Source organism: Streptomyces sp. NPDC033216 (assembly GCF_055577115.1).
In genome coordinates, this window is the sequence record NZ_JBVIQK010000008.1 from 56,294 (window position 1) to 112,085 (window position 55,792).

Below are 55,792 nucleotides of genomic sequence, written 5' to 3' on the forward strand. Positions count from 1 at the left end.
TGGCGTACCTGGACTTCGCCGGCTCCAACGCCGAGACGATCGCGCATCTGCGGGAGAACGGCCGGATCACGCTGATGTGGTGCGCCTTCCAGGGACCACCGAACATCGTGCGGGTGCACGGCCGCGGCGAGCCGGTCTTCCGCGGCGACCCCCGCTTCGCGGACCTCCTCTCCCACTTCCCCGAGATCGACCCGAGCCCGCACGGGCTGCGGGCGGTCATCGTCGTGCACGCCGAACTCGTCCGGGACACCTGCGGATACGCGGTGCCCTTCATGACGTACGACGAGGACCGTGATCTGCACGCCAAGCGGTTCGCGCGGGAGGACGACGAGTCGCTCAGCGCGTACTTCGCCAAGAAGGAACACGTGGCGACGAGCATGGACGGACTCCCCGGCCTCCCACTGCCGCTGCGCCCGATCTGACACGCGGGCGCAGCGCGTGGCCGCCCCGCCGCCGTACGCCTCCGGCGGCGGGGCCGAACAGCTCGACCCGCCGGGGCCGACGACCTGACCGGCGGTTCGGGGCCGGCGGTGCCGCGCGCACGGTCGGCCCACCCGGCCTGCCGGCGGCGCCACCGCCCCTTAGCGTCGGATCATGCGCCTTCGTGCCCTCGCCGCCCTCGTCTGCGTGTCCCCGCTCCTCCTCGGGGCGGCTCCGGGCGCCGGAGGTCCGACGCCACCAGCGCCCCCACTGCCCGCGCGGCTGGCGGACACGGGCGGCGGCACCCAGCTGATCACCGCCGTGGCCCCGACCGCCGGCGCCACGGCGGGCGTGCTCACCTGGTGGGACCGGCGGGACGGCCGCTGGGTGCGGGCCGGTTCCGCACCGGCCCGGTTCGGAGCGAACGGGCTGGTCGAGGGGGCCGTACGCAGGCAGGGCACCAACACGACGCCGACCGGACTGTACGGCCTCCCGTTCGCGTTCGGCATCCAGACGCCGCCCCGCGGGACGACGTACGCCTACCGTTTCGTGCGCGAGGCCTCCTGGTGGTGCCAGGACAACGCGTCCCGCTCCTACAACCGGTGGACCGAGCCGCGGGCGGCCGACTGCCGTGCCGCCGAGTCCGAGCACCTGATCACCTACCGGACCCAGTACGCGCACGCCCTGGTGATCGGATTCAACTACCGTCACCCGGTGCGCCACCGAGGGGCGGGGATCTTCCTGCACGTCGACGGGCGCGGGGCGACGGCCGGTTGTGTGTCGGTACCGGCGGACGCGATGCGGCGGATCCTGACGTGGGCCCGTCCGCGGGAGCGGCCGCACATCGCGATCGGCACCGCCGACGGGCGCACGGCGATCACCCGTTACTGAATCCGCCACGGCATCGTCACCGAACCCGCTTCGCCGAAGGGTGGACGACTCGCCGCGACGCTGAACACTGCGCGGTCGTGGCGCGTATCTGTGGGCCAAGGGTCCGTACCCACGGAGGAACAGTGACCACGACGATCGCCGGCGGCCGTGCCGCCCGCCGCCAGACGATGCGCCGCATCCGTCCGCGCCGCTCCCCGGCCGTCCCGCTGCTGATCGCCGTCTGGGCCGGCGCCGCGGGCGTGCTGTGGCTGTGGTGGAACAACACCCCGTCCATCGCGGACACCAACGGCAAGATCCTCAACGCCGGACGGATCACCGGCCTGCTCGCCGGATACCTGATGGCCCTCGTCGTCCTCCAGATGGCCCGGGTGCCCGCGCTGGAACGCCGGGTCGGCTCGGACCGGGTCGCCCGCTGGCACGCGATGACCGGCCGCTACACGCTCAGCCTCACCTTCGCGCACGTCTTCCTCATCATGTGGGGGTACGCGCTCCAGGCGGGCAAGTCGCTCGGCGACATCGTGCGGCAGACGATCGACTCCGTGAACCAGCTGCCGGACATGGGCAAGGCCGCCGTCGGCACGTCTTTGCTGGTGGTCATCGGCCTGGCGTCGATCGGCCCCGTCCGCCGCCGGATGCCGTACGACACCTGGTACCACGTGCATCTGATGACGTACGCGGCGGTGTTCCTGACGTTCTGGCACCAGATCACGACCGGCAACGACTTCGCCGTCGAGCCCGCCGCGAAGACCGCCTGGTACGCCCTGTACGGATCGGTCACCGCGCTGGTCGTCTGGTACCGCGTCCTCACCCCCATCCGGCTGAACCTGCGCCACCGCATGTACGTCGAAGCGGTCGTCGAGGAGACGCCCGGCATCGTGTCGGTGCTGATCGGCGGGCGCAAGCTGCACCGGATCGGCGCGGAGGCCGGGCAGTTCTTCCGGTGGCGGTTCCTGGCGCCGGGCATGCGCTTCAGCTCCCACCCGTACTCGCTGTCCGCGGCGCCCCGCCCCGAGCTGCTGCGCATCACCGTCAAGGCGATCGGCGACCACAGCTCCGCGCTGCGCGGCCTGAAGCCCGGTGTGAAGGTGTGGGCCGAGGGCCCCTACGGCGCGATGACGGCCTCCCGGCGCAGCCGGGGCAAGGTGCTGCTGGTGGCCGGCGGCGTCGGCATCACGCCGATGCGCGCCCTGTTCGAGACGCTCCCCGGCGCGGAAGGGGACATCACGCTCCTCTACCGGGCCAACAGCACGCAGGACCTCGCGCTGTGGGACGAGCTGGCGAAGATCGCCGACGAGCGCGGGGCGCGGCTGATGTACGCCGTCAACAGCCCGGACGGGGAACGCCCCGACATCTCGGCGGAGTCCCTGCAACGCAAGCTGCCGGACATCGAGGACCACGACGTCTTCATGTGCGGGCCGGCCGGCTTCGCCCAGAACGTCTACGAGGCACTGCGCGACGCCGGGGTTCCCGCCCGCCGCATCCACCACGAGTCGTTCGAGATGTGAGCGGAGCGACGCACATCCACGGACCCACGGCAAGCAACGGGAATCAGGAGCGATGAAGAAAAGCCACCCTCTGCGGCGCGTCGTACTCGCGGGCGCGGCCACCGTGTCCGGGATCGTGCTGCTGCTGTCATTGAAACCGGCGTCGGATCCGGGCTCCGCCCAGGCGGCCGGCGCGGGCGCGGCGGCACAGGAAGCCGCCCAGGGCGGGGCCGGAGCGGCCGTGTCCGGGGCGATCACCGGGGACGCGACACAGACCCAGTACGGCGCCGTGCAGGTCCGCGTGACCGTCAGCAACGGCAAGATCACCAAGGCGGAGACCGTCCAGGCGCCCAAGGGCGGCCAGAGCGACCGGATCACCGCCGACGCCGTACCCCAGCTCAACCGGGCCGCCGTCACCGCGCAGAGCGCCGACATCGACGCCGTCTCCGGCGCCACCTTCACCAGCGAGGGCTACCAGAAGTCCCTCCAGTCGGCGATCGACAAGATGAAGGAGGGCGCGGGGGCGTCCCAGGGTGCGGCCGGCACCGCCCAGGTGTCCGGCACCTTCGACGGGGACCCCGCGCAGACCCAGTACGGGGCCGTACAGGTCCGGATCACGGTGAGCAAGAACCGGATCACCAGGGCGGAGACGGTCCAGGCGCCCAAGGGCGGCCGGAGCGACCAGGTCACCGCCGACGCCGTACCCCAGCTCAACCAGGCCGTCGTCACCGGGCAGAGCCCCGAGATCGACGCCGTCTCCGGGGCCACCTACACCAGCGCCGGCTACAGGAAGTCCCTCCAGTCCGCGATCGACAAGGCCAACGCGAGTGCCGCGGCGCCGGGTTCCGGGGCCCAGGAGGGGTCGAAGGCTCCCGAGGCGACCAAGGCGCCGGAGGGCTCGGGGAACGCCCAGGAGGGCGGCACCTTCACCGGGGAGGCCGCGCAGACCCAGTACGGGATCGTGCAGGTGCGGATCACCGTCAGCGGTGGAAAGATCACCAAGGCGGAGACCGTCAAGGCGCCCAAGGGCGGCCAGAGCGACGAGGTCACCGCCGACGCCGTACCGAAGCTCAACCAGGCCGCTGTGGCCGCCGGCAGCGCCGACATCGACGCCGTCTCCGGGGCCACCTACACCAGCGCCGGCTACCGGGAGTCCCTCCAGTCGGCGCTGGACCGGGCCGGTGGCTGACACCGTGGCCGGGCCGGCGCGGGCTCCCGCCGTGGTGCGTCACGCGGAGGAGGTCATGGGAACCGTCTTCTCCTTCGACGTCCGCGGTGGGGAACCCCGCGTGGTGCGGGCGGCCCTCGACGAGGCGGTCGCCGGGCTGCACCGGGTGAACGAGGTGTTCAGCACCTACCGGGAGGACAGTCAGGTGTCCCGGTTGGTGCGCGGCGAGCTGGCCGTCGAGGAGTGCGACCCCGAGGTGGCCGAGGTGCTGGAGCTGGGCGCCGAGGCGGAGCGGGTGAGCGAGGGCTGGTTCAGCATGCGCTACCGGGGCGGCCGGCTCGACCCGACCGGGATCGTCAAGGGGTGGGCCGCCGAGCGGGCGGCACGGGTGGTGGCCGCGGCGGGAGTCACCGGGGTGAGCGTCAACGGGGGCGGGGACGTGCAGTTGCTGGGCCTGCCCGGTCCCGACCGGCCCTGGCGGGTCGGGGTGTCGGATCCGCTGCGGCCCGGTGGACTGGCGGCGGTGGTCTCGGCGGCGGGAGCGGACGAATTGGCGGTGGCGACGTCGGGGACGGTGGAGCGGGGGGCGCACATCGTGGACCCGCGCACGGGTCGCGCCGCGGTGACCGACCTCGTCGCCGTGACCGTCGTCGCTCCGCGGCTGACATGGGCGGACTGCTGGGCCACGGCCGCCTTCGCGATGGGCTCGCGCGAAGGGCTGCGGTGGCTGGAGTCGCTCCCCGACGTGGAGGCGCTGCTGATCACGGCGGGTGACGAGGTGCGGTGCACCGGGGGTCTGGCGCGCCGCCTGGGCTGAACCCCGGCCGCAACCGACCGGGGCCGGTACCGGGGGCCGGGCGGTCCGACGCTCACGGGCTGCCTCCCCCACTCGGCTTCGCTCGTGCGGCGCGGAGACCTCCGTCGTCCCCGGCGGCACACGTGCGGCGGATCGGGGGCGGCGGGTGACCGCAGCACGCCGAGGAGGCGGGGATCAGCACGACCAGCCCCCCCGCCACAGGCGGGACAGGGCGAAACCCCCGCGGCCGCGGTCACCCTCACGGCCGCGGTCCGACGGGCGTGGCCGAGCCCGCCCAGGGGCCGGGGGACTGCGCGGCCGGCCCCGCTCACCCGCAGCCGGGACACCGGCCCCACCGGCGGAGCCTCACGTGTTCTGGGCGAGGCGCAGCAAGTGGTCCGCCAGGGCCTGGCCGCCCGTCGGTTCGCGGCTGATGAGCAGCAGCGTGTCGTCGCCGGCGATCGTGCCGAGGATGTCGTGCAGTTCGGCCTGGTCGATGGCCGAGGCGAGGAACTGGGCCGCACCGGGCGGCGTACGCAGGACCACGAGGTTCGCGGAGGCCTCCGCGGAGATCAGCAGCTCCGCCGACAGCCGCCGCATCCGCTCCTCCTTCGCCGACTCCCCCAGCGGGGCCCGCGGCGTCCGGAATCCGCCCTCGCTCGGCACCGCGTAGATCAGGTCGCCGTCGTTGTTGCGGATCTTCACCGCGTTCAGCTCGTCCAGATCGCGGGAGAGCGTCGCCTGGGTGACGCTCAGTCCGTCGTCGGCGAGCAGTCTCGCCAGCTGGCTCTGCGAGCGCACGGGCTGCCGGTTGAGGATGTCCACGATCCGGCGGTGGCGGGCGGTGCGGGTCTGCGGCACGGCGGGCCCGTTGGCCGCCGCCTGCTCGTGGTCCTGCGCCTGACTCATCGTCGTCTCATTCCCCGGATCGTCCGTCCCCGTCGACTGCCTGGAGGATGCCGGGCAGTGCCCCGAGCAACGCGTCCGCCTCGTCGTCGCCGAGGTTCAGCGGTGGCATCAGCCGTACGACGTCGGGGGCGGGCGCGTTGACCAGGAAGCCGGCCTCCTGAGCCGCCTGGCGCACCTGGGGCGCGAGCGGCTCGGTGAGCACGATACCCAGGAGGAGACCCGCGCCCCGGACATAATCGATCATCGGGTGGCCGAGACCCTCGATTCCGTTCCGCAGCTTCTCGCTCTGCCGCTTGACGTTCTCCAGCAGCCCTTCGTTCTCGATGGTGTCGAGGACCGCGAGTCCGGCGGCGCAGGCGACGGGGTTGCCGCCGAACGTCGTGCCGTGCTGGCCGGGCCGGAGCAGTTCGGCGGCCCTGCCGAAGGCGACGGTCGCGCCGAGCGGCAGCCCGCCGCCGAGCTGCTTGGCGAGGGTGACGACATCGGGCAGGACGCCTTCGTGGGCCTGGTACTCGAACCAGTGCCCGGTCCGGCCGATGCCGGTCTGCACCTCGTCGAGGACGAGGAGGGCCCCGGTGGCGGCGGTGATGGCGCGGGCGGCCTTGAGGTAGCCGGCGGGCGGCACGACGACGCCGAGTTCGCCCTGGATCGGCTCGACGATGACGAGCGCGGTCTCCTCGGTGACGGCGGCGGCCAGCGCCTGCGCGTCGCCGAAGGGGACGTGGGTGACGTCGCCCGGCAGCGGCAGGAAGGGGTCCCGTTTGCCGGGCTGCCCGGTGAGCGCGAGGGCGCCCATCGTACGGCCGTGGAAGGCGCCCTCGGTGGCCACGACCTGGGTGCGCCCGGTCAGTCGGCCGATCTTGAACGCGGCCTCGTTGGCCTCGGCGCCGGAGTTGCAGAAGAAGACCCTGCCCTCCCGGCCGAAGTGGTGCAGGAGCCGTTCGGCGAGGGCGACAGTCGGTTCGGCCATGAAGAAGTTGGAGATGTGGCCGAGCGAGCCGATCTGCCGGGTCACGGCCTCGACGACGGCCGGGTGGGCGTGGCCGAGGGCGTTGGTCGCGATGCCGCCGACGAAGTCGAGGTAGCTGTTGCCGTCGGCGTCCCAGAGGCGGGTTCCCTCGCCGCGGACGAGGGGCAGCAGCGGGGCGCCGTAGTTGTTCATGAGCGCGCCCTGCCAGCGCGCGGCCAGATCCTCGTTGCCCGTGACGGCGTTGCTCATGACGACTCCCCCTCTTTCTCGTCGGGCACGACCATCGTGCCGATGCCCTCGTCGGTGAAGATCTCCAGCAGGATCGAGTGCTGGACGCGTCCGTCGATCACGCGGGCGGTGGTGACGCCGCCTCGCACGGCGTGCAGACAGCCCTCCATCTTCGGGACCATGCCGGAGGACAGCTCCGGAAGGAGCTTCCCCAGCTCGGAAGCGGTGAGGCGGCTGATCACCTCGTCGGAGTTCGGCCAGTCCTCGTAGAGGCCCTCGACGTCGGTGAGGACCATGAGGGTTTCGGCGCCCAGAGCAGCAGCGAGTGCCGCAGCCGCCGTATCAGCATTGACGTTGTAGACATGTCCGTCGTCCTGGGAACGGGCGATCGAGGAGACGACCGGGATGCGGCCGTCGGCGAGGAGCGCTTCGAGGGCGCCCGTGTCGATCGCGGTGATCTCGCCCACCCGTCCGATGTCGACCAGCTCGCCGTCGATCTCGGGCTGGTGCCGGGTGGCGGTGATGGTGTGCGCGTCCTCGCCGGTCAGCCCGACGGCGAGCGGGCCGTGCTGGTTGAGCAGCCCGACCAGCTCGCGCTGGACCTGCCCGGCCAGCACCATCCGAACGACGTCCATGGCCTCCTCGGTGGTGACGCGCAGCCCGGCCCTGAACTCGCTGACGATGCCGTGCCGGTCGAGGGCGGCGCTGATCTGCGGGCCGCCGCCGTGCACGACGACGGGCTTGAGGCCGGCGTGGTGCAGGAACACGACGTCCTGGGCGAAGGCGGCCTTCAGGTCCTCGTCGATCATGGCGTTGCCGCCGAACTTGATGACCACCGTCTTGCCGTTGTGCCGGGTCAGCCAGGGCAGCGCCTCGATGAGGATCTGGGCCTTGGGCAGGGCGGTGTGCTTACGGGTGGTGCTCATGAGGAGTACGCGCTGTTCTCGTGGACGTAGTCGGCGGTGAGGTCGTTGGTCCAGATGGTGGCGGTCTCGGTGCCGGCGGCGAGGTCGGCGACGATGTGGACCTCGCGGTAGCGCATGTCGACCTTCTCCCGGTCCTCCCCCACGCCGCCGTTCTTGCACACCCAGACGCCGTTGATGGCGACGTTGAGACGGTCGGGCTCGAAGGCGGCCCTGGTGGTGCCGATCGCGGAGAGCACGCGGCCCCAGTTGGGGTCCTCGCCGTGGATGGCGCACTTGAGGAGGTTGTTGCGGGCGATGGAGCGGCCCACCTCGACGGCGTCGTCCTCGCTGGCGGCGTTGACGACCTCGACCCTGATGTCCTTGCTGGCACCCTCGGCGTCGCGGATGAGCTGCTGGCCCAGGTCGTCGCAGACGGTGCGGACGGCCTCGGCGAACTCGGCGTACTCCGGAGTGACCTCGGAGGAGCCGGAGGCGAGCAGCAGCACGGTGTCGTTGGTCGACATGCAGCCGTCGGAGTCGACGCGGTCGAAGGTGACCTTGGTCGCGGCGCGCAGGGCCTTGTCCAGGGTCTCGCTGTCCAGGTCGGCGTCCGTGGTGAGGACGACCAGCATGGTGGCCAGACCGGGGGCGAGCATGCCCGCGCCCTTCGCCATGCCGCCGACGGTCCAGCCGCTCTTCGTCACGACGGACGTCTTGTGGACGGTGTCGGTGGTCTTGATGGCGATGGCGGCCTTCTCGCCGCCGTGCTCACTCAGCGCCTCGGCGGCCTTCTCGACGCCGGGGAGCAGCTTGTCCATCGGGAGGAGGAGGCCGATCAGTCCGGTGGAGGCGACGGCGACCTCGCCGGCACCCAGGCCGAGGACCTCGGCGACCTTCTCGGCGGTGGCGTGCGTGTCCTGGAAGCCCTTCGGTCCCGTACAGGCGTTGGCGCCGCCGGAGTTGAGGATCACGGCGGACAGGGCGCCGCTCTTGAGGACCTGCTCGGACCACAGCACCGGCGCGGCCTTCACGCGGTTGGAGGTGAAGACGCCCGCGGCGGCGCGGCGCGGCCCGGTGTTGACCACGAGGGCCAGGTCCGGGTTGCCGTTCTCCTTGATCCCGGCGGCGATGCCCGACGCCGTGAATCCCTTGGCTGCCGTGACGCTCACGGTGCGACTCCGATCGTGGAAAGTCCCAGTGCCTCGGGGAGCCCGAGGGCGATGTTCATGCTCTGGACGGCACCGCCCGCGGTGCCCTTGGTCAGGTTGTCGATGGCGCTGATCGCGATGATGCGGCCCGCCGCCTCGTCGAGGGCGACCTGGACCTGAACGGCGTTGGAACCGTGGACGGACGCCGTGGCGGGCCACCGGCCCTCGGGCAGCAGGTGCACGAAGGGCTCGTCGGCGAAGGCCTTCTCGTAGGCGGCGCGCAGGGACTCGGCGGTGACGCCCTCCCTGGCGGAGGCGCTGCACGTGGCGAGGATGCCGCGGGGCATCGGCGCGAGCGTCGGTGTGAAGGAGACGCGGACGCGCTCCCCCGCCGCCGCGCTGAGGTTCTGGATCATCTCGGGCGTGTGCCGGTGTCCGCCGCCGACGCCGTACGGCGACATCGACCCCATGACCTCGCTGCCGAGCAGATGCGGCTTGGCCGCCTTGCCCGCGCCGGAGGTGCCGGAGGCGGCGACGATCACGGCCTCGGCCCCGGCCAGGCCCGCGGCGTATGCCGGGAACAGGGCGAGGGAGACGGCCGTGGGGTAGCAGCCGGGCACCGCGATGCGCTTGGACCCCTCCAGCGCGACGCGGCCGCCCGGCAGTTCGGGGAGGCCGTAGGGCCAGGTCCCGGCGTGCGGGGAGCCGTAGAACCGCTCCCAGTCGGCCGGGTCCTCCAGCCGGAAGTCGGCGCCCATGTCGACGACGAGGACGTCCGGGCCGAGCTGTTCGGCGACGGCGGCGGACTGGCCGTGCGGGAGGGCGAGGAAGACGACGTCGTGTCCGGCGAGCACCTCGGGGGTGGTCTCCTGGAGCACGCGGTCGGCGAGCGGCAGGAGGTGCGGCTGGAGGGTTCCCAGCTTCTGTCCCGCGTTGGAGTTGCCGGTGACGGCACCGATCTCGATCTCGGGGTGTGCGAGGAGCAGGCGCAGCGCCTCACCGCCCGCGTACCCGCTCGCTCCGGCCACTGCCGCACGTACCGCCATGTCCACCCTCCTCTTGGATGGCATGACTATACGTCGCGTTGCACGTTTATACAATCCGTCCCTCGGGCCGGCCGGTCTCCCGCCACCCGTCGGACGGCGGCGAGGGCGGCCCGGAGCACCCCCACGGCCGGCAGCGACCCACCACCGCAGGGGCGGGTGGAAGGTGCCGGGTGAGGCGGTCGAGGTGCCGTCCGGGGGACGGCGACCAGGCCGTGGTACTCCCCCGCGGGTACGGCGGAGCCGTCGCCTCCGGCGCAGCGCCACCCGGCGATCCGGGCGCCGCGACGACGGGGTTCCGGTGCCGCCCCCGGCTTCCGCCCGGATCGTGCCGCCGGAGACGCTCACGCCGGTGACGCCGGTGGTCGTGAGCCGCTCGACGGCGGCGTCCGGCCGGACGGTGTCCAGCCGGGCGGTGCCGGGCAGCCGGCGGCGTCGTCCCGGACGTGCGGCGCGGTCCAGGTCGTGGAGTTCGGTTGCACACCGTGCGTCAACGGCACTTCCGCCACCGGCAGGGATCAGCACATGTCACGCGCCAGGGGCCGGGCCGACGGTGCGGGACACCCGCACCGTCGGCCCCGTTCCGCTTCTTACGGCCTCCGCTTCCTACTTCTGCCTGATCCGCAGGAAGGTGACCGAATTCGCCGGGAAGGTGTACGTGAACCTGTCGGCCACGCCCGTGAAGGTGGACGCCACCGGCGCCACCGGGGTCTCGGTCTCCGAGTTGACCGCGTCCGGCGCGGCGGCCAGCGTGGTCACGCGGGCCTTGGTGGAGACCTTGGCGCCACCGAGGTCGACAACCGTACGGGCGTCCGCCGACTGGGCGTTGACGACCTTGACGATCAGGTCACCGGTCTTCCCGTCCTTGGTGACGACCTGGCGGAACGGTTCGGCCGGCTTGTCGTCGGTGAAGCCTCCCCACTCCTGACCGTCCAGGTAGAGGGTGACCTGGCGACCCCGAACCTTGATGTCGAGGTCGTAGGGGCGGCCCGTCTCCACGCTGCCGGCCTTGGCGAGCAGCGTGGACTTCCCGCCGTCCACGGCCTGCTCGACGGCGGACTGGGTGTTGTTCCAGCCGCCCAGGTTCCACCAGTAGTAGGTGCCGGTGTCCTTGACGCCGAAGGCGACGAGGAAACCCTCCTTGCCGGACTTCTTGGTGGCCCTCACATGGAGGTCGTAGTCGTGCCAGGTCGGGTCGCCGGCGGAGACCATGGTGTTCTCGGCGGCGACGTCGGTCTGCACGTACTGTCCGTCCTGGACGCTCCAGCTGCCGCCGCCGGTGTGCGTCCACCGCCCGGTGTCACCGGAGAAGTCCTCGTCGAGCAGCGTGGTCCCGTCGGCGCCGGTGACCTTCACCTCGTCGTACGCCGCGCTGGTGGCCCAGGTCGAGAGGCCGACGGCACCGGTGACGGGGCCGCTGACGGCGGGGGTGGTGGTGGCCGTCGAGGGGACCACGTGGTCGCCGACGTTGGTCATGAACAGCTTCTGCACCTCGTAGTTGGCGGAGTTCCAGGAGGCGTGGTTGTTGAACCACACCAGGTCCGGGTTCCACTGCACATAGTCCTCGTTGGCGAACAGCGGCGCGTACGAGGCGAGTTGGACGACGTCCGCGTTGCGTTCGAGGCCGGTCATGTAGGCGGCCTCGGCGAGGCCGTTCTTGAAGGCGTTGCCCAGGGAGGCGTACTCGCCGAGGAACACCTTCGGCCCGCTCCGGTCGTAGGAGTCGTAGCGGTCGTTGTTCTGGAGGAACCATCGCGGGCTGTTGTAGTAGTGCTCGTCGACCATGGCGACGTTCTCGTCCCGGTTGAGCTGCCACGCCGTGTCGAAGGTCGAGCCGGAGTCGTCCGGGCCGGAGTTGGAGATCACGGTGACGTCCGGGTACTTCGCCGCGACGGCCGCCCGGAACCGCTTGAACCGCGCCATGAACGCGGCTGGCAGATTCTCCTCGTTGCCCACCTCCAGGTGGGTGAGGTGGAAGGGCGCGGGGTGACCCATCCGCGCGCGCTTCCCGCCCCAGGTCGAGGTGACGGGGCCGTTGGCGAACTCGATGAGGTCGAGGGTGTCCTGGATGTGCCGCTCGAGGAGTGCGTCGTCGTCGACGGCCCTGTTCTGGCCGCAGCCGGTCACCAGGGCGGGGACGACGGGCAGGGGCATCGCGCCGATGTCCTCGGCGAAACGGAAGTACTCGTAGTAGCCGAGGCCGTAGCTCTGGTTGTAGCCCCAGAAGTTGGCGTTGGTGGCGCGTTCCTCGACCGGGCCGATGGTGTCCTTCCACTGGTAGGAGCGGGCGCGCTGCCAGCCGGATGCCTCGCTGTAGTCCTCCATGGAACCGGTGTTGACCAGGCAGCCGCCGGGGAAGCGCAGGAAGCCGGGCTTCAGGGCGGCGACCTTCTCGGCGAGGTCCTTGCGCAGGCCGTTCGTCTGGTGCTTGTAGGTGTCGCGCGGGAAGAGGGACACCATGTCGAGGGCGGCGGCGGCCGAGGAGGCGACCGTCAGACGGCCCTCACTGCTGGTGCGGGTGGCCGTGAGGGTGGCCCGGTACTTGGCCCAGCGGCCCTTCGCCGCCACCTTCCGGACGGTGGCCAGGGTGCCGTCGCCGTCCTGGAGGCCGACGGTGAGCGTGGTGCCGCCCTCGGCACGGACCCACACCGAGAAGTCGTACTTCTCGCCGCGCTCGACGCGGATCCCGGTGTTGTAGCCGGCGTTGGTCACCGAGGAGCCGGCGCCCACGGAGAGGTAGGCGCGGTTGCGGTCGTTGAGACGGCCGGCGTCGTTCAGGACCTGGGCGGTGCCGTCGACCGTCCAGGAGGTCAGCGGCGTGTAGGCGCGGTTGTCGGCGGTGGAGTACTCGAAGGACCGGTTCTGCACCAGCTCGGCGTAGAGGCCCCCGTCGGCGGCCCGGTTGATGTCCTCGAAGAAGACGCCGTACATGGTGTCGTCGATCGCCGCGCCCGTGGCGGTCGGGTCGACGGTGATCGTGTAGTCGATGACGTCCTCGGCATGTGCCGGGGCGGGGAGGAGGGCGGTCGCCGTCAGCAGGGCGGTGGCGGTGAGACCGAGTCTCCAGCGGGTGCCGGTGGGGGTTCGGGGGGTGCTGCGTGACATGGATACTCCGCGGCTCTCTGAACTCAGATGTTCGAAATATCGGACTTTGATCAGCACTTCGAACGGCAAGATAGGGAGGGGGTCGGAGCGCGTCAATGGTTCGCGCAGCAACGGACGTGACGGAGGTCTGCACGCGATGGGCGAGTTCTGGCCGGTGCCGGACGCTGTGGCGTTCCTTTCCGGGAGCTGGCGCGTCCTGCGGTCGGTACGGGATCTGGCGAGCGGCGACGAAGGGCGCTTCGAGGGCGTGACGGTTTTCGGCCCGCTGGACGGCGGCGGCCTGCTGCACGAGGAGTCCGGCACGTTCGTCTGGCGGGGCGTCCCGCGGCCCGCCGAGCGGACCCTGCGCTTCCTGCCCGGAAGGGTGCCGGGCACGGCCGACGTGACGTTCGCCGACGGGCGGCCCTTCCACGACCTGGACCTGAGGAACGGGCGGCATGTGACCGACCACCCCTGCGCCGCGGACCTCTACCGGGGCGAGTTCACCGTGCGGGACGCCGACCGCTGGCGGACCCTCTGGCGGGTGCGCGGCCCCGCCAAGGACCTGGTCCTCACCACCGACTACGTGCGTGAAATCTGAGCCGCACTCCCCTCGAAGCGCAGGTTCCACCGCCCGGCGCTGCCGGTGACGGTGGTCGTCGACAGCGGGCGCACATCGAGGTTCCAGTACGTCGACGGCGGCGCCTTGAGCGCGTAGACCAGAGCGGCCCGGATCACGCTCGGCTCGGCGACGGCCACGATCCGGCAGCCGTCCTCCACGGGCCGGGTGTCGAGCCAGCCGCCGACCCGGGAGATGAACGCCGACAGCGAATCGCCGCCGTGCGGAGTGGCCCGCGGGTCGGCCAGCCAGGCGTCCACCGCCTCCGGTTCCCGGGCCATCGCCTCCCCCAGGGTGAACCCGCGCCAGCGCCCCATGTCGCAGTCTCGCAGGGCGAGCTGCACGAGCGGGGCGTAGCCGAGCGCGTCGCCGGTGGCACGGCTGCGCGGGGTCGGCGAGCAGTAGCGCAGGTCGGCGCCCGCCAGGGGCAGCAGATCGCCGGCCGCCCGCTGCACCTCGTCCCAGCCCGCCTGGTCCAGCGGGCGGTCGTCCTCGAAGCGCTCGGCGGACAGGGCGGAGCTGCGCGCCGCGGCGACGAACGTGACCCGGAGTGCCATGCGGTGATGGTGGGACGCGCGAGTGAGCGGGTCAAGAGATGCCGTGTGGAGACTTTTCGAAAATCAGCGCCATCCACCGGTCGGGCTTCTCCAGCGCCTCGAAGCCGATCTTCTCGTAGACGTCGTGCGCGTCGTGCGTGGCCAGCAGGATGCGACGCAGGCCGTGCGGGCGCAGATGGTCCCGGACGGCCGCCACGAGCGAGGTTCCGATGCCCTTCCCGCGTACCGCCGGGTCCACGTAGACGTCGCACAGCCAGGCGAAGGTCGCCAGGTCCGTCACCACGCGCGCGTAGGCGACCTGCTCCCCGGACACCGCCTCGTACACCCCGAAGTTCAGCGACCCGGCGATGGCCCGCTCCTGCTTCTCGCGGTCCCGGCCGAGCGCCCAGTACGCGTCGGTCGACAGCCAGTGGTGCACCCGGGCGACGTCGATCCGGTCGGCGTCGGCGGAGATCTCGTAGCCCTGGGCGAGGGGCGGGGTGGAGGTCATGGGAGGGACCTTCACAGATGGGCTGCGCGGTGTCGAACGGATTCCGCGGACACCTCGTCGCAGGCCGCCCGCAGCCGCCGCACCCCCTCCGCGATCTCCTCGGTCCCGGCTGCGGCCGCGAAGCTCAGGCGGACGTGCGGGGCGGGGGGCTCGGCGCTGAAGTACGGGCGCCCGGGGGTCACGGCGACGCCCGCGCGCAGGGCCGCGGCCGTGAACGCGGGCTCGCCCGTGCCGTCGGGCAGGCGCAGCCAGAGGTGGTAGCCGCCGCACGGGATGTGCGGCAGGGCGAGTTCGGGCAGGCGCAGGGCCAGGGCGGTGGTCAGGGTGTCGCGCCGGCTCCTGAGTTCCGCCGCGACCGCCCGCAGGTGGCGTGGCCAGGCGGGCGAGCCGACCAGTTCGAGCGCGGCCTCCTGGAGGGGCCGGGGCACGAAGAAGGTGTCGACGACCTGGATGGCGCGCAGGCGTTCCAGGACCGGGCCGCGGGCGGCCAGGGCGCTGACCCGGAAGCTCGGCGAGGTCGCCTTGGTCAGCGAGCCGACGTACACGACGACGCCGTCGGGGTCGTCGGCGGCGAGCGGGCGGGGCAGCGGCCCCGAGTCCTCGTGTGCGAGCAGCCGTACGAAGTCGTCCTCCACGACGAAGGCGCCGGCCTCGCGGGCGATGCGCAGCACCTCACCGCGCCGTGCCGGGGCCAGGACGGCGCCGGTCGGGTTCTGGAACAACGGCTGGCAGACGAAGACCCGGGCACCGCTCGCGCGGAAGGCGTCGGCGAGCAGTTGCGGCTTCACGCCGTCGGGGTCGACCGGCACCGGCACGGGGCGCAGTCCGGCGGAGCGGGCGATGGCGAGCATGCCGGGATAGGTCGGCGACTCGACGAGCACGGGTGCGCCGGGCGGGGCCAGCGCGCGCAGGGTGGTGGTGAGCGCGGTCTGGCCGCCGGCACTGACGAGCACCTCGGCGGCGGTGACCGCGCCGCCGATGCCGCGCGCGAACCACTCGCGCAGCTCCGGCAGGCCCTCGAGGGGCGGCCGCCCCCAGGCGCCGGGGCGGCGCGCGGCCCGTGCCAGGGCCGCCGACATGGCGCGCTCCGGTTGCAGGGAGGGGTGCAGGTAGCCGCCGCTGAACTCGACGACGCCGGGCGGCGGAGCGGCGAGGGAGACCGTCACGCCGGAGGCGTCCACCGAGCGGGGCACGAGGTCGGCTCCCTCCGCGCTGAGCGCCACCTCCTGCCAGGAGGTGTCACCGGCCGGCGAGGAAGCCGGGCGCGGTCGGGCCCTGAAGGCTCCGGCCCCCGGCCGAGTGACCACCAGTCCTTCGGCGGCCAGCTGCGCCAGGGCCCGCGAGACGGTCACCGGGCTCACCCGGAACCGCTCGACGAGGGCACGGCTCGACGGGAGCTTTCCACCAGGTGAGTAGCGGTCCAACTCTCTTCGTAGGTGGTTCGCCAATGATCCGACACTGCTACGCTCATGCATGAAGACACAGAGTAGCGCTACCGCCCGCGGAGCGATAGCGGTCACCACCCCGCGGACGGGTGGCCTCGGTACCCTCCAGGCCGCTCTGGGTGTCGGCGCCTTCTCCCTCACCTTCCCGGCCACCGCCTGGGGCCTGGAGGGCTTCGGCCCCTGGGCGCTCGTCGCCGTACGCAGCGTGCTGGCCGGGCTCATCGCGGGTGGCTGCCTCATCGCCCTGCGGGTGGCGCTGCCCGCCCGGCGCCACTGGGCCGGGCTCGCCGTCGTGGCCGCCGGGGTGGTCGTCGGCTTCCCCCTGCTGAGCACCCTCGCCCTGCGGACGTCCTCCACCGCGCACGCGGCCGTCGTGGTCGGTCTGCTGCCCCTGACGACCGCGCTGCTGTCCGCCCTGCGCGTCGGCTCCCGCCCCTCCCGGACCTTCTGGACGGCGGCGCTGGTCGGCGCGGGCGCGGTGGTCGCCTTCACCGTGCAGCAGAGCGGCGGTGCCCTCACCTCCGCCGACCTGTATCTGTTCGGGGCGCTGCTGGTGTGCGCGGCGGGCTACACCGAGGGCGGCCGGCTGGCCCGGGTGATGCCGGGCTGGCAGGTCATCGGCTGGGCGCTGGTGTTCTGCCTGCCGCTCGCCCTGCCCGCCGCCGCGCTCGCCCTCGCCCACGAGCCGGTCCGGCTGACCGCGCACAGCGTGACCGGGCTGCTGTGGGTCGCGGCGGGTTCGCAGTTCCTCGGTCTCGTCGTCTGGTACCGGGGCATGGCCGCCATCGGCATTCCCAAGGCCAGCCAGTTGCAGTTGGCCCAGCCGCTGCTCACACTGGTGTGGTCGGTGCTGCTGCTGGGCGAGCACCTCACGCCCGCCGCTCCGCTGACGGCCGCGGCCGTCCTGGTCTGCATCGCCGTCACCCAGCGGGCGCGCGGTTAGGGTCCTCCGGACGTGAGGCCCCGAGGGCGTGCGCGCCGTTTCGGCCGGTGCGGTACGCCGTAGAAGGACTCCGAGTAACGACACTCCAGGACACGGACCGCTGCTCCCGCACACGTGAGGAGGTCTCACTGATGCGTGCGACCACGGGCGACCAGCTTGTCCAGCACGGCAGGGTGGTCGGCCAACACGACAAGGTCGGCGAGATCGTCGAAGTACTGGGACGGGAGGGCGGTCCGCCCTACCGCGTCCGCTTCACGGACGGACACGAGGGTGTGTGCTCGCCGGGGCCCGACACCGAGATCCGCCACCGGACCGAGGAACGACGCTAGGTCAGCGCGGGGGCGTCGCCGGCTGCCGGTAGTGGTCGGCGACGACCCGCGCCATCGCGCCGATCCGGTCCGTGCGCAGGTCCTCGGCCGCGAAGAAGACATGACCGCGGACCTCGGGACGGTCGGCCGCGAGGGTGAGGTGCCGGGACAGCTCCGCCGGGTCCTGCCAGGCCGCGGACTGCGCCGGATCGCCCGCCTTGTACAACGCCTCCCCCAGGTACAGCCTCGTCCGGCTGCCCCGCGCCACCTCCGCCCACCAGGGCACGAGCGCGGCGTAGTCGGCGGCGGGGAGCCCGATGTTCCAGTACAGCTGCGGCACGACGTAGTCGATCCAGCCCTCGCGGACCCACCTGCGGGTGTCGGCGTGGATGTCGTCGTACGACTGCAACGCCCGGGTGTCCGAGCCGCGCGGGTCGGTCGAGGCGTTGCGCCACACCCCGAAGGGGCTGATCCCGAACTGTGCTGTGGGCCGGACGGCCTTGATCCTCGCGGCGGTCTCGCGCACCAGCCGGTCGATGTTGTCACGCCGCCAGGCGGCCCGGTTGGGGAAGGCGCCGCCGTGGGCGTCGTAGGCCGCGTCGTCGGCGAAGGTCTGGCCGGCCACCGGATACGGGTAGAAGTAGTCGTCGAAGTGCACGGCGTCGACCGGGTACTTGCGCACCGCGTCGAGCATCGCGGTCTGCACGAACGCGCGGACCTGGGGCAGACCGGGGTTGTAGTAGAGCTTCCCGCCGTACGGCACCACCCAGTCGGGGTGCCTGCGCGCGGGGTGGGTGGCGACCAGCCTGGCCGGGTCGTCGTGGATGGCGACCCGGTAGGGGTTGAACCAGGCGTGCAACTGGAGTCCGCGGGCGTGCGCCTCCGTCACGGCGGTGCCCAGCGGGTCCCAGCCGGGCGCCTTGCCCTGGGTCCCGGTGAGCACCTGCGACCAGGGCTCGTACGGTGAGGGCCACAGGGCGTCCGCGGTGGGCCGGACCTGGAAGATCACGGTGTTGAGGCGGTCGCGGACCGCCAGGTCCAGCCAGCCGAGCAGTTCGGAACGCTGCTGGGCCGCGGTCAGTCCGGCGCGCGAGGGCCAGTCGCGGTTGGCGACCGTGGCCAGCCACACGCCCCGCATCTCCGCCACCGCCCGCCCGTGAGCGCCGGCGGCGCGTCCGGAGGGGACTCGGGCCGAGCCGGCCGCGGCGCCCGTCGTCGTGACCGCGGACACCGCGGCCAACGTGAACGCCCGCCGAGTCAGTCGCCCCATCGCGCACATCCCACCTACACCGCGGATCCGCCCGGTCACGGATCGTCTCCGCGCCCAGCATGCCCCCACCCCGACGATCGATCATCGATACTTGCTAGTAACGTGCACGATCGGAGCAGGCCCGCCGAGACCCGGAAGACCTGCGCAGTGACCGGAGTCAGCCAGTGAAAGGGACCGATGTGACCGACATCGAACGCGTCGGAGTGGTGGGCTGCGGCCAGATGGGGGCGGGCATCGCCGAGGTCTGCGCGCGGGCCGGACTCGACGTGAGGGTCGCCGAGACCACCGGCGAGGCCCTGGAGTTCGGCCGTACCCGGCTGTTCAACTCCCTGGCCAAGGCCGCCGAGCGCGGCAAGATCAGCGAGGAGGAGCGGGACGCCACTCAGGCGCGCCTCAGCTTCACCACCGACCTCGGCGAATTCGCCGACCGTGACCTGGTCATCGAGGCCGTCGTGGAGAACGAGCAGGTCAAGACCGAGATCTTCCAGGTTCTGGACCAGGTGGTGACTCGCCCGGACGCCATCCTTGCCTCCAACACCTCCTCCATCCCGCTGGTGAAGCTGGCGGTCGCCACCTCGCGACCCGACCAGGTCGTGGGCATCCACTTCTTCAATCCGGCCCCGGTGCAGAAGCTGGTCGAGCTGATCCCGGCGCTGACCACGTCCGAGAGCACGCTCAGCCGCGCGCAGCTCTTCGCCGAGAAGACGGTGGGCAAGCACGCCATCCGCGCGCAGGACCGCTCGGGCTTCGTGGTCAACGCGCTGCTGATCCCGTATCTGCTCTCCGCCATCCGGATGTTCGAGACGGGCATCGCCAGTCGCGAGGACATCGACAACGGCATGGAGCTGGGCTGCGCCCACCCGATGGGCCCGCTGAAGCTGTCCGACCTGATCGGTCTGGACACGGTCGCCTCGGTCGCCCAGTCGATGTACGAGGAGTACAAGGAGCCTCTGTACGCCGCTCCCCCGCTGCTCCAGCGCATGGTCGACGCGGGCCGGCTGGGCCGCAAGACCGGCTCGGGCTTCTACACCTACGGCTGACCGCTTCCCGTGATCGAACGGGCCCGGCACCGCACCCGGTGCCGGGCCCGTTCGCGTCGCGGGGCGGGTCAGCGCCCCGCGTCGGAGCCGAGCCGGAGGTGGTGCAGGAGCAGTAACGCGGCCGCCATGTTGGCGGCCGGGACCTCCCCACGGGCGACCATGTCGGGCACGAGCTTCAAGTGGACCCATTCCCGGCGGTCGGACTCGAAGTCGTCCACGGGATGCCCGACGTACTCGCCCTCCTCCGACCAGTAGATGTGGTGCCGGGCGTCGGTGAGGCCGTTGGCCGGCTCCACGCTCATCAGATGGCGCAGCGGCCCCGGCCGCCAGCCGGTCTCCTCCTCCAGTTCCCTGGCGGCCGCGCGGGCGATGTCCTCGCCGTCCTCGACGACGCCGGCGGCCAGTTCCCATCCCCAGCTGTCGGTGATGAAGCGGTGCCGCCACAGCAGGAGCACCTCGTTGGCCTGGTTCACCACGGTGGCCACCGCGACGGGCCGCAGCCGTATGAGGAAGTGGTCGAGATGCCGGCCGTCCGGCAGACCGACATCCGCGAGGTTGACGCTGAACCAGCGGTTTTCATACACAGTTCGTTCGTTGTGTTTCGTCCACTGCACGGTTCTGCCACCTTCCGTCGAGTAGATGGCAATATCGCAGCAGGAACTGTGGCACGCCGGTCGCTACAGCGGTACGCGCAGGGCGCCGTCGATGAGTTCGGCCGCCTCCGCCGTGCCCGCGCATCCGCTGCGCACCAGGTGTTCGCGTACCGTCCGGAGTCTGTCGCGCAGACGCTGGGACTCCATCCCGCGTGCCTGCTCGGCCATCAGCACGGCGGTTGCCACCGCCTTGTCGGCGTTTCCCTGGCGCAGTTCGACGGTGCTGAGCATGGCGAGCCGGTGCACCCGGCCCCGGTCGTGGGCCGGGGTGTCGACGGCGGCCGCGGCGTGCTCCGCGGCCGCGGTGACGTCACCGAGGCTCAGCAGGGCCTCCGCCACCTGAACATTGACCAGTCCCGGCTGGACATAGCCCGTCTCGTCCGGTTCGGTGCCGCGCCGGATGCGGTCGGCGGCGGCCTCGGCACGCCGGATGCACGACAGGGCGCTGGTGCCGTCGCCGAGATGGGCGTACGCCTTCGCCTGCATCGCGTACAGGTCGGAGGCGAGGGCGGGGGTGACGTCGTTGCCGACGGTGCGCAGGGCGGCCTCCGCGAAGGCGACGGCCTGCCGGAACTCCCGCATGAACAGCGACTGGTTGACCAGCAGCGCGATCACGTACGCGCCGAGTCCCCGGTCTGCGCTGGCCTTCGCCAGCCGCAGCGCATGGTGGAAGTAACGCTGGGCCAGCCCGTGCGCGTCGGAGTCGTACGCGCAGATGCCGGCGATCGCCACCAGTCCGCCCGTGGCCCGGTGCAGTTGCCGTCCGGTGGCGTCGGTGTAGCCACCGCGCAGCAGGGGGGCCGCCTCCGCGTCGAGGAAGCCGACGATGCGGTTGCGGGTCGCCACGCCTCCGGCCTTGCGGTACATCTGCTCGTAGTGGGCGCGGGCGGCGCGCAGCGTCTCGATGTCCGCGGGGGTGACAGGGTGCCGGCCGCCGCGGGACACGTCGACGTCCTCGGGCGGGTTCTCCCACTCCCACACCGGCATCACGGCGGGCGTGCCGGTGACGGCGGGGGCGCCCAGGACGTGCGGGCGCTGCTGCTCGTCGGAGCGCCACAGGGCGGTGGCCCGTTCCACGAACCCGGACAGCGAGGTGCCGTGCGGGGCCGCGTGTCCGCCGGGCACGCCGAGCCCGATGTCGTCGAGGGTGACGGGCCGGCGCAGCCTGCGGGCGAGCACCTCGCAGATCAGGTCGGGCACCTGTCCGCGCGGGCGCTGGCCCCTGAGCCACCGGGCGACGGCCGTGTGCTCGTACCGCAGCACGAGCCCGCGGGCGCGGCCCGCCTGGTTGACGTGGGCGGCGAGGCCCGCGTGCGAGACGCCCGCCTCGTCCAGGATGGCGTCGAGCAGGATGTTGGGCTGCATGAGGTGCCCCCCGGATGGTTCGGTGCCGACGGCGCCACTCACGGTAGCGGGTGGCTCTTCACACGGGGTGTGAACGGAGTGCGCGCATCCGCACCGTGCGCGCGCTGTCGCGCTGTGTTCGTGGCCGGTTGACTGAAATGCCTCGAAAGAGGTCGGCCGGGCCGTCGGCTCCCCCTCATCGAACGGCGGCCCGGCGTTTCGCCCCGGGGGGCCCGGCCGGAGACTCGCGGTGCGTCGCGGTCATGGGCGGGTCGTCGGCTGCGGGTGCGTCCTGGCTGGTCGCCCGCTTCCCCGCGCCCCTGTGGCCGACGGGTGTGCGCGGTCGTTGCGGAGCACCAGTAACGCGACGTCGTCCGTCGGTCTGCCCGCTGTGTGGCGCAGGAGTGCGCTCAGGACCGTGCGCAGGATCTGGTCGGGTGAGACCGGGTGGTCGTGGACCGCCTTGGCCAGGGTCTCCGCCAGCGGGAAGAAGCGGCCTCTCGTGTCCCGCACGTCCTCCGCGCCGTCCGTGTAGAGGACCAGGGACTCGCCCCCGCCGAGGCGGCCGCAGTGCGTGGTCGGCAGTTCGGCCGGCAGCGGGAAGGGGCCCAGCGGCGGCAGCGGATCCGCTCGGGCCAGCGGCCCGACCTGCGTCCCACGGAGCACGTACGGCCACGGATGCCCGCAGTTCAGGGCGCGTACGCCGCCCTCCGCGTCGATCTCCAGCAGCAGGACGGTGACGAACTCCTCGGCGGCCGGGGTGTCGGGCGTCCGGCCGCTCGCGGGATGTTCCTCGCGGTGGCGCTGGCGCAGGTGCCGGGCGAGCGCACGCTCCAGTCGGCGCAGCAGAGCGTCGAGGTCCGGCTCGTCGTGCACGGCCTCGCGGAAGCTGCCGAGGAGCGCGGCCACGGTCCCGAGCGCGGGGAGCCCGTGCCCGCGTACGTCGCCCATGACGACCCGTACACCGTGTTCGGTGGCGACGACTTCGTACAGGTCGCCGCCGACGGAGGCGCCGCGGTCCGCCGAGAGCTGGGCCGCGGCCACGTCCAGCCCTTCGACACGCGGCGGCAGGGGGCGCAACAGCACGCTCTGGGCGGCCCCGGCGACCCGGCGGACCTGCTTCAGCTCGCGCAGCAGGGTCCGCCGGACGTGCTGGATCAGCCCGATGCCGACGACGAAGAAGACGGCGCTGGTGACAAGCCGGGCGCCGAGCCCCTCCTGCCGGGCCAGCGGGCAGGTCAGTTTGTAGACGATCGCCGCGGCGCCCCAGGCCGTGGGCAACCCCAGCGAGAGGGCCCGGCACCACGGCCGCCTGATACCGAACATGTCGGATGGCCCCCCATCTAGGCCGGTACAGCGCAGACAGACCGGCCCCGAAAGGCCGGTCTGATTCTGTCGATGTCGTGGCCCGGAGGACCGGATCACAGGGGGAACTCACCCGAACGGGTGAGATGCGCGCTGCGGGGTGCCGGGGCGCGGCCCCCGCACCCCGCAGGGGCCGGGGAACCACGTAACCGATCACGGACGAGCCGCGCCCGGCACAGGGCATCAGCCGCGCAGGACCGCCCCGGTCCGCTCGCCGGCGAGGGCGACCGCCGCGTCCCGGGCGGCCGACGCCTCGTCGACCGTCAGCGTCCGGTCCCCCGCACGGAAACGCAGCGCGTACGCGAGCGACTTGCGACCGTCACCCAGCTGCTCCGCGTTCTCGTAGACGTCGAACAGCCGGATTCCCTCGAGCAGTTCACCGGCGCCCTCGCGCAGCGCGGCCTCGACGTCCGCGTGCGGGACGTACGCGTCGACGACGAGTGCGACGTCCTGCGTGGCGACCGGGAAGGTGGAGATGACCGGCGCCTGGGGCGTGTCGTCGCCGACCTGCTCCAGGACGTCCAGGTCCAGCTCCATGGCGGACGTGCGCGGCGGCAGGCCGAGGGCCTTCAGCACGCGCGGGTGCAGTTCCCCGGCGTGACCGACGACCCGCTCGGTGCCGTCGGCGACGACGACCAGCTCGGCGCAGCGGCCCGGGTGCCAGGGGCCGTACTGGCCCTTGCGGACGATCAGTTCGGCGCCCGCCTCACGGGCGACCGTCCGCGCCGCCTCGACGGCGTCGGCCCAGTCGGCCGGGCGGCCCTTGCCCCACCAGCCGGCCTGCTCGCGGGCGCCCGCGAGGACGACGGCGACATGGCGCGGCTGTTCGGGCAGCACGGCGTCGATCGCCGCGATCTCCTCGTCGGTCGGACGGCGGTCGACCGGGAGCTGACCGGCGGCACGCTGCTCCTCGCGCGGGAGGAAGACCAGGCCGGTCTCGAAGAGGGCCAGGTCGTGCGCGCCGCGGCCGTCGTTGCGCCGGAGCGCGGCCAGCAGGCCCGGCAGCAGTGACGTACGGAGCGCGGGCTCCTCGTCGTTGAGCGGGTTGGTGAGCCTGACGACGCGGCGGGCGGGGTCGTCGGCGGCCAGGCCGAGCTGGTCGAAGACCTGCTCGCCGACGAACGGGTAGTTCGGCGCCTCGACGTAACCGGCACCGGCCAGCGCGCGACCGACGCGGCGGTGCAGCCGCTGGCGGTGGGTGAGGCCGCGGCCCGACGGGGGCTTGGGCAGCGTGGAGGGCAGGTTCTCGTAACCCTCCAGTCGGATGACCTCCTCGGCGAGGTCGTTGGCCTCACCGAGGTCGGGCCGCCAGGACGGCACGGTGACGATCAGCTCGTCCTGCCCGTACACGTCGCAGCCGATCTCCTGGAGCCGGCGTACGACGGTCTCCCGGCCGTACTCGACACCGGCCACCCTGTCCGGGTGGTCGGCGGGGACGGTGATGGTGTGCGGCGCGGACGGGGCGACGACCTCGGTGACACCGGCCTCGGCGGTACCGCCGGCGAGCAGCACCAGCAGGTCGACCGTGCGCTGCGCGGCCGCCGACGACGCCTGCGGGTCGACACCGCGCTCGAAGCGCTTGGACGCCTCGGAGGACAGCTTGTGGCGGCGGGCCGTACGGGCGATGGAGACCGCGTCGAAGTGGGCGGCCTCGATGACGACGTCGGTCGTTCCCTCGGATTCGGCGTGGTCGGCGATCTCCGTGTTGGCGCCGCCCATGACCCCGGCGAGGCCGATGGGGCCGCGCTCGTCGGTGATGACCAGGTCCTCGGCGTGCAGCGTGCGCTCGACACCGTCGAGGGTGACGAGCTTCTCGCCCTCGGCCGCGCGGCGGACCCCGATGGTGCCCTGGACCAGGGTGCGGTCGTAGGCGTGCAGGGGCTGGCCCAGCTCCGTCATCACGTAGTTCGTGACGTCGACGGCGAGCGAGATCGGGCGCATCCCCACCTTCTGGAGCCGGCGCTGGAGCCAGATCGGGGAGCGTGCCTCGGGGCTGAGGCCGGTGACGGTGCGGGCGGTGAAGCGGTCGCAGCCGGCCGGTTCGGAGACCTGGACCGGGTAGCCGAAGGCGTTCGGGCCGGGCACGTCGAGCAGGGCCGGGTCGCGCAGCGGCAGGCCGTAGGCGATGGCGGTCTCGCGGGCGACGCCGCGGATGGACAGGCAGTCGCCCCGGTTGGCGGTGACGGCGATGTCCAGGACCTCGTCGACCAGTTCGAGCAGCTCGATGGCGTCCCTGCCGACCTCGGTCTCCGGCGGCAGCACGATGATGCCGTGGCTGCCGTCGTCGCCCATGCCCAGCTCGTCGCCGGAGCAGATCATGCCGTGGGACGTCTTGCCGTACGTCTTGCGGGCGGCGATCGCGAAGTCGCCGGGGAGGACCGCGCCGGGGAGCACGACCACGACCTTGTCGCCGACGGCGAAGTTGCGGGCGCCGCAGACGATCTCCTGCGGCTCACCCGTACCGTTGGCCTGACCGACGTCGACGGTGCAGAAGCGGATCGGCTTCTTGAAGCCCTCCAGCTCCTCGATGGTCAGCACCTGACCGACGACGAGGGGGCCCTTGAGGTCGTGACCGAGCTGCTCGACCGTCTCGACCTCGAGGCCGGCCGAGATGAGCTTGGCCTGGACGTCACGGCCGGTCTCGGTGGCCGGCAGGTCGACGTACTCCCGCAGCCAGGAAAGCGGGACCCGCATCAGATCTCCATCCCGAACGGCCGGGTGAACCGGACGTCACCCTCGACCATGTCTCGCATGTCTTCGACGTTGTGGCGGAACATCAGCATCCGCTCGATGCCGAACCCGAAGGCGAACCCGCTGTACCTCTCCGGGTCGACGCCGCAGGCGGTCAGCACCTTGGGGTTGACCATGCCGCAGCCGCCCAGTTCGATCCAGCCCTCGCTGGAACAGGTGCGGCAGGGCCGGTCGGGGTTGCCGACGGACTCCCCGCGGCAGACGTAGCACACCATGTCCATCTCGGCGGACGGCTCGGTGAAGGGGAAGAAGTTCGGGCGCAGCCGGGTCTTCATGCCCTCGCCGAACAGCGACTGGACCATGTGGTCCAGGGTGCCCTTGAGGTCGGCCATGGTCAGGCCCTCGTCCACGGCGAGCAGCTCGACCTGGTGGAAGACGGGCGTGTGCGTGGCGTCCAGCTCGTCGGTGCGGTACACGCGGCCGGGGCAGATCACGTACACCGGCAGCTCACGGCTCAGCAGCGAGCGGATCTGCACGGGCGAGGTGTGGGTGCGCAGCACCACACCGGACTCGGTGCCGCCCTGCGGGCCCTGCACGAAGAACGTGTCCGCCTCGCCGCGGGCGGGATGGTCCGGGCCGATGTTCAGGGCGTCGAAGTTGAACCACTCGGCCTCGACCTGCGGGCCCTCGGCGACCTCGTAGCCCATGGCGACGAAGACGTCCTCGATGCGCTCCGAGAGCGTGGTGAGCGGGTGGCGGGCGCCGGCCGGCACCCGGTCGTGGGGCAGCGTGACGTCCACCGCCTCCTCGACCAGGACGCGCGCGTCGCGCTCGGCCTCCAGCTCCACCTGCCGGGCGGCGAGGCCCTTGTTCACCGCGCCGCGGGCCTGGCCGACGAGCTTGCCGGCGGCGGCCTTCGCGTGCGGGGGCAGTGCGCCGATCTCGCGGTTGGCGAGGGCCAGCGGGGAGGCGCCGCCGGTGTGGGCGACCTTGGCCTCCTGGAGCGCGTCGAGGGAGTCCGCGGCGGCGAAGGCGGCGAGCGCCTCGTCCCGCATGCGCTCGATCTCTTCCGGTTTCAAGGCCTCGACCTCTACAGGGTCGTACGACTTATTCGGTGCCGACATCTCTTCCCGTGCTTCCGATTGGCTGGCTGAAGGTCCCCGTCACCGACTCACTCGGAGGGCCGTCCATGGGACACGAAGGTGCCAAAGGCCGAGTCTAACGGGGTGAGGACGTGCGGATGCGCCCGCGGGGGCTAGGCCAGATAGGCCGGGGCCGCCACGGGCAACGTAAATCGGAACTCGGCGCCGCCGCCGGCGGCGCGGCCGACCGTGATGACGCCGCCGTGGGCCTCGACGATCCCCTTGACGATGTACAGCCCGAGGCCTGTCCCGCCGCGCTTGCTGCCCCGCCAGAAGCGGGTGAAGACGCGGTTCATGGACTCCTCCGGGATGCCGGTGCCCTCGTCGCTCACGATGACCGACGTGCCGGTGTCCTCCCCCTCGCGGGGGGACGGGGCGGGCATGACGTCAATGGTGACGGTTCCCTCGCCGTGCCGCACCGCGTTTTCGATGAGGTTGCTGAGCACCTGGTCGACCTTGTCCGGGTCGGCCCACAGGGCGGGCAGGGGCTGCTCGAGGCGCAGCAGGAACCGGTCGGCGGGCTGGCCGGCGGCGACGTACGCCTGGATGTGCCGTCCGACGGCGGCGCCCATGTCGACGGGCTGGCGGCGCAGCTCCAGCCGGCCCGAGTCGATCCGGGAGATGTCGAGCAGCTCGGCGATGAGCCGGGTGACGCGGTCGGCGTCGGCGTCGACCGTCTCCAGCATCAGCCGCTTCTGGTCGTCGGTGAACCGCGTCCACTTCGCGAGGAGGGTGGCGGTGAAGCCCTTCACGGAGGTGAGGGGGGAGCGCAGCTCGTGGGCGACGGTGGCGATCAGCTCGGCGTGGCTGCGCTCGGTGCGGCGGCGGGCCTCGGTGTCGCGGAGGGAGACGACGACGCGGCGGACGGGGCCGGTGGGCTCGCTGCGGACGTACCGGGCGGAGGCGAGGACCTCGCGCCCGCCGGGCAGCAGCAGGTTCCGCTCGGGCTGGCCCACCCGGATGGCGAGACCGCTGTACGGATCGGTCAGCTGCCACCAGCGCCGGCCTTCGAGGTCCTCCAGCGGCAGGGCCTTGTCGAGCCGCTGCCCGAGGGCTTCGGCGGCGGGTACGGCGGTGATGCGCTCGGCGGCGGCGTTGAAGCAGACGACGTACCCGTGCTCGTCGGCGACGACGAGCCCGTCGGGCAGGTCGTCGGGGTCGACGCCGAGTCCGGCGAGGTCACCGGCCGGTCGGGCCGCGGGCGGGCGCTCCGGTCCACTGGTTCCCGGCGCCCTGCTCGTGCCGACACTCATCCCCGTACCCCACCTCCCAGACGAGGACCCCCGAGTGGGTCACCCTACTAGCTCTCGGTGACGGAGCGGCACCCTCCGGAGGCGCGCTGTGCTCGGGCCGACGCGTAGAGACATACGGCCGCGGCGGTGGCGAGGTTCAGGCTCTCGGCCTTCCCGTGGATCGGGACGCGCACCACGGCGTCGGCGAGGGACCGGGTCTCCTCCGGCAGTCCCCAGGCCTCGTTGCCGAAGACCCACGCGGTGGGCCCGCCCATGGTGCCCCGGTCCAACTCGTGGTCGAGGTCGTCCTGGCCCGCGCCGTCGGCGGCGAGGATGCGCACCCCGGCGTCCCGGAGGCCGGCCACGGCCCGCTCCACGGGGACGCCGACGGCGACCGGTAGGTGGAACAGCGAACCGACCGAGGCCCGTACGGCCTTGGGGTTGTACAGGTCGACGGAGGCGTCGGTGAGGACGACGGCGTCGGCGCCTGCCGCGTCGGCGCAGCGCAGGACGGTGCCGGCGTTGCCGGGGTCCCGGACGTGCGCGAGGACGGCGACGAGCTTCGGGCGGGCGGCGAGGATGTCGTCGAAGGGGGTGTCGACGAACCGGCAGACACCGACGAGGCCCTGCGGGGTGACGGTGGTGGAGATGTCCTCGATGACCTGCCCGTCGGCGAGGTGGACGCGTGCGCCGGCGTCGCGGGCCTCACCGATGATGTCGGCGTGGCGCTCCGCGGCCTCGGGGGTGGTGAACAGTTCCACGAGGGTGTCCGGGTGCGCGGCAGCCTCCCGTACGGCCTGCGGGCCCTCCGCGAGGAACAGCCGTTCCTTTCCCCGGAAGTTCCGTCGCGCGAGGCGCCTGGCTGCGGAGACACGGGGGGAGCGGGGGGAGATGAGGTCGGGGGTGGCGGACATCTTCACCTTCGGTGGGTTGGCAGGGGTCGGGGCGGGGCCCGGTCTGGTCGCCCCCCGCCGCCCCGTCCCCTCCCGTCCGGCGGCCTCGTCCCGCACCCCGCTCGTCCACCCCCTCGCAGGGGTGATCCTCAGGCCGGAAGGAGGGTCCGGGGGCGCTGCCGTCGGGTTGGGACGAAGGGGCGTCGGGGCAGGGGAGAACCCGGGCCGGTCGGGGGCAGGGGAGAACCCGGGCCGGACGCACTCGGACCCGCAGGCGGGTCGCCTGCGGGTCCGAGTCATGTCACTTCCGGCTCAGCCGGCGCAGCGTCACGCAGCCTTCGGCGCGTTCACGTCCGACGGCAGCGCCTTCTGAGCGACCTCGACGAGCGCGGCGAACGCGTTCGCGTCGTTCACGGCCAGCTCGGCCAGGATCTTGCGGTCGACCTCGACGTTCGCGGCCTTCAGACCCTGGATGAAGCGGTTGTAGGTGATGCCGTTCGCGCGGGCAGCGGCGTTGATGCGCTGGATCCACAGCTGGCGGAAGTCGCCCTTGCGCTTCTTGCGGTCGTTGTAGTTGTAGACCAGCGAGTGGGTGACCTGCTCCTTGGCCTTGCGGTACAGGCGCGAACGCTGACCGCGGTAGCCGGAGGCCGCCTCGAGGATCGCCCGGCGCTTCTTGTGGGCGTTGACTGCCCGCTTGACGCGTGCCACTTTTTAACTCCTTGTAGCGGGGCCGCGGTTGAACTCACACGGCCCGGAAACGATTGGGTCCCGGTTCAGACGTACGTACGGCGGCAGGCGCCCGTACGTCACTTGCCGAGAAGCTTCTTGATCTTCTTGGCGTCGCCCGGGGCCATCTCGGCGTTGCCGGTGAGGCGACGCGTCAGGCGCGACGACTTGTGCTCGAGCAGGTGGCGCTTGCCGGCACGCTCGCGGAGCACCTTGCCGGAGCCGGTGATCTTGAAGCGCTTGCTGGCACCGCTGTGCGACTTGTTCTTCGGCATAGCGCCGTTCTCTCCTCGTCGGTGGCGCTCCGGTGCCCGGCCGTGAGAACCGGGCACAGGTGGAGCGTCGCTTGTATCGGTTACGTCCTGGGACTGACGTCCCCGGGGTCACGCCTCGGCGGAAGCCTCGGCAGACGCGGACTGCACAGAGTCCTCGGACTCCTCGGCGTTGACGGCGTCGGAGTCCGCGGCGTTCTGCGAGCGGCCCGGGTTGGCCTTCGCCTCGGCCTTGCGGGCTTCCTGCGCCTGACGAGCCTCGGCCATCGCCTCGGTCTTCTTCTTGTGCGGACCGAGAACCATGATCATGTTCCGGCCGTCCTGCTTCGGGTTCGACTCGATGAACCCGAGGTCCTGGACGTCCTCCGCGAGACGCTGAAGCAGTCGGTAGCCCAGTTCCGGGCGGGACTGCTCACGACCGCGGAACATGATCGTGATCTTGACCTTGTCGCCCTGCTTGAGGAACCGGACGACGTGACCCTTCTTGGTGTCATAGTCGTGCGGGTCGATCTTCGGCCGGAGCTTCATCTCCTTGATGACCGTGTGCGCCTGGTTCTTGCGCGCCTCACGGGCCTTCATGGCCGACTCGTACTTGAACTTCCCGTAGTCCATGAGCTTGCAGACCGGCGGGCGGGCGGTTGCCGCGACCTCGACCAGGTCCAGGTCGTACTCCTGCGCAAGCTCCAGTGCCTTGGCCAGGGGGACGATGCCCACCTGCTCGCCACTGGGACCGACAAGTCGCACCTCGGGAACGCGAATCCGGTCGTTGATGCGGGGCTCGGCGCTGATGGATCCTCCTCGGTAGCACCACACGGCAGTCTGGCGAACGGCCGCGTAACGTCTGTGTTCGTTTGGTTGACAACCCCGCCGAAGCACAAAAAATGCCCCGGAGGATCACACGCGGGGCTCCAAGCACTACCGGAGCACCGCCGCGAGGATCGCGGGGCGCACTACCGGGCGACTCCATCGTCCGTACGGAACGATGGTGGCCGCCTGACCGGGGTGACCCGCCGCCCCGGAGGGTGGTCGGGTGGGAGTTCGGAGCCTCCACTTGTGGGCCGGATCCGCCTGCTGAGGGGCACGCGTGTCCGACCGGTCGTTACCTGACATTAGCAGCTTGAGCAGGCGTGCGCGAATCCGGTGCCGCCTGCCTCCTGCTGTCAAGAGGGCGCACGGCGGGCCCTATCGTGTGGGGCATGAGTGAGACCTCCCCCTCGGACAGCCCCGAGCCCTCCGGCACCGCCGGTTTCGACGAGATGACCCGCGACATCGCCGAGGTCCCGGCGGTCGAGGTGATCGTGACGGTCGCCGTCAACCTGATGAGCGCGGCCGCCGTGAAACTCGGTCTGACCGAGGAGGGCGACAAGTACAAGGACCTGGACGAGGCCCGCAAGCTGGTCACCGCTCTGGCCGGCCTGCTGGACGCGAGCACGACCGAGATCAGCTCCTTCCACGCGGCGCCGCTGCGCGACGGCCTCAAGTCGCTCCAGCTGGCCTTCCGCGAGGCGTCGCTCGTTCCCGACGAGCCGGGCCAGGGTCCGGGCGAGAAGTACACCGGACCGGTCTACGGCTAGGTCTTCCGTTCGGGATCAGGCCGGAGTCCTCGGAGACAGGCCTGGCCGGGGGGCGGGGTCCCGGGGGTCCGGGGCTGGAGGCCTTGCGCGCCCTTCGGGCAGTGGGAGGCATCGCGGGGCGGACGAGGCAGTCGGGGCGGAGACCCGGCGGCCGGCGGGAACGCGGCCAGGCACGGTGCCGGTCCCCGCGAGCCGGTCTGACGGCCTGGCCTGATCCGAACGACAGACCCTGCATCCAGCTCGTCAGTCGCGGACGTAGAGGGGCTCGCCCGGAGGGGTGGTTCCGGCCGGCAGGAGTGCCAGGTCGAGGCCGCGCACCAGGCGGGCCCTCAGCGTCTCGTCGGCGGCGATGCGCCCCGCCACGGCCTGTACGGCCTCCGCGGGAGCGGCGTCCGGGGCCAGGACGAGGGCGAGGGTGCCGTCGGCCCGGCCGGGCACCAGGTGGGCGCGCAGGACGGTCGGTTCGCTGGCGACCGCAGCCCGTACGGCCTCGACGACCGCCGGGTCCGCCAGCGGATCGGTCGTGGTGCGGCCCTCGGCGAGCGCCAGCAGCGCGGGTCCCGTCAGTTCGAAGGCGATCGGCCCCGCCATGTCGAGGACGACCGTGTCGGCCTTCTCGTGGGCGGCCGCCCGGAGCGCCTGGTGCAGGGGTACGGCGACGGGACGGGCCCGCGGGTCCCAGCGGGCGAGGGACGCGGTGGAGGTGAAGGCCGGCAGCGCGGTGCGGTGCCCCGCCCTCAGGGTCGGTACGGCCATGTCGCTGGTCTTCTCGCGGCGCAGCCCGTTCTCGTCCTCCTCCACCTCCCCGAGCACGGCGACGACGGGGACGAGCAGCCGGGCGCCCTTGAGCGCCTCCAGCACGGGTCCCACGGCCGTGCGGTCCTCGGCCCAGGCGGCGAGCGCCGCGCTCAGCGCCGGGTCGGCGGAGCCGTCGTCGTCGGAGAAGCCGGGGTCGGGAATGTTCTTGTTCGCCACGGTCACCGACCCTATCCGGGGGAAATCGGCGGGGCTGTGCGGGGCGGGTGTTCGGGACGGCGACGGGGCTGTGGGACGTCAACGGCTTCGGCCGGGTGACGTCCGGCGGGCAGGACCGCCGGACAGCCGTGCTGTCGGGACGGCCGTCGCGAGTCCGGCGAAGGGGGTCGCTCCGGTGGAGGCGGCGGCGAAGGCTGGGGGTCACCGCTGCCTGGCCGGAAGCGGGCCGACGGGCCGGTAACGGGGTCTAGAAGGCCTCGTACCGCTGCTGCCGGTCCTCCTGGGCGCGGCTGCGACGGCCCCGCCACAGGAGCACTGCGGCCAGCAGCAGCACTCCCCCGGTACCGCCCGCGAGCGGACCGGCCCACCCCGAGGTGTCGTCGTCGGCCTGTGCCTCGTCCGGGCCGGGGCCGAAGTACTCCTCGCCGTACGCCGCCGCCCGCAGGCCCTCGGGTTCGAGGCCGGCCGCGGCCCTGACGGCTGCGGCCGGGTCGATGAAGCCGAAGCCGCGGGAGTCGTCGCGGCCGCCGGTGGGAGAGTTGCGGGCGGTGTCCTCCAGCAGCTTCTTGATCTGCGCCGGGGTCAGGTCCGGGTGGGCTGCCCTGACGAGGGCGACCGCGCCGGAGACGAAGGCCGCCGCTGCGGAGGTTCCCCACCCCTCGTAGTACTTGTGGTCCGGGTCGGCGATGACGACGTCGACGCCGGGGGCGCTGACCGTGGCGTACCAGCGGCGGGTGGAGAAGGAGGCGCGGGTGCCGTAGCGGTCGACGGCGGTCGCGGCGATGACGCCCGGATAGGCCGCCGGGTAGGAGATGTGGTCACCCTTCTCACCGCCGTTGCCCGCCGAGGCGACGACGACCGAACCCTTCTTCAGCGCGTACTGGACGGCCTCGTCCTCGGCGGGTTCGGGATGGGCCGAGGCGGAGTCGTCGCCGAGGGAGAGGTTGATGACGTCGGCGCCCTGGTCCGCGGCCCAGCGAATGCCTTCGGCGAGGGCGTTGCCGCGGGTGTTGCGCGCCTTGGCGCGGGACGGGTCGCCGTCCTCCAGGATCACCCGGACGGGAAGGATCTTCGCTTCGGGGGCGATGCCCATGACCCCGTCGGTGTTGCCGTAGCCGTGGCCGTGACCGGCGATGATGCCGGCCATCGCGGTGCCGTGGCGGGCCCAGGCCCGGTCGCCGGGCCCCGCGCCGAAGCCGACCATGTCCCTGCCGGTCAGCACGTTGCCGTCGAGGTCCGGGTGGTCGGACTCGACACCGGTGTCCAGGACGGCGACGGTGACGCCCTTGCCCTTGGTGGTCCGCCAGACCTCCTCGGTGTGCAGGGCCTCCAGTCCCCACTGCTTGGCCCGGATGCCGTCCGCGTACGCGGTGGTGGGCGGCACCAGGGCGACCGCGGCGGCCAGCAGGCAGCTCAGCACACCGGCGCGGCAGACGCCGCGGCGGCTCATGAGGGCGGCTCCGAGGGAGATACGGCGGTCTTGCGCAGGCCGCGCTCGACGCGGTCGGCGAGACCCTTCGCCTCGTTGCCCAGGCCCGCCTGGGCGACGGCGGTGGTGGCGCCGGAGGCGGTGGCCTCGACGGCGGACTGCGGGGTGGCGACCGTGCGGCCGTCGGCCCAGCCGGAGACGGCGTAGACGACGACCGGGGCGTCGGTGAGGACGGACACCGTCCAGGAGGCGCGCTGCTCGTCGCCGAAGGCGGCGGCGCGCGTACCCTTCGCGGCGTACGGGCGGGGCATCAGGTCGGTGCGGCGGGCCAGAGCCTCCTTGTCGAACCTGGTGTCGAGGGCGCGCATGCCGGCCGCGTCCGCCTTGGTGAACAGCAGGCCCACGGTGGTGACGTAGCTGCCGGTGGCGTCGATGTACGTCGCGCGCAGCAGGCGGGTGCAGCCGACCGGGGCGAGCGCCTTGCCGAGGAGGGGGTCGAAGGCCCCGGCGCAGCCGCTGTCCGGGGCGACGGCGATCCGCGTCCAGGCGCGGTCGGCGCCGCCGGGGCCCGCGCCCTGACCGGCCACGGTCGGGGGGAACAGCTGGTCGACGGGCACGTTGTGCCACAGGCCGCCCGCGATGGCGTAGGCGCCCCGCTCGCCCGCGCCCGCGGGGTCGCCGACGAGCCAGCTGCCGGTGACCGCGCCGCCGATGAGACCGAGTCCGAGCACCGCACAGGCGGTCGCCGCGACGGTGTGCCCGCGCAGCCTCGTCCACCCCGCACGCGGGGTGTCGGCGTATCCCTCCGGCGTCGCGAACGTCACGACGGGCCGCGTGGCCCCCGGTGCTCCGCCCGGCACCATCGGAGCACTCCACGACAACGCCGGATCGGGCCCGGCCCCGGCGGTCGGGAGCGGGGCGTCGAAGTCCGGGTGCCGCGGGGGCGTCGCCGGACTCCAGGCGGGCCGCGCTTCCCCTTCGGGGTGCCGGCCGGGAACGGCGGTGGACAGCCCCTCCCGGTGCTCCCCGGGCACGGGCGCCCAGGTACGCGGGAGGGGGGTCCAGGCGGTGCCGGACGTGGGGGTGCGCGTGTGGGCTGTGGTGGGAGTGCCCGGTGCGCCGTGGGTCCCCTGGCGAGCGGGCGCGGGTGGGGCGCCGTCCGGGTCGGGGGCCGGGGTCGGGGTGCGGTCCGGACCGGCGGTGGCGGGCGCACCGCCCTGGGCGCCGGGCCGACGAGCCGGGCCGCCGGCCCCCGAGACGGTGGCGGGTGGGGCGGTCCGGCCGGCCGGGCGCGGACCGTTCGACCCGGCAGGACGGGGGGCGTACGGCTCGGCGGGGCGAGGGGCGTACGGCTGGGTCGGGCGCGCGGCGCTCGGACCGGGCGGGCGGGACCCGTGCGGCGCGGTCGGGTCCACGGCGTTCGAGCCCGCCGAGGGACGAGCGGTCGGCCCGGTGGAGTCCGGGTCGTGCGGGGGCGCGGCGTCCGGGGCCGCCTGGCGGACGGTGTCCGGCCGTGCGGGTCGGGAAGCGGCCGGGCCTGCCGGGCGGGCGGCCACCGGGCCGGTGGGACCGGTGGGGGTCGTCCGCGTGGAGCGGGTGCCGTCCAGACGGGCGGGGCGTGGGATGCCGGAACGTGCCGGACCGGCGCCCTCCGATCCTGAGGGGGCGAAGCCGTCCGAACCGGCCGGGCCGGAACCCCGCGAGGGTGCCGGGCGGGTCTCCGGTTCCTGGCGCCACGCACTCGGCGAAGCCGCGGCTGCGGCACCGTCCGCACCCGCGGGGCGGGGACCGTCCACGCGTGCCGGGCGGGTGGTCCCCGGCCTCGGCGGACGCGTGGCCCGCGTGACCGCGGCGCGGTCACCGTCGGGGGCCGTCGGCCGGACTCCTCCCGAGGACCCGTACGCCTCGGTGCGGGACCGGCCTTCGCCGGGCCGGCCGCTCGGGGGCGGGGTGTCCGGGAAGCGGGCCGACGCGGGCGGCGGCGGCATGGGGTTCGTCTGAGGGGCCGGGGGCGGCAGGTGGGCGAAGGCCGGCGGAGCGGACGGCGGTCGGGGACCCGTGTGCGAAGGAGCGAACGGGTCCGCGGGCGGCTGCTCGGGCGCCTGGGCGTGCGGGGGAGTCGGCGGGTGGGACGGGCGGGGTGGGGCCGCGGGAGCCGGGGGCGTCGTCGGGCGCGGGGGGACCGAGGCGCGGCGTGCTTCCGTGCTCATGCACCCCCCGTTTCCTCGTGCCCGCGCGTCGTCGTCCCGCGCGGGCCGGTTCCCTCGGCCCAGTGGCCCCGGTGCGGACCCGCCGGTCCTTCCTGGGCACGCATACCCGCACGGGTGGACCGGCGTCCCGGCACGGGTGACCGGCCGGAGCGGTCCTCCGTGCGTGCGCGTCACTCTACGGCTTGTTCCTGCGCGAACGGGAACCAGTCCGCGACCGGTCCGCGCCCCCGGTGGCATCTGCCCGGAACATCCCCCTACCCCGCGGTAATCGGGTCTGGCAGGCTGCGTTCATGACTGCGCGCGCCGCCGACCGGGTCCGGTACGACCGGGCCACCGCCCATCTCGACGCTCCTCTCGCCATCGTGGACCTGGAGGCCTTCGACGCCAACGCGGACGATCTGGTCCGCCGGGCGGGTGGGAAGCCGGTGCGGGTCGCGAGCAAGTCCGTCCGCTGCCGGGCCCTGTTGGAACGGGTCCTGGCGAAGGACGGCTTCGCGGGCATCATGTCCTTCACCTTGGCCGAATCCCTGTGGCTGGCCAGGTCGGGCTTCGACGACATCCTGCTCGCCTATCCCTCGGCCGACCGCTCCGGCTTCGCGGAACTCGCCGGCGATCCCAAGCTGGCCGCCGCCGTCACCGTGATGATCGACGACGTCGCCCAGCTCGACCTGATCGACTCCGCCCGCGGCGACGGGCACGAAGTGGTGCGGGTCTGCCTGGAGTTGGACACCTCGCTGAAGCTGCTGGGCGGCCGGGTCCGGGTCGGGGCACTGCGTTCCCCGCTGCACTCCCCGGCCCAGGTCGCCGACGCGGCACGGGCGGTGGGCCGGCGGCCCGGGTTCCGGCTGGTGGGGATCATGGCGTACGAGGGACACATCGCGGGCGTGGGCGACTCCCTGGCCGGGCGGCCCTTCCGGTCGGGTGCGATCCGACTGATGCAGGCCACCGCCCGCCGTGAACTATTGGAGCGGCGTGCCGCGGTGGTGCGTGCGGTGCGTGCCGTGGTGCCGGACCTGGAGTTCGTCAACGGCGGCGGCACCGGCAGTGTGCAGCACACCGCCGCGGAGGACGCGGTCACCGAGATCGCGGCCGGCTCGGGACTGTACGTGCCGCGTCTCTTCGACAACTACAGGTCCTTCAGCGGCCGTCCGGCCGCCCTGTTCGCCCAACCGGTCGTACGGCGGCCGGGTGTCGGAGTCGTCACCGTCCTCGGCGGCGGCTACCCCGCCTCCGGTGCCGCCGGACCCGACCGGCTGCCGGTGCCGTATCTGCCGGAGGGGCTGCGCTACGACCCGCAGGAGGGCCCGGGTGAGGTGCAGACCCCGCTGCTCGGCTCCCCGGCCGACGATCTGCTGATCGGCGACAGGGTGTGGTTCCGGCACGCGAAGGCCGGTGAGCTGTGTGAGCGGTTCGACGTGCTGCGGCTGATCGAGGGGGACGAGGTGACGGCGACGGTGCCGACGTACCGTGGCGAGGGCCGGACGTTCCTCTAGGTCGTACGGCTCAGCGCGCGGGCCCGATGCCGCTGCCGACCCCGCCGCCCGTGTCCGCGTCGCCGACCGGGCGGATGCCCTTGGTGATGCGGTCCATGTCGACGAGCGGCGGTCCGTCCTCGCCCGCGTCGAAGACGTACCGGACGAGGACGGGGGCCTCGGTGCCGACGGTGGACGGGAAGACCAGGGACTGGACGTAGCCGCCGGGCCCCTCGGCGGTGGTGACCCGCCAGCGGACGTAGTACCCGGCGCGGCCCGCGACCGCGACCTGCCCGGCGGCCACCGCGTCGTGGGACTCGATGCCGCCGAAGGGCCGCCGGCCGACGTGGTCGCGGTCGAAGGCGTCGTCGGCCGCGTCGGCGATGTCCGCCTCGGCCAGCACCCTGGGCGAGGTCTCGGTCGTGTCGGTGACGGTGCGGGAGATGACCCGGCCGTGTCGGCAGACGCCGCCGCCGGGGCAGTCGTACGTGCCGTCGGTGGTCATGACGACGTCGGGTTCGGCGACGTGTTCGGGCAGGACCCACCCCTCGAGCAGCGGGAGGGTGATGCCGTTCAGCTCGTCGACGACGACGGAGGCGTCGGCGGACGGGCCGGCCGACGGGTCGGCGGAGGGTGCGGGAGTGGACGCGTCCGGGGGCGTCGCGCTCGCCGGGGAGGTGCCGGCCGGCGGAGCCGCGTCGGGTTCCGCGCGGGGGCCGTAGTTCCCCCGCAGGAGGACGGCTGCGGTGACGACCGCCGCGACGAGGACGGCCGCAACCACCACCGGGGCGACGGCCCGGGACCGGCCGCCACCGCCGGACGGGGGACCGCCAGGAACCGCCGGTGCTCCGGCACCCACGGAGGCCGGGTCCCTGGGCGGCCCGAAGCCCTCGGAGGCCGCACCCGCGGGCGGCCCGAAGCCCTCGGAGGCCGGCGTCACGGCCGGTACCGGCGGCCCCAAGCCCTCCGCCGCCGGCGCGGCCGGGGTCCGCGGGACGCGCCGGTGGTCGGTCCAGGCCGTGCCGTCCCACCAGCGTTCCTGGTGGGGGGCTCTCGGGTCGCCGTACCAGCCGGGCGGGGGCGTCATGCTCATCCCGGCACTGTAGGGCGCGGGCTACAGCGGCGTGACGTACGCCCCGGAGATGCCGCCGTCGACCAGGAAGTCGCTGGCGTTGACGAAGGAGGAGTCGTCGCTGGCCAGGAAGGCCACGGCGGCGGCGATCTCGTCGGCCTCGGCGAACCGTCCGACCGGGATGTGGACGAGACGGCGGGCCGCCCGCTCGGGGTCCTTGGCGAACAGTTCCTGGAGGAGCGGGGTGTTGACCGGTCCGGGGCAGAGGGCGTTGACGCGGATGCCCTCCCGGGCGAACTGCACGCCCAGTTCGCGGGACATCGCCAGGACGCCGCCCTTGGAGGCCGTGTACGAGATCTGGGACGTGGCGGCGCCCATCCTCGCCACGAAGGACGCCGTGTTGATGATGGATCCCCTGCCCTGGCGCCGCATGTAGGGGATGGCGGCCTTGCAGCACAGGTAGACGGAGGTGAGGTTGACCTCCTGGACGCGCTTCCAGGCCTCCAGGCCGGTGTCGAGGATGGAGTCGTCGTCGGGGGGCGAGATGCCCGCGTTGTTGAAGGCGATGTCGACGCTGCCGTAGGTGTCGTACGCCGCCTCGAACAGTGCCTCGACCTGGTCGGGGTCGGTGACGTCGACCTTCACGAACAGGCCGTCGACCTCCTCGGCGGCGGCTTTGCCGCGGGTCTCGTCGACGTCACCGCAGACGACGTGGGCGCCCTCGGAGGCGAGGCGGCGGGCGGTGGCGAGGCCGATTCCGCTGCCGGCCCCGGTGACGACGGCGGTGCGGCCGACGAGCCGGCGGCAGATGATCTCTTTGGTCACTGTGCGGGGCCCTCCGTGCTGATGAAGACGTTCTTGGTCTCGGTGAAGGCGGTCAGGGCGTCGGGGCCGAGTTCGCGGCCGACGCCGGACTGCTTGAAGCCGCCGAACGGGGTCCAGTAGCGGACGCTGGAGTGGGAGTTGACGGACAGGTTACCGGCGCGGACGGCCTGCGAGACGCGCAGGGCGCGGCCGACGTCGCGGGTCCAGATGGAGCCGGAGAGGCCGTAGTCGGTGGCGTTGGCGAGTGCGATCGCCTCCGCCTCGTCCTCGAAGGGCAGGACGACCGCGACCGGGCCGAAGACCTCCTCGACGGCGACGCGCGCGCGGGGGTCGATGCCGGTGAGGACGGTGGGAGGGAACCAGAAGCCGGGACCCGTGGGGGCCTTGCCGCGGATGCCGGCCAGGTCGTCCGTCACGTAGGAACGCACGCGGTTCAGCTGGGCCTTGGAGATCAGCGGTCCCATGTCCGTGGCCTCGTCCGACGGATCGCCCACCACGACCGACTCGATCGCGGGGGCCAGGAGGTCCAGGAAGCGGTCGTGGACGGAGCGCTGGACGAGGATGCGGGTGCGGGCGCAGCAGTCCTGGCCGGAGTTGTCGAGGAAGGACATCGGAGCCGCCGCGGCGGCGGCCTCGACGTCCGCGTCGGCGAAGACGATGTTGGGGCTCTTGCCGCCGAGTTCGAGGGTGACGCGCTTGAGCCGGTCGGCCCCCTTCGCCCACACGCGTCGGCCCACGGCCGTCGACCCGGTGAACACGATCTTCGCGACGTCCGGATGCTCGACCAGGGCGTTGCCCGTGACGGGACCGCGGCCGGGCAGCACCTGGAAGAGGCCCTCCGGCAGGCCGGCCTCCAGGGCGAGTTCGGCCAGCCGCAGGGCGGTCAGCGGAGTCGTCTCGGCGGGCTTGAGGATCACCGCGTTGCCGGCGGCGAGCGCCGGGGCGGTGCCCCAGGCCGCGATCGGCATCGGGAAGTTCCACGGCGCGATGATCCCGACGACGCCCAGCGGTTCGAGGATCGTGACGTCGAGGCCGCCCGGGACCGGGATCTGGCGCCCCGTGAGCCGCTCCACTCCCCCGGCCGCGTAGTCGAGCAGATCACGGACGTTGCCCGCCTCCCAGCGGGCGTTGCCGACGGTGTGCCCGGCCTCGCGGACCTCCAGCCGCGCGAGTTCCTCGACGTGTTCGTCGACCCGCGAGGCGAAACGGCGCAGCAGGCGGGCCCGGTCGCCGGGCGCGAGGGCGGCCCATCTGGCCTGGGCCCGTGTGCCGTGCGCGACGGCCGTGCGGACATCGGCCTCGGTGGCGGCGGGGACGGTGGCGACGGTCTCCTCGGTGGCCGGATCGATGACGTAAAGCTGGTCGGACGTGGGCTGGTCGGACGTGGGCTGGTCGGGCAAGAAGGGCCTCACAGGCGTTCGAAGGAGCGGCGCAGCTCCCAGTCGGTGACCGCCGCGTCGAAGGCCTCCAGCTCGACGCGGGCCATGTTGCGGTAGTGCGCGACGACCTCGTCGCCGAAGGCGGCTCGCGCGATGGGGCTGTTCTCCCACAGGTCGGCGGCGTCGCGGAGGGTGGTGGGAACGTGCGCGTAGTCGGCGGTGTAGGCGTTGCCGGCGCAGGGCTCGGGCAGTTCGAGCTGGTGCTCGATGCCGTGGAGGCCGGCGGCCACCAGTGCGGCCACCGCGAGGTACGGGTTGACGTCGCCACCGGGCAGCCGGTTCTCGAAGCGCAGGGAGCGGCCGTGGCCGACGACGCGCAGGGCGCAGGTGCGGTTGTCGTGTCCCCAGGCGACGGCGGTCGGGGCGAAGGAACCCGGCTGGAACCGCTTGTAGGAGTTGACGTGCGGGGCGTAGAGGAGGGAGAAGTCGCGCAGGGCGGCGAGCTGTCCGGCGAGGAAGTACCGCATGACCTCGGACATCCCGTCCGGCCCGGCCATCGCGTTGGCGCCGTCGGCGTCCGCGAGGGAGAGGTGGATGTGGCAGGAGTTGCCCTCGCGCTCGTTGTACTTGGCCATGAAGGTGAGGGACACGCCTTCCTGCGAGGCGATCTCCTTGGCGCCGGTCTTGTAGATGGCGTGCTGGTCGCAGGTGACCAGGGCCTCGTCGTAGCGGAAGGCGATCTCGTGCTGGCCGGGGTTGCACTCGCCCTTGGCGGACTCGACGGTGAGGCCGGCGCCGGCCATGTCGTTGCGCAGGCGGCGCAGCAGGGGCTCGATACGGCCGGTGCCGAGGATCGAGTAGTCGACGTTGTAGCGGTTGGCCGGGGTGAGTCCCCGGTATTGCGCGTCCCAGGCCTGTTCGTAGGTGTCCTGGAAGACGATGAACTCCAGCTCGGTGCCGGCCTGGGCGGTGAAGCCCAGCTCGGCGAGGCGCTCCAGCTGGCGGCGCAGGATCTGCCGGGGGGCGGCGACCACGGGTGAGCCGTCCGCCCAGCCGAGGTCGGCGACGAGCATCGCCGTACCGGGGTGCCAGGGCAGGCGGCGCAGGGTGCTCAGGTCGGGGTGCATGGCGAAGTCGCCGTAGCCCCGTTCCCAGGAGGACATCTCGTAACCGTCGACCGTGTTCATCTCGGTGTCGACGGCGAGGAGGTAGTTGCAGCCCTCGGTGCCGTGTTCGAGGACCTCGTCGAGAAAGAAGCGGGCGGCGAAACGCTTGCCCTGGAGACGCCCCTGCATGTCGGGGAAGGCGAGGACGACGGTGTCGATCTCACCGCCGGCGACGAGGGCGTGCAGTTCCTCGACGCCGAGCGGGGGGGTGCGGTCTGCCACGGGAGGGCCTCCTCAGGCTTCCTCGGCTGCTACGGCTGTGTCGGACGGCCGGGAGCCATAAGGTATTGCCGGAGACCTTTACTTGGGAAGGGGGCGCGACCGGATGCCGGTGGACGCCGAGGAGGGACCGGCGGACCGGCTCACGCCGGTGCTGCGGCCGGTGCGGGCCGGGAACGGCTTCGAGGAGGCCCTGGAGCAGATCCTCCAGGTCGTACGGCTGGGCCTGGTGCCCGCCGGCGAACGGCTCCCGGCCGAACGGGATCTGGCGGAACGGCTCGGGATCAGCCGGGTGACACTGCGTGAGGTGCTGAAGGTGCTCCAGGACCAGGGGCTGGTGGAGTCCCGCCGGGGCCGCTACGGCGGGACGTTCGTGCTGCCGCGCGCGGACGCGGTCGGCGAGGACGCGCTGCGGCGGCGGGTCGCCGAGGTCGACATCGAGGACGCGCTCCGCTTCCGGGAGGTGCTGGAGGTCGGCGCGGCGGGCCTGTGCGCGGCGCACGGCCTGACCGAGGACCAGGCGGGTCGGCTGCGGGAGGCGCTGGCGCGCACCGAGGACGCGCCCCTGGCCGACTACCGACGCCTCGACACGATGCTGCACCTCACCCTCGCCGAGCTGTGCGGCTCGGCGTCGCTGGCGGCTCGGTACGCGGCGGTCCGGGCGACGGTGAACGACCTGCTGGACTGCATCCCACTGCTGGTGCGCAACCTGGAGCATTCGCAGCGCCAGCACACGGCCCTGGTGGAGGCGGTGCTCGACCGGGACGCGGACGGGGCGCGGGAGATGATGCGCGAACACTGCGCGGGGACGGCCGCGCTGCTGCGGGGCTTCCTCGCCTGACCGGGGGGCGTGTTCAATGGTTCGCTTCGAGTCCATTCGGGGGACCCCCAGGACGGGACGGAGGCGGGGCATGGTGAACGGCACGGGCAGGCCGCTGATCGGCGTCAGCACGTATCTGGAGGCCGGGGCGCGGTGGGGGGTGTGGGACCTGGAGGCGGCGCTGCTGCCGGCCGGATATCCGCGGCTCGTGCAGCGGGCGGGCGGGCTGGCGGCGATGCTGCCGCCGGACGCGCCCGAACACGCGGCCGCCGCCGTGGCCCGGCTGGACGGGCTGGTCATCGCGGGCGGGCCCGATGTCGAGCCCGAGCGGTACGGCGCCGAGCGGGACCCCCGGACGGGGCCGCCGGCGCGGGAGCGGGACGGGTGGGAACTCGCCCTGATCGAGGCGGCGTTGGGGACGGGGGTGCCGCTGCTGGGGATCTGCCGGGGGATGCAGTTGCTGAACGTGGCGCTCGGGGGGTCGCTCGTGCAGCATCTGTCCGGGCACGCGGAGGTCGTCGGGGTGTTCGGGCGGCACTCGGTGAAGCCTGTGCCGGGGACGCTGTACGCCGGGCTGGTGCCCGAGGAGATGTCGGTGCCGACCTTTCATCACCAGGCGGTGGAACGGCTGGGGGCGGGGCTGGTGGCCTGTGCGTACGCCGGTGACGGGACGGTGGAGGCGGTCGAACTGCCGTCCGGGGGCGGGGGGTGGGTGCTGGGGGTGCAGTGGCATCCGGAGATGGGTGAGGACGTGCGGGTGATGCGGGGGTTGGTCCGGGCGGCGGGGTGAGCGCGGGAAGGTGTGTGGCCCCCCGCCGCCCCTTCCCTGCCCGTACCTGGGACTGCCGTCCCCGGACCCCCGCTTCCGTCCCGGACGGGCCTCGTCCTCAGACGCCGGACGGGCTGGGGGACGCCGGGCGGCACGGGGATGCGGCGGGCGGCACGGAGATGCGAGGGCCACTGCTCGTCCCACCGAGCCGGTCGGCCGAGTGGGGCGGTGGCCGAGTGGCGTGCTGGGAAGGCGTCGAGCGCATGGAACAGGAACTCCGCCGGATCCCCCCAGGCCGTGGCCGACAGGGGTCAGCGGATCGCCCTCGGCGAGGACGATGGGCGAACTCCTCCACGCCCAGCTCCCGCGGCGGGCCCGGCCGGCTGTCCGGAACGCCGGGAGTGCGGGAGCAGGGCCGCAGGAAGACGGCACGCCAGGACCGACCGAGACGGGTGCCAGGTGGGCGCCGGCCCCGGAGCGGGAGGACCCTCCGGCAGGAGTGCGGGAGCATGGCCGCAGAAAGACGGCACGCCAGGACCGACCGAGACGGGTGCCGGAGGGGCGCCGAGCGCACAGCGTGGGCCACCCCCTCGCGCGCGGGGCGGAGACCCCGCCCGCACCGCTCCCCCTACCTCCTACGCCTACCCCCGGGTCAGTGACAGCAGGTCTCGGGCTGGGCCCGTCGGGCGGTGGCCTGTGGGCCAGACCGCTCGGAGGTCTCGGGCCAGGCGGACGCCGTCCACCGGGACGGACACCAGGCGCCGCAGGGCCAGTTCCTCGCCCACCGCCAGCTCGCTCAGGACCGCCGGGCCCGCCCCGCTGACCGCCGCGGCCTTCACCGCCGTCGTCGAGGACAGTTCGATGAGGGGGCGGGCCAGCCCGCCGAGGGCCGCGTCCAGGACCTGGCGGGTCCCGGAGCCCTCCTCCCGGAGGATCAGCGGCGTCGAGGCCAGCTCCTGCGCGGACAACGCCCGCCGACGCCGCGCCCAAGGATGCGCCGGCGCGGCGACCACGATCAGCCGGTCGTTGGCGATGACCGTCGAGTCCAGGCCCGCCGGCACGTGGAGCCCCTCCACGAAGCCGAGGTCGGCCTCGCCGGAGAGCAGCCGTTCCGCCACCGCCGTCGAGTTGCCCGCGAGCAGCGACACGGCCGTGTCCGGCCGTTGGGCGCGCAGGGCGAGGAGCCAGCCGGGCAGCAGGTACTCGGCGATGGTCATGCTCGCCGCGACCCGCAGCCGTGAGTCGCGCCGGTCGCGCAGCGCCTGCGCACCCGCGTCGAAGGCCGCCGCCGCCTCGACGATCCGTCGCGCCCAGTCGGTGACCAGCGCACCGGCGTCGGTGAGCCGGGAGCCGCGCGGTGAACGGTCCACCAGGGCCACGCCGAGCTGGCGTTCCATGGAGCGGATGCGGCTGCTCGCGGCCGGCTGCGTGATGCCCAGCTCACGGGCGGCCTGCCCGAGGCTGCCGAGCCGGGCGACGGCCAGCAGCAGTTCCAGGGCGCCGAGGTCGGGTACCCGGTGCGCGATCGAGCCGCCGGGCCGCTCCCCCAGGGGTTCGTGCGTCGTCCCGTCGCTGGTCATAAGGTCAGCTTATGCCCCCATAGAACGATCGTCCCTGGTCGGGGGCGCGTCCGGGCGGGACGGTGGGGACATGGTCACCGCAGTCCAGCCCGTTCTCCTCGCGAGCCCGCAGCCACGCCCGCGCGCCGCCGCCGTCCGCCACCTCGGTCCGAACTGGTACGCCACGGTGATGGGCACCGCCGCGGTGGCGACGGCAGGCGCGGCGGTACCCGCCCGCGTTCCGGGGCTGCGTCCGGCCTGCGTGGCCGTCTGGGCCCTCTCCCTCGTCCTGCTGCTGACCCTGGTCGCCGCCCGCGCCGTGCACTGGCGTCACCATCGCGACCAGGCCCGCGCCCATGTCCTGGACCCGGCGACGGTCCCGTTCTACGGCTGCCTGGCGATGGCGCTGGTCGCGGTCGGCGGCGGGGCGCTCTCCGTCGGACGGGACTGGATCGGCACCGACGCGGCCGTCGCCCTCGACGCCGTGCTGTTCTGCGCCGGTACGGCGGTGGGGCTCACCGCGGCCGTCGCCGTCCCGTACCTCATGGCCGTACGTCATCGGGTCGAGCCGGGGCAGGCCACGCCGGTGTGGCTGCTGCCGCTGGTGGCGCCGATGGTGTCGGCCGCCTCGGGGCCGCACCTGGTCCCGTACCTGCCGGCCGGGCAGGCGCGCGAGACATTGCTGCTCGCCTGCTTCGCGCTGTTCGGGCTCAGCCTGCTCGCCACGCTGGTGATGCTGCCGGTGGTGTTCGCCCGGCTGGTCACCCGCGGCCCGCTGCCCCTCGCCCTCACACCGACCCTGTTCCTGGTCCTGGGTCCGCTCGGACAGTCGACTACCGCCGTCGGGGCGTTCGCGGACGCCGCGCCAGGAGTGGTGCCCGCGCCGGACGGTCGCGGGCTGGCGGTCCTCGCCGTCCTGTACGGGGTGCCGGTCATGGGGTTCGCCCTGCTGTGGATGTGCCTGGCCACCGTCCATGTGGTGCGGGCCCGCCGGGACGGGATGGGTTTCGCGATGACGTGGTGGTCGTTCACGTTCCCGGTCGGAACCTGTGTGACCGGCGCCGAGGCCCTGGCCCGGCGCACCGGACTCGTCGCGTACGCGGCCCCGGCCGTCGGGCTGTACGTCGTGCTGGTGGCCGCCTGGGCCGTCGTCACCGTGCACACCGCGCGGGGGCTGTTCAGCGGTGAGCTGCTCGCAGCGCCCCGGTCAGCACCTGGGGCGCCTCGGCCAGCGACGGGCCGTACCACGTCAGGTGCCGTCCGCTGACGAGGGCGCACGGCAGACCGGGGAAGGCCTCGGGGCCGTCGGCGGCGGTGAAGCGGTAGGGCTCGTCGGGGAGGACGACCAGGTCCGGGGCCGCCGCCCGCAGGTCGTCCAGGGCCACCCTGGGGTAGCGGTCCTCGTGGGCCGTGTACAGGTGGTCCACGCCGAGGCGGGCGAGGACGTCCCCGGCGAAGGTGTCGCGGCCCAGGACCATCCACGGGCGGCGCCAGACCAGCACGACGGCGGTCCGGCGCCCGCCGGGCGGTTCCGCGGCGCTCCACACCTCCTCGGCCTCGTCCAGCCAGCGGGGGCGCGAGCGGGCCCCGCAGGCGTCCAGCACCCGTGCGAGCTCCCGGAAGGCCTGCGGCACGTCCCGGACCTCGGTCACCAGGACCTCCAAGCCGGCGTCCCGGAGGGCGGCGAGGTCCTGCTCCCGGTTCTCCTCCTCGTTGGCGATCACCAGATCGGGGGCGAGCGCGGCGACCCGGTCGGTCGCGGGGTTCTTGGTGCCGCCCACCCGGGTGACGTCGAGGCCCGCCGGGTGGGTGCACCAGTCGGTGGCACCGACCAGGACGCCGGGCACGGACACGGCCACCGCCTCGGTCAGCGAGGGCACCAGCGAGACGACCCGCACTACCGCTTGCGGTCCCGGACCGCCTCGATGTGCTCCGCCACGGCGACGACCACGACCCGGGTGTCGGCCACGGTCGCCCGCCAGCGGTGGCGGACCCCGCCGGTGAGATACAGGGTGTCGCCGCGACCGAGACGGTAGGCCCGGCCCTCGGCCTCGATCTCCACCGCGCCGTCGGCCACATACATCAGCTGGTCGTTGCGGTACTGGAACTCGCGGCCTGCCTCGTGGTCGCCGGTGAACTCCGAGGCGTGCATCTGGTGGTGGCCGCGGACCAGGGAGCGGGAACGCGGTTCGGGTCCGGCCTCGCCGATGTCGGCGCGCACGACGTCGACGCTGCATGCCGGGTCGGCGGCGGCGAGGAGTTCGACGGCCGTGGTGCGCAGGGCGTCGGCGACCTTCTCCAGGGAGCCGGTGCTGGGCCGGGCCCGGTCGTTCTCGATCTGGCTGAGGAACGGGACCGACAGCCCGCTGCGCTCGGCCACGACGGCGAGCGTGAGGTCCAGGGACCGGCGCCGCCGCCGGACGGCCGCGCCCACCCGGAGGGGCTGTTCTTTGTGGTCGCCCATCGCTCCGGCTCCCTCCTACGCTCGTCTGTCCGACTACCGAGTGCCCCGTCGCGGGCGCACGTCCTCTGATGAGTTCTCTGCACCCTACGCATGTTCGGCAAACCGTTTCACGAGCCCGCCGCATCGAGGACGTCCGGGGTCACACGCGAACTCACGGTTCGCGCCAGTCGACATGCGCGGGCAGGGGTGCTCTGTCGCGTTCTCCGGTTCAATGCCCGTGGCCCGATGGGTGTTCCCCCACCGTCTCCGGCGCACGATCCGGCTGGTGGAGGGGCCGGCGCCGAAGCGCGGCGAGCCGCCGGACGGGACCGCGGCTGTGGCGCGGTGTGGTTGGCCGGATCCGTGCCGTGCCGAACGACGCGGGGCGGGCTCCGGCGTACGTGTCCGAGACGTACGGCGGTGCCCGCCCCGCGCTGGACGGTCCGGGTGCTGTCAGGTCACCCGGCCGCCCCGCTCTTCTCCCCGGCGCCGTCGACCGGTGCCCACTTGTCGAGCAGGCCGGGGTTGTCCTTCAGCCAGGTGCGGACCGCGTCCTGCTCCTTGCCCTTGCCGGACTTCTGGATCTGCGCCTCCAGACCGGTGAGCTGCTGCTCGGTCATGGAGAAGTCCTTCAGCCACGCGCCGACCTCGGGGTTGTCGGCGGTGAAGCCCTTGCGGGAGAGGGTGTGCACGCCGTCGCCCTCGCCCCAGGCGCCCGCGGGGTCCTTCAGCTTCTTCAGGTCGTACTCGCTGTACGCCCAGTGCGGCGACCAGAGCGTGACGACGATGGGGGCCTTGCGGGCGTACGCCCGCTCCAGCTCGGCGAGCATCGCCGGGGTCGAACCGTCGACGACCTGGTATCCCTCGAGGCCGTACCGCTCGACGACCTTGTCCTTGAGCAGGCCCATCATTCCGGCGCTGGGCTCGATGCCGGTGATCTTCCCGCCGAACTCGGCCGACCTGGCCTTGAGGTCCGCGAGGGTGTTCACGTCCTTCATGTACGCCGGGACGCTCAGCTCCAGGGAGGTGGGGCCGTACCACGCGCCCAGGTCGTCGAGCCGGTTGCCGTACTTCTTCCAGAACTCGGCGTGCGTGGTGGGCAGCCAGGAGTCGGTCTGGAAGTCGATCTGGCCGGTGGCGAGGCCGGTGTAGAGCGGGGCGGCGGCGTACTGGGCGGTCTTCACCTCGAAGCCGCGTTCCTCCAGCAGTTCCTTCCACAGGAAGGTGGAGGCGATCCCCTCGTCCCACGGGATGTAACCGATGGTGATCTCCCTGCCCTCGCCGACGTCCGTGGCGGAGGCCTCGGCGGTGCCGGAGTCCGAGCCGAAGACGCCCATGCCGCCGGCGACGAGCGCCAGGACGATCACGCCGACCACGGCCACGACCGGACGGGGGCGGTGGCTCCACAGCGTGGGGCGGGCCTTGGCGGCGGCGCGACGGCCCAGCGGAGAGATGCGGCTGCCGAGGGCGCCGGTCATACGGTCCAGGTAGATGGCGAGGACGACGATGCCGAGGCCCGCCTCGAAGCCGAGGCCGATGTCGAGCCTGCCGATGGCCTCGTTGACGGCGCCGCCGAGGCCGCCGGTGCCGACCATGCCGGCGATGACGACCATCGACAGGCCGAGCATGATGACCTGGTTGACGCCCGCCATGATCGTCGGCAGGGCGAGTGGCAGCTGGACCCGTAGCAGGGTGTCGCGCGGGGTCGTACCGAAGGCCTCGGCTGCCTCCACGAGTTCGGTGTCGACCTGGCGGATGCCCAGTTCGGTCATGCGCACGCCGGGGGCCAGCGCGAAGATCAGGGTGGCGATCACGCCGGCGGGCACGCCCATGCCGAAGAACAGGATCGCGGGGATCAGCAGGACCATCGACGGCATGGTCTGGAGCAGGTCCAGGACCGGCCGCAGGGCAGCGCTGACGGTCTTGGAGCGAGCCGCCCAGATGCCCAGCGGGACGGAGACCACCAGGGCGATCACGGTGGCGACGATCACCAGCGAGAGCGTGGACATCGCCTCCTCCCACAGGTCGAGGGAGTCGATGAGCGCGAACCCGGCGAAGCCGAGGACACCGGCGACCAGGCCGCGCAGCCACCAGGCGAGCACGGCGAGGACGCCGGCGAGCAGCAGGGGCTCGGGGGCGGTGAGGACGCCGTCGATGCCGTCGTACATGCCTTCGACGACCGCCTTGACGGCGTCGAACAGCCAGGACATGTGGGTGACGAGCCAGGCGACGCCGGAGTCGACCCAGTCACCGAGGTGCAGCCTAGGCACGGGCGGTCACCTTCCCCCCGTCGCACCGGTCGGCGCGGGCGGCGGGCTCCCCCTGTTCGTCGCCCAGGAAGCCGACGAGGCGTCGGCGGGGGATCACGCCGACGAGTTCGCGGTCCGCGTCGAGGACGGCGACCGGGTGGGTGAGGCGGGCGCTGAGCGCGCACAGCTCCGTGAAGGGGGTGTCGGGGTTCGCGGTGGCGCAGCCGCAGTCGGCCTCGTCGCCGCGCAGCTCGGTGTCCATGACGGCGGACGCGGTGAGGACACGGGAGCGGTCGACGTCCTTGATGAAGGAGGCGACGTACTCGTCGGCGGGGCGGACGAGGATGTCCTCGGCCGTGCCGTTCTGCACGATGCGGCCGTCGCGCATGACGGCGATGCGGTCGCCCAGGCGCATGGCCTCGTTGAGGTCGTGGGTGATGAAGACGATCGTCTTCTTCAAGGTCTTCTGGAGCGTGAGCAGCTGATCCTGCATGTCGCGGCGGATCAGCGGGTCGAGCGCGCTGAAGGACTCGTCCATCAGGAGCACGTCGGCGTCGGTGGCGAGGGCGCGGGCGAGGCCCACGCGCTGCTGCATGCCGCCGGACAGCTCGTCCGGCCAGGACTTCTCCCAGCCGGCCAGGCCGCACAGCCGCAGGGCCTCGGTCGCGCGCCGCTCGCGTTCGGCGCGCGGCACGCCCTGCACGGCGAGGCCGTAGGCGGCGTTGTCGAGGACGCTGCGGTGCGGGAAGAGCGCGAAGTGCTGGAAGACCATGCTGATCTTCCTGGCGCGGACCTCGCGCAGCTCGCGGTCGCCGAGCGCGGTCAGGTCCTCGCCGTCGAAGAGCACGCGTCCCGCGGTGGGCTCCAGCAGTCCGTTGAGCATGCGCAGCAGGGTGGACTTCCCGGATCCGGACAGGCCCATGACGACGAAGATCTGGCCGGGGTCCACGGTGAAGGAGGCGTCGATCACGGCGGCGGTGGCGCCGTCGGCCCGCAGTTCCTCACGGTCGGCGCCACGGCGGAGCCGCCCGACTGCCTCGTCCTGTCGTCTGCCGAACACCTTGTACAGATGATCGGCTTCCAGCCTGGAGGACACACATACCTTCTCGGGTGGGGGGCGGGGACGGGAGCGGTGCCCGGGGCCGGGGTGGGCGCCGGCGAGGATCGCAACAGTTGGAACTGCAACCGGCACCGCTCCGAGGCGGCGCCTGCCCTGCCCCGGCATGGGCAAACACCGGAGTGGTCCGGTTCACAGCCCCTTCACACCTGCCACGTGAGTGAATTGCCGCGGGTCGGTGACGGGTCGGTGCGGCATGATGCGTGGCGTGACCGGACGACTGATGCTCCTCGACACCGCCTCGCTGTACTTCCGCGCCTACTTCGGCGTCCCGGACTCCGTGAGAGCCCCGGACGGCACGCCGGTGAACGCCGTGCGCGGCCTGCTGGACTTCGTCGACCGCCTGGTCAAGGACCACCGGCCCGACGAACTGGTCGCCTGCATGGACGCCGACTGGCGGCCCCAGTGGCGGGTCGACCTCATCCCCTCCTACAAGGCGCACCGGGTCGCCGAGGAACACGAGGCCGGCCCCGACGAGGAAGAGGTACCGGACACGCTCTCACCGCAGGTCCCGGTGATCGAGGCGGTCCTGGACGCGATCGGCATCGCGCGCGTGGGCGTGGCGCACTACGAGGCGGACGACGTGATCGGCACCTTCACCGCCCGCGCAAAGGGCCCGGTCGACATCGTCACCGGCGACCGTGACCTGTACCAGTTGGTGGACGACGCGCGCGGGGTGCGGGTGCTGTACCCGCTGAAGGGCGTGGGCACGCTCCAGACGACGGACGAGGCGTGGCTGCGCGAGAAGTATGGCGTCGACGGGCGTGGGTACGCGGACCTCGCGCTGCTGCGCGGCGACCCGAGCGACGGTCTGCCCGGCGTGCCCGGCATCGGTGAGAAGACGGCGGCCAAGCTGCTGACCGAGTTCGGCGACCTGGCCGGGATCCTGGCGGCCGTCGACGACCCGAGGGCGAAGCTCACGCCCTCGCAGCGCAAGCGGCTCGACGAGGCCCGGCCCTACCTCGCCGTCGCGCCGACGGTGGTCAAGGTCGCCGACGACGTGCCGCTGCCGGAGGTCTCCACGGCGCTCCCCCGCGCGCCGCGGGACCCCGAGGTGCTGGAGGCGCTGGCGGGGCGGTGGGGTCTCGGCGGGGCCCTGCAACGGCTGCTGACGACGCTCCGCGCGTGAGCATGGATGCCGAGGAGACCGCCCGCGTACAGGCACCACGGAGGCGCGAGATGCTAACTTAGGTTAACCTAACCACGGAGGCTTGGGAGGCCGTCATGGCAGAACGTCCGGCACGGAAGCCGCGGAAGCCCCATTCCGCGCAGGTCGTCCGCACCGAACGGCTCACCCCGCACATGCAGCGTGTCGTCCTCGGCGGGCAGGGACTGGCCGAGTTCGCCGCAGACACCTGCACCGATCACTACGTGAAGCTGCTGTTCGGCCCCGAGGGCGTGACCTACCCGGAGCCCTTCGATCTGGAGCGCGTCCGCGCGGAGTTCCCCCGCGAGCAGTGGCCCGTGACACGCACGTACACCGTGCGCCACTGGGACACCGAGCACCGCGAGCTGACCCTGGACTTCGTCCTGCACGGCGACCAGGGCATCGCCGGCCCCTGGGCGGCCCGGGTCCAGCCGGGCGACACCGTCCGTTTCATGGGCCCCGGCGGCGCCTACGCCCCCGACCCGGCCGCCGACTGGCATCTGCTGGCCGGTGACGAGAGCGCGCTGCCCGCCATCGCCGCGGCGCTGGAGTCGCTGCCCGCCGGCGCCGTGGCGCACGCCTTCGTCGAGGTCTCCGGCCCCGATGAGGAGCAGAAGATCGACTCCGACGTGGAGGTCGTCTGGCTGCACCGCGGCGGACGGCCGCTCGGTGAGCGGCTCGTGCAGGCCGTCCGCGCGCTGGAGTTCCCCGAGGGCCGGCTGCACGCGTTCGTGCACGGCGAGGCCGCCTTCGTGAAGGAGCTGCGCAAGCTGCTGCGGGTCGAGCTGCGGATCCCCCGCGAGGACATGTCGGTGTCCGGCTACTGGCGGCTGGGCCACGACGAGGACGGCTGGCAGGCCACCAAGCGGGAGTGGAACGCGCGCGTGGAGGCCGAGCAGGAGGCCGCGCCGGCCGCCTGAGGCCCATGGCAAGCGGCCCCAGCCGTGGAACCGGCACCGCGCACGCACCGTCTGGCGCAAGAAAGGCCTGCCGGGCCGGCTCGTCCCCGGCCTCGGGCCGCCCGGTGACGCTCGGTCAGCCACTCCTCGATCCAACCGGTGACCTCCGCGACGGAGTCGGCGGCCCGGACGTGCCACTGTGCATCAGGGGCCCTGGAAGGCCGCGTGGACGGCGTGCGCGTCCGTCACCCGCCAGGGGCGCAGGACGAGCCCCTCCCCGGTGGCGATGACCGGCTGGGGGGACTCGGCGAGGGTGCCGGCGGGCAGGACGGGACTGGTCAGAAGGGGCATGAACGGCATCCTCCCCACCGGACGGGAGCATGCCAACGAGTTTCTGGGGCCGCCGTAGGGTGGTCCCGATGAGACGCCGCACCCCTCCCCCGCCGTCCCCCCTCCCGCAGCGCGAAGGGGTCGATCCGGTCCGGGTGCGGCTGCCGGGCGAGGGCCCCTGGGCGACCGTGGGGGAGCATCTGGCCGAGCGGTTCGGCGAGGCGCGGGCCGAGGCCGTGGACGACATGTTCGCCGCGGGGCGGATCGTGGGGGCCGACGGGCGGGCGGTGGCGGCGGACGCGGCGTACGTGCCGGGGATGTTCCTGTGGTTCCACCGTGACCTGCCCGCCGAGGAGCCGGTGCCGTTCCCGCTGGAGGTCGTGTACCGCGACGAGCATGTCGTCGTCGCCGACAAGCCGCACTTCCTCGCCACCACCCCGCGCGGCAGCCACGTCACCGAGACGGCGCTGGCCCGGCTGCGGCGGGAACTGGGGCTGCCCGCGCTGGGCGCCGCCCACCGCCTCGACCGGCTCACCGCGGGGCTGGTGCTGTTCACCGTGCGCCCCGAGGAGCGCGGCGCCTACCAGACCCTGTTCCGCGACCGCCTGGTGCGCAAGGTGTACGAGGCGGTCGCGCCGTACGATCCTGGGCTGGCCCGGCCGGTGACCGTGCGCAGCCGGATCGTGAAGGAACGCGGGACGCTGACCGCCCGTGAGGTGCCGGGCGAGCCCAATGCGGTCAGCCGCGTCGAGCTGGTCGAGCACCGGCCGGACGGGCTCGCCCGCTACCGGCTGACCCCGGAGACCGGGCAGACCCATCAGCTGCGCGTGCACATGACCGCGCTCGGCGTGCCCATCCTCGGCGACCCCCTCTACCCCGAGGTGACCGCTCCCGGACCGGCCGGTGACTTCCGGCGCCCCCTGCAACTGCTGGCGCGGGGGCTGGAGTTCACCGATCCGGTCACGAGGGTGAGGCACCGGCTGCGGAGCCGGCGGACGCTGGTCGCCTGGTCGTCGTACGACAGCTGGGACGGCGGGCGCGACATGGGTCAGTAGCCGCGCCACCAGGCGAGGAAGCGGCGCCAGGCGTTCGGCCGACGGGCCGGTGCCGGAGCGGGCGCCGGGGCGGGCGCCGGAGCGGGCGCGGGCCTGGGGACCGTCGCCGGCCTGGATTCGGCGGGCGGCGGCATGCGGGTGGCCAGGGGTGGGGCGGCCGGTGCGCCGGCGGTGGGCGCCGCAGTGGTGCCGAGGGACACCGGGAGGACCGGGCGTGGCGGCGGGAGCGCCCCGTGGGTCGGCCTGACCATGACGTCCTGTGGGAGCTTCGGCTCGAAGCGGACCGGCAGTTCCACGAGGTGCCGCGAGGCGATGGACGTCGTCCAGCGCAGGTCCTCCTCCGCGCAGGCGAGCTGCACGTCCGGCAGCCGCGTCAGCAGGGCGTCGACGCCGACGTCGGCGATGGCGCGGCCGATGTCCTGGCCGGGGCACTCGTGCGGGCCGCCACCGAAGGCCAGGTGCGCGCGGTTGCCCTGCATGTTGGCGGACAGGTCGGGACGGACCCGCGGGTCCACGTTGCCCGGTGCGGGCGCGAAGAGGAGGCCGTCGCCCCGGCGGATGCGCTGACCGCCCAATTCCGTGTCCTGCTTGGCGAAGTAGGCGAAGACGGTGCTGAACGGCGGCTCGTCCCAGAGGGACTGCTCGACCGCCTCCGGCACCGTCATCTGCCCGCCGTTGAGCTGGGCGAGGAACCGCGGGTCGGTGAGGACCATGCGCAGGACGTTCGAGAGCAGGTTGACCGTGGCCTCGTAGGCGGCGAAAAGGACCAGGCGCAGATGCTCCCGGACCTCGTCGTCGGTCAGTCCCGCCGGGTCCAGGACGAGCTGGCTGGTGAAGTCGTCCTGGGGTTCGGCGCGGCGGCGGACGGTGAGCCGGTCCAGCGCCTCCATGACGTAGGTGTGGCTGACGATCGCGGTCTCGGTGCCCTTGAGCGCGTCCCGCGCGGCGTGGACCATCCGGTCGTCGTACTCCTCGGGCATGCCGAGGACATGGCACATCACGGCCATCGGGAGGTGCTCGGCGAACTGGCCGACCAGCTCGGCC

The 55,792-nt window shown here is 73.0% G+C and carries 51 protein-coding genes (2 of these 51 cut by a window edge); 17 read left to right on the plus strand and 34 right to left on the minus strand.

Going from position 1 to position 55,792, the window contains the following annotated elements; all coding sequences use genetic code 11:
- The 5 genes from ACZ5Y0_RS17145 to ACZ5Y0_RS17165 all read left to right on the plus strand — a co-directional run.
- Positions 1–422, plus strand: the 3' portion of a protein-coding gene (locus ACZ5Y0_RS17145; protein ID WP_469129480.1) for a pyridoxamine 5'-phosphate oxidase family protein. It extends 160 nt beyond the left edge of the window; only the last 422 of its 582 coding nucleotides appear in the window; its start codon lies beyond the left edge, outside the window; the stop codon is at positions 420–422.
- 172 nt (positions 423–594) lie between these two features.
- Positions 595–1,311: a L,D-transpeptidase family protein gene (locus ACZ5Y0_RS17150; RefSeq protein ID WP_469129481.1), complete on the plus strand. Its 717-nt coding sequence runs from the start codon at positions 595–597 to the stop codon at positions 1,309–1,311.
- Between the two features lie 122 nt (positions 1,312–1,433).
- Entirely contained in the window at positions 1,434–2,816 is a 1,383-nt protein-coding gene (locus tag ACZ5Y0_RS17155; protein ID WP_469129482.1) for a ferredoxin reductase family protein, read from the plus strand.
- 52 nt (positions 2,817–2,868) lie between these two features.
- A complete protein-coding gene (locus ACZ5Y0_RS17160) occupies positions 2,869–3,984 on the plus strand; it encodes an FMN-binding protein (protein ID WP_469129483.1) in 1,116 nt (371 codons plus the stop codon).
- Positions 3,977–4,780 (plus strand): FAD:protein FMN transferase, encoded by an 804-nt coding sequence (locus ACZ5Y0_RS17165; protein WP_469129484.1) that lies wholly within the window; start codon positions 3,977–3,979, stop codon positions 4,778–4,780. The genes ACZ5Y0_RS17160 and ACZ5Y0_RS17165 overlap by 8 nt, the downstream gene beginning before the upstream one ends.
- 345 nt (positions 4,781–5,125) lie before the next feature.
- On the opposite strand, the gene ACZ5Y0_RS17170 is transcribed toward ACZ5Y0_RS17165, so the two are convergent.
- From ACZ5Y0_RS17170 to ACZ5Y0_RS17195, 6 genes are all read right to left on the minus strand, one after another.
- Entirely contained in the window at positions 5,126–5,668 is a 543-nt protein-coding gene (locus tag ACZ5Y0_RS17170; RefSeq protein WP_467515123.1) for an arginine repressor, read from the minus strand.
- Between the two features lie 7 nt (positions 5,669–5,675).
- Positions 5,676–6,887, minus strand: a complete 1,212-nt coding sequence (locus tag ACZ5Y0_RS17175) for an acetylornithine transaminase (RefSeq protein WP_469129485.1) — start codon at positions 6,885–6,887, stop codon at positions 5,676–5,678.
- Positions 6,884–7,792 (minus strand): acetylglutamate kinase, encoded by a 909-nt coding sequence (argB, locus tag ACZ5Y0_RS17180; RefSeq protein ID WP_469129486.1) that lies wholly within the window; start codon positions 7,790–7,792, stop codon positions 6,884–6,886. Before argB ends, ACZ5Y0_RS17175 begins: the two co-directional genes overlap by 4 nt.
- Complete coding sequence (argJ, locus tag ACZ5Y0_RS17185; RefSeq protein WP_469129487.1) at positions 7,789–8,940, minus strand: bifunctional glutamate N-acetyltransferase/amino-acid acetyltransferase ArgJ; 1,152 nt, start codon at positions 8,938–8,940, stop codon at positions 7,789–7,791. Before argJ ends, argB begins: the two co-directional genes overlap by 4 nt.
- Complete coding sequence (argC, locus tag ACZ5Y0_RS17190; protein WP_469129488.1) at positions 8,937–9,965, minus strand: N-acetyl-gamma-glutamyl-phosphate reductase; 1,029 nt, start codon at positions 9,963–9,965, stop codon at positions 8,937–8,939. The genes argJ and argC overlap by 4 nt, the downstream gene beginning before the upstream one ends.
- Positions 9,966–10,568: 603 nt before the next feature.
- Positions 10,569–13,067, minus strand: a complete 2,499-nt coding sequence (locus ACZ5Y0_RS17195) for an alpha-L-arabinofuranosidase C-terminal domain-containing protein (RefSeq protein ID WP_469129489.1) — start codon at positions 13,065–13,067, stop codon at positions 10,569–10,571.
- A gap of 136 nt (positions 13,068–13,203) precedes the next feature.
- Between ACZ5Y0_RS17195 and ACZ5Y0_RS17200 the strand changes: the two genes are divergently transcribed.
- Positions 13,204–13,647 (plus strand): DUF6314 family protein, encoded by a 444-nt coding sequence (locus tag ACZ5Y0_RS17200; RefSeq protein ID WP_469129683.1) that lies wholly within the window; start codon positions 13,204–13,206, stop codon positions 13,645–13,647.
- Here ACZ5Y0_RS17200 and ACZ5Y0_RS17205 read toward each other — a convergent pair.
- The 3 genes from ACZ5Y0_RS17205 to ACZ5Y0_RS17215 are packed head-to-tail and all read right to left on the minus strand — an operon-like array spanning position 13,629 to position 16,187.
- Positions 13,629–14,222 carry a histidine phosphatase family protein gene (locus ACZ5Y0_RS17205; RefSeq protein ID WP_469129490.1) on the minus strand — a complete coding sequence of 198 codons (594 nt, stop codon included), beginning with the start codon at positions 14,220–14,222 and terminating at the stop codon, positions 13,629–13,631. The two genes, ACZ5Y0_RS17200 and ACZ5Y0_RS17205, sit on opposite strands and share 19 nt — an antisense overlap.
- Positions 14,223–14,253: 31 nt before the next feature.
- Positions 14,254–14,712: a GNAT family N-acetyltransferase gene (locus tag ACZ5Y0_RS17210; RefSeq protein ID WP_469129491.1), complete on the minus strand. Its 459-nt coding sequence runs from the start codon at positions 14,710–14,712 to the stop codon at positions 14,254–14,256.
- Between the two features lie 11 nt (positions 14,713–14,723).
- Positions 14,724–16,187: an aminotransferase-like domain-containing protein gene (locus tag ACZ5Y0_RS17215; protein WP_469129492.1), complete on the minus strand. Its 1,464-nt coding sequence runs from the start codon at positions 16,185–16,187 to the stop codon at positions 14,724–14,726.
- On the opposite strand from ACZ5Y0_RS17215, the gene ACZ5Y0_RS17220 reads away from it, so the two are divergent.
- Positions 16,186–17,100 carry a DMT family transporter gene (locus ACZ5Y0_RS17220; RefSeq protein ID WP_469129493.1) on the plus strand — a complete coding sequence of 305 codons (915 nt, stop codon included), beginning with the start codon at positions 16,186–16,188 and terminating at the stop codon, positions 17,098–17,100. The two genes, ACZ5Y0_RS17215 and ACZ5Y0_RS17220, sit on opposite strands and share 2 nt — an antisense overlap.
- Before the next feature lie 131 nt (positions 17,101–17,231).
- Positions 17,232–17,429: a DUF1918 domain-containing protein gene (locus ACZ5Y0_RS17225; protein WP_467515091.1), complete on the plus strand. Its 198-nt coding sequence runs from the start codon at positions 17,232–17,234 to the stop codon at positions 17,427–17,429.
- 1 nt (position 17,430) lies between these two features.
- Here the strand turns inward: ACZ5Y0_RS17225 and ACZ5Y0_RS17230 are convergent, their stop codons facing one another.
- Positions 17,431–18,678, minus strand: coding sequence for a glycoside hydrolase family 10-like protein (locus tag ACZ5Y0_RS17230; RefSeq protein ID WP_469129494.1), 1,248 nt, complete (start codon positions 18,676–18,678; stop codon positions 17,431–17,433).
- 179 nt (positions 18,679–18,857) lie between these two features.
- On the opposite strand from ACZ5Y0_RS17230, the gene ACZ5Y0_RS17235 reads away from it, so the two are divergent.
- A complete protein-coding gene (locus ACZ5Y0_RS17235) occupies positions 18,858–19,718 on the plus strand; it encodes a 3-hydroxybutyryl-CoA dehydrogenase (protein WP_469129495.1) in 861 nt (286 codons plus the stop codon).
- 68 nt (positions 19,719–19,786) lie between these two features.
- On the opposite strand, the gene ACZ5Y0_RS17240 is transcribed toward ACZ5Y0_RS17235, so the two are convergent.
- From ACZ5Y0_RS17240 to infC, 10 genes are all read right to left on the minus strand, one after another.
- Positions 19,787–20,332 carry an NUDIX hydrolase gene (locus ACZ5Y0_RS17240; RefSeq protein ID WP_469129496.1) on the minus strand — a complete coding sequence of 182 codons (546 nt, stop codon included), beginning with the start codon at positions 20,330–20,332 and terminating at the stop codon, positions 19,787–19,789.
- 63 nt (positions 20,333–20,395) lie between these two features.
- The gene (locus tag ACZ5Y0_RS17245) at positions 20,396–21,736 is read right to left on the minus strand and encodes a transcriptional regulator (RefSeq protein ID WP_469129497.1); all 1,341 of its coding nucleotides are present in this window, start codon (positions 21,734–21,736) and stop codon (positions 20,396–20,398) included.
- Positions 21,737–21,976: 240 nt separating this feature from the next.
- Complete coding sequence (locus ACZ5Y0_RS17250; RefSeq protein ID WP_469129498.1) at positions 21,977–23,041, minus strand: PP2C family protein-serine/threonine phosphatase; 1,065 nt, start codon at positions 23,039–23,041, stop codon at positions 21,977–21,979.
- Positions 23,042–23,263: 222 nt separating this feature from the next.
- Complete coding sequence (gene pheT / locus ACZ5Y0_RS17255) at positions 23,264–25,774, minus strand: phenylalanine--tRNA ligase subunit beta (protein WP_469129499.1); 2,511 nt, start codon at positions 25,772–25,774, stop codon at positions 23,264–23,266.
- Positions 25,774–26,895 (minus strand): phenylalanine--tRNA ligase subunit alpha, encoded by a 1,122-nt coding sequence (gene pheS, locus ACZ5Y0_RS17260; RefSeq protein WP_469129500.1) that lies wholly within the window; start codon positions 26,893–26,895, stop codon positions 25,774–25,776. The genes pheT and pheS overlap by 1 nt, the downstream gene beginning before the upstream one ends.
- Before the next feature lie 131 nt (positions 26,896–27,026).
- Positions 27,027–28,166: a sensor histidine kinase gene (locus ACZ5Y0_RS17265; RefSeq protein WP_469129501.1), complete on the minus strand. Its 1,140-nt coding sequence runs from the start codon at positions 28,164–28,166 to the stop codon at positions 27,027–27,029.
- Between the two features lie 47 nt (positions 28,167–28,213).
- Positions 28,214–29,059, minus strand: coding sequence for a TrmH family RNA methyltransferase (locus ACZ5Y0_RS17270; protein WP_469129502.1), 846 nt, complete (start codon positions 29,057–29,059; stop codon positions 28,214–28,216).
- Positions 29,060–29,365: 306 nt separating this feature from the next.
- On the minus strand, positions 29,366–29,749 hold the full coding sequence (rplT, locus tag ACZ5Y0_RS17275) for a 50S ribosomal protein L20 (RefSeq protein ID WP_020938960.1): 384 nt from the start codon (positions 29,747–29,749) through the stop codon (positions 29,366–29,368).
- Between the two features lie 98 nt (positions 29,750–29,847).
- Positions 29,848–30,042 (minus strand): 50S ribosomal protein L35, encoded by a 195-nt coding sequence (rpmI, locus tag ACZ5Y0_RS17280; protein WP_003947156.1) that lies wholly within the window; start codon positions 30,040–30,042, stop codon positions 29,848–29,850.
- Positions 30,043–30,150: 108 nt separating this feature from the next.
- Complete coding sequence (infC, locus tag ACZ5Y0_RS17285) at positions 30,151–30,852, minus strand: translation initiation factor IF-3 (RefSeq protein ID WP_469129503.1); 702 nt, start codon at positions 30,850–30,852, stop codon at positions 30,151–30,153.
- Positions 30,853–31,235: 383 nt separating this feature from the next.
- Between infC and ACZ5Y0_RS17290 the strand changes: the two genes are divergently transcribed.
- Complete coding sequence (locus ACZ5Y0_RS17290) at positions 31,236–31,613, plus strand: DUF1844 domain-containing protein (protein WP_469129504.1); 378 nt, start codon at positions 31,236–31,238, stop codon at positions 31,611–31,613.
- A gap of 243 nt (positions 31,614–31,856) precedes the next feature.
- Here the strand turns inward: ACZ5Y0_RS17290 and ACZ5Y0_RS17295 are convergent, their stop codons facing one another.
- The 3 genes from ACZ5Y0_RS17295 to ACZ5Y0_RS17305 form a co-directional block, all read right to left on the minus strand.
- Positions 31,857–32,588, minus strand: coding sequence for an SseB family protein (locus tag ACZ5Y0_RS17295; protein WP_469129505.1), 732 nt, complete (start codon positions 32,586–32,588; stop codon positions 31,857–31,859).
- A gap of 247 nt (positions 32,589–32,835) precedes the next feature.
- A complete protein-coding gene (gene mycP, locus ACZ5Y0_RS17300) occupies positions 32,836–34,038 on the minus strand; it encodes a type VII secretion-associated serine protease mycosin (RefSeq protein ID WP_469129506.1) in 1,203 nt (400 codons plus the stop codon).
- The gene (locus ACZ5Y0_RS17305) at positions 34,035–34,841 is read right to left on the minus strand and encodes a hypothetical protein (protein WP_469129507.1); all 807 of its coding nucleotides are present in this window, start codon (positions 34,839–34,841) and stop codon (positions 34,035–34,037) included. Before ACZ5Y0_RS17305 ends, mycP begins: the two co-directional genes overlap by 4 nt.
- 1,676 nt (positions 34,842–36,517) lie before the next feature.
- On the opposite strand from ACZ5Y0_RS17305, the gene ACZ5Y0_RS17310 reads away from it, so the two are divergent.
- A complete protein-coding gene (locus ACZ5Y0_RS17310) occupies positions 36,518–37,720 on the plus strand; it encodes an amino acid deaminase/aldolase (RefSeq protein ID WP_469129508.1) in 1,203 nt (400 codons plus the stop codon).
- Positions 37,721–37,730: 10 nt separating this feature from the next.
- On the opposite strand, the gene ACZ5Y0_RS17315 is transcribed toward ACZ5Y0_RS17310, so the two are convergent.
- The 4 genes from ACZ5Y0_RS17315 to ACZ5Y0_RS17330 are packed head-to-tail and all read right to left on the minus strand — an operon-like array spanning position 37,731 to position 42,363.
- On the minus strand, positions 37,731–38,786 hold the full coding sequence (locus ACZ5Y0_RS17315) for a DUF2510 domain-containing protein (protein WP_469129684.1): 1,056 nt from the start codon (positions 38,784–38,786) through the stop codon (positions 37,731–37,733).
- Between the two features lie 27 nt (positions 38,787–38,813).
- Positions 38,814–39,596, minus strand: a complete 783-nt coding sequence (locus ACZ5Y0_RS17320; RefSeq protein ID WP_469129509.1) for a 3-oxoacyl-ACP reductase — start codon at positions 39,594–39,596, stop codon at positions 38,814–38,816.
- Entirely contained in the window at positions 39,593–40,996 is a 1,404-nt protein-coding gene (locus ACZ5Y0_RS17325; protein WP_469129510.1) for an aldehyde dehydrogenase family protein, read from the minus strand. Before ACZ5Y0_RS17325 ends, ACZ5Y0_RS17320 begins: the two co-directional genes overlap by 4 nt.
- A gap of 8 nt (positions 40,997–41,004) precedes the next feature.
- The gene (locus ACZ5Y0_RS17330) at positions 41,005–42,363 is read right to left on the minus strand and encodes a glutamine synthetase family protein (protein ID WP_469129511.1); all 1,359 of its coding nucleotides are present in this window, start codon (positions 42,361–42,363) and stop codon (positions 41,005–41,007) included.
- A 103-nt stretch (positions 42,364–42,466) separates the two neighbouring features.
- Here ACZ5Y0_RS17330 and ACZ5Y0_RS17335 point away from each other — a divergent pair, with 103 nt between their 5' ends.
- Both ACZ5Y0_RS17335 and ACZ5Y0_RS17340 read left to right on the plus strand, forming a co-directional pair.
- Positions 42,467–43,201 carry a FadR/GntR family transcriptional regulator gene (locus ACZ5Y0_RS17335; RefSeq protein WP_469129512.1) on the plus strand — a complete coding sequence of 245 codons (735 nt, stop codon included), beginning with the start codon at positions 42,467–42,469 and terminating at the stop codon, positions 43,199–43,201.
- A gap of 70 nt (positions 43,202–43,271) precedes the next feature.
- Positions 43,272–43,970, plus strand: a complete 699-nt coding sequence (locus ACZ5Y0_RS17340) for a gamma-glutamyl-gamma-aminobutyrate hydrolase family protein (protein WP_469129513.1) — start codon at positions 43,272–43,274, stop codon at positions 43,968–43,970.
- A gap of 620 nt (positions 43,971–44,590) precedes the next feature.
- Here the strand turns inward: ACZ5Y0_RS17340 and ACZ5Y0_RS17345 are convergent.
- On the minus strand, positions 44,591–45,529 hold the full coding sequence (locus ACZ5Y0_RS17345) for a LysR family transcriptional regulator (RefSeq protein WP_469129514.1): 939 nt from the start codon (positions 45,527–45,529) through the stop codon (positions 44,591–44,593).
- Positions 45,530–45,599: 70 nt separating this feature from the next.
- On the opposite strand from ACZ5Y0_RS17345, the gene ACZ5Y0_RS17350 reads away from it, so the two are divergent.
- On the plus strand, positions 45,600–46,775 hold the full coding sequence (locus ACZ5Y0_RS17350) for a TDT family transporter (RefSeq protein WP_469129515.1): 1,176 nt from the start codon (positions 45,600–45,602) through the stop codon (positions 46,773–46,775).
- Here the strand turns inward: ACZ5Y0_RS17350 and ACZ5Y0_RS17355 are convergent.
- From ACZ5Y0_RS17355 to ACZ5Y0_RS17370, 4 genes are all read right to left on the minus strand, one after another.
- Positions 46,687–47,406: a helical backbone metal receptor gene (locus ACZ5Y0_RS17355; protein ID WP_469129516.1), complete on the minus strand. Its 720-nt coding sequence runs from the start codon at positions 47,404–47,406 to the stop codon at positions 46,687–46,689. The two genes, ACZ5Y0_RS17350 and ACZ5Y0_RS17355, sit on opposite strands and share 89 nt — an antisense overlap.
- Positions 47,406–47,972, minus strand: coding sequence for a helix-turn-helix domain-containing protein (locus ACZ5Y0_RS17360; protein ID WP_469129517.1), 567 nt, complete (start codon positions 47,970–47,972; stop codon positions 47,406–47,408). Before ACZ5Y0_RS17360 ends, ACZ5Y0_RS17355 begins: the two co-directional genes overlap by 1 nt.
- 437 nt (positions 47,973–48,409) lie before the next feature.
- Positions 48,410–50,221 (minus strand): ABC transporter permease/substrate binding protein, encoded by a 1,812-nt coding sequence (locus ACZ5Y0_RS17365; RefSeq protein WP_469129518.1) that lies wholly within the window; start codon positions 50,219–50,221, stop codon positions 48,410–48,412.
- Positions 50,214–51,296 (minus strand): quaternary amine ABC transporter ATP-binding protein, encoded by a 1,083-nt coding sequence (locus ACZ5Y0_RS17370; RefSeq protein ID WP_469129519.1) that lies wholly within the window; start codon positions 51,294–51,296, stop codon positions 50,214–50,216. The genes ACZ5Y0_RS17365 and ACZ5Y0_RS17370 overlap by 8 nt, the downstream gene beginning before the upstream one ends.
- Before the next feature lie 220 nt (positions 51,297–51,516).
- Here ACZ5Y0_RS17370 and ACZ5Y0_RS17375 point away from each other — a divergent pair, with 220 nt between their 5' ends.
- Both ACZ5Y0_RS17375 and ACZ5Y0_RS17380 read left to right on the plus strand, forming a co-directional pair.
- Positions 51,517–52,446 carry a 5'-3' exonuclease gene (locus ACZ5Y0_RS17375; RefSeq protein ID WP_469129685.1) on the plus strand — a complete coding sequence of 310 codons (930 nt, stop codon included), beginning with the start codon at positions 51,517–51,519 and terminating at the stop codon, positions 52,444–52,446.
- 95 nt (positions 52,447–52,541) lie between these two features.
- Entirely contained in the window at positions 52,542–53,384 is an 843-nt protein-coding gene (locus ACZ5Y0_RS17380; protein ID WP_469129520.1) for a siderophore-interacting protein, read from the plus strand.
- Positions 53,385–53,567: 183 nt separating this feature from the next.
- Here ACZ5Y0_RS17380 and ACZ5Y0_RS17385 read toward each other — a convergent pair whose 3' ends face one another.
- Positions 53,568–53,714 carry a hypothetical protein gene (locus ACZ5Y0_RS17385; RefSeq protein ID WP_469129521.1) on the minus strand — a complete coding sequence of 49 codons (147 nt, stop codon included), beginning with the start codon at positions 53,712–53,714 and terminating at the stop codon, positions 53,568–53,570.
- Between the two features lie 68 nt (positions 53,715–53,782).
- On the opposite strand from ACZ5Y0_RS17385, the gene ACZ5Y0_RS17390 reads away from it, so the two are divergent.
- Positions 53,783–54,748 carry an RluA family pseudouridine synthase gene (locus tag ACZ5Y0_RS17390; protein WP_469129522.1) on the plus strand — a complete coding sequence of 322 codons (966 nt, stop codon included), beginning with the start codon at positions 53,783–53,785 and terminating at the stop codon, positions 54,746–54,748.
- Here the strand turns inward: ACZ5Y0_RS17390 and ACZ5Y0_RS17395 are convergent.
- Positions 54,742–55,792, minus strand: the 3' portion of a protein-coding gene (locus ACZ5Y0_RS17395; protein WP_469129523.1) for a cytochrome P450. The gene runs 494 nt beyond the window's last position; only the last 1,051 of its 1,545 coding nucleotides appear in the window; its start codon lies beyond the right edge, outside the window; it ends in the stop codon at positions 54,742–54,744. The two genes, ACZ5Y0_RS17390 and ACZ5Y0_RS17395, sit on opposite strands and share 7 nt — an antisense overlap.

Bases quoted from the DNA above. Each gene is read 5' to 3' on its own strand.
- ACZ5Y0_RS17150 (WP_469129481.1), top strand. From the start codon at position 595: ATGCGCCTTCGTGCCCTCGCCGCCCTCGTCTGCGTGTCCCCGCTCCTC.
- ACZ5Y0_RS17160 (WP_469129483.1), top strand. From the start codon at position 2,869: ATGAAGAAAAGCCACCCTCTGCGGCGCGTCGTACTCGCGGGCGCGGCC.
- ACZ5Y0_RS17170 (WP_467515123.1), bottom strand. From the start codon at position 5,668: ATGAGTCAGGCGCAGGACCACGAGCAGGCGGCGGCCAACGGGCCCGCC.
- ACZ5Y0_RS17175 (WP_469129485.1), bottom strand. From the start codon at position 6,887: ATGAGCAACGCCGTCACGGGCAACGAGGATCTGGCCGCGCGCTGGCAG.
- argB (WP_469129486.1), bottom strand. From the start codon at position 7,792: ATGAGCACCACCCGTAAGCACACCGCCCTGCCCAAGGCCCAGATCCTC.
- argC (WP_469129488.1), bottom strand. From the start codon at position 9,965: ATGGCGGTACGTGCGGCAGTGGCCGGAGCGAGCGGGTACGCGGGCGGT.
- ACZ5Y0_RS17195 (WP_469129489.1), bottom strand. From the start codon at position 13,067: ATGTCACGCAGCACCCCCCGAACCCCCACCGGCACCCGCTGGAGACTC.
- ACZ5Y0_RS17200 (WP_469129683.1), top strand. From the start codon at position 13,204: ATGGGCGAGTTCTGGCCGGTGCCGGACGCTGTGGCGTTCCTTTCCGGG.
- ACZ5Y0_RS17205 (WP_469129490.1), bottom strand. From the start codon at position 14,222: ATGGCACTCCGGGTCACGTTCGTCGCCGCGGCGCGCAGCTCCGCCCTG.
- ACZ5Y0_RS17210 (WP_469129491.1), bottom strand. From the start codon at position 14,712: ATGACCTCCACCCCGCCCCTCGCCCAGGGCTACGAGATCTCCGCCGAC.
- ACZ5Y0_RS17220 (WP_469129493.1), top strand. From the start codon at position 16,186: ATGAAGACACAGAGTAGCGCTACCGCCCGCGGAGCGATAGCGGTCACC.
- ACZ5Y0_RS17215 (WP_469129492.1), bottom strand. From the start codon at position 16,187: ATGCATGAGCGTAGCAGTGTCGGATCATTGGCGAACCACCTACGAAGA.
- ACZ5Y0_RS17225 (WP_467515091.1), top strand. From the start codon at position 17,232: ATGCGTGCGACCACGGGCGACCAGCTTGTCCAGCACGGCAGGGTGGTC.
- ACZ5Y0_RS17230 (WP_469129494.1), bottom strand. From the start codon at position 18,678: ATGGGGCGACTGACTCGGCGGGCGTTCACGTTGGCCGCGGTGTCCGCG.
- ACZ5Y0_RS17245 (WP_469129497.1), bottom strand. From the start codon at position 21,736: ATGCAGCCCAACATCCTGCTCGACGCCATCCTGGACGAGGCGGGCGTC.
- ACZ5Y0_RS17250 (WP_469129498.1), bottom strand. From the start codon at position 23,041: ATGTTCGGTATCAGGCGGCCGTGGTGCCGGGCCCTCTCGCTGGGGTTG.
- pheT (WP_469129499.1), bottom strand. From the start codon at position 25,774: ATGCGGGTCCCGCTTTCCTGGCTGCGGGAGTACGTCGACCTGCCGGCC.
- pheS (WP_469129500.1), bottom strand. From the start codon at position 26,895: ATGTCGGCACCGAATAAGTCGTACGACCCTGTAGAGGTCGAGGCCTTG.
- ACZ5Y0_RS17265 (WP_469129501.1), bottom strand. From the start codon at position 28,166: ATGAGTGTCGGCACGAGCAGGGCGCCGGGAACCAGTGGACCGGAGCGC.
- ACZ5Y0_RS17270 (WP_469129502.1), bottom strand. From the start codon at position 29,059: ATGTCCGCCACCCCCGACCTCATCTCCCCCCGCTCCCCCCGTGTCTCC.
- rpmI (WP_003947156.1), bottom strand. From the start codon at position 30,042: ATGCCGAAGAACAAGTCGCACAGCGGTGCCAGCAAGCGCTTCAAGATC.
- ACZ5Y0_RS17290 (WP_469129504.1), top strand. From the start codon at position 31,236: ATGAGTGAGACCTCCCCCTCGGACAGCCCCGAGCCCTCCGGCACCGCC.
- mycP (WP_469129506.1), bottom strand. From the start codon at position 34,038: ATGAGCCGCCGCGGCGTCTGCCGCGCCGGTGTGCTGAGCTGCCTGCTG.
- ACZ5Y0_RS17310 (WP_469129508.1), top strand. From the start codon at position 36,518: ATGACTGCGCGCGCCGCCGACCGGGTCCGGTACGACCGGGCCACCGCC.
- ACZ5Y0_RS17315 (WP_469129684.1), bottom strand. From the start codon at position 38,786: ATGACGCCCCCGCCCGGCTGGTACGGCGACCCGAGAGCCCCCCACCAG.
- ACZ5Y0_RS17335 (WP_469129512.1), top strand. From the start codon at position 42,467: ATGCCGGTGGACGCCGAGGAGGGACCGGCGGACCGGCTCACGCCGGTG.
- ACZ5Y0_RS17340 (WP_469129513.1), top strand. From the start codon at position 43,272: ATGGTGAACGGCACGGGCAGGCCGCTGATCGGCGTCAGCACGTATCTG.
- ACZ5Y0_RS17345 (WP_469129514.1), bottom strand. From the start codon at position 45,529: ATGACCAGCGACGGGACGACGCACGAACCCCTGGGGGAGCGGCCCGGC.
- ACZ5Y0_RS17350 (WP_469129515.1), top strand. From the start codon at position 45,600: ATGGTCACCGCAGTCCAGCCCGTTCTCCTCGCGAGCCCGCAGCCACGC.
- ACZ5Y0_RS17360 (WP_469129517.1), bottom strand. From the start codon at position 47,972: ATGGGCGACCACAAAGAACAGCCCCTCCGGGTGGGCGCGGCCGTCCGG.
- ACZ5Y0_RS17375 (WP_469129685.1), top strand. From the start codon at position 51,517: ATGCGTGGCGTGACCGGACGACTGATGCTCCTCGACACCGCCTCGCTG.
- ACZ5Y0_RS17380 (WP_469129520.1), top strand. From the start codon at position 52,542: ATGGCAGAACGTCCGGCACGGAAGCCGCGGAAGCCCCATTCCGCGCAG.
- ACZ5Y0_RS17385 (WP_469129521.1), bottom strand. From the start codon at position 53,714: ATGCCCCTTCTGACCAGTCCCGTCCTGCCCGCCGGCACCCTCGCCGAG.
- ACZ5Y0_RS17390 (WP_469129522.1), top strand. From the start codon at position 53,783: ATGAGACGCCGCACCCCTCCCCCGCCGTCCCCCCTCCCGCAGCGCGAA.